We start from the raw sequence: 55,857 nt of genomic DNA, 5'->3' as shown, positions 1-55,857 counted from the left end.
CAGCTGATCACTGTCGCCGTCGGCGCTCTCGGTCGTGGGCACGCGGGGCCTCCCCATCCGATCCCTCCGGAACATCTGCATCCGGAATACATCGGCGCACCTTAATTGGCTGGGTCCGGCCTTGTCACCCGCCGTACGCTGCGCTCATGTGTTTCTACAGCAGCCGGATGCATTTCGTTTGCCTGGACTGTCGGGTCGCATACAAGAAGACGGCCACCTCCCGGGGACCGGGCCGCTGCCCGCAGTGCCGCGCCGACCTGATCAACGCCGGCGCACACCTGGCGGTCCCCAAGAAGCGCGACACCGCGCGCTGGCAGGCGCTGGAGGCGGTGCTGCGCGCCGGGCTGACCTTCCACGGCGGCTGCTGCGGTACGGGACCCGGCTACCGCCCGCGCACCCCGCGCGAGGTCCGGGAGCGGCTGGCCCTCGCCGAGCGCACCGGCATGTCCGTCAAGAGGGCGCTGGCCGTGCCCGACCCCACGGTGACCGACCGTTACGGCACCACCGGCAGGCCGAGCAGTTCCCGGGCGACCACCAGCGGCGGCTGCTGACGCTCCCGCGCCAGCGCGATCACCGCCCGGCAGGGCCGGCTCGTTGACCCCGAAGGCGAGCGCCTCGGACGACACTCAGGCTGCCGCCTCCGCCGCACCTACGCCGTGCCCAGCATCGGCCGACTGCTCGCCGAGACCGCCGAACTGACGGACCGTACGCAAAAGCGCTACGACGACACCGCCCTCCTCCTGGACGCCGTCCTCGAGCACGGCTTCGACGGCACGGACGGCCGCACGGCGATCCGCCGGATGAACCAGATGCACCGCAGCTACGACATCAGCAACGACGACATGCGGTACGTCCTGTGCACCTTCGTGGTGATGCCCGAACGCTGGCTCGACCAGTACGGCTGGCGCCGGCTGAGCGAGCACGAGACGCGCGCCATAGCGGCCTACTACCGCACCCTCGGCCGCCATATGGGCATCAGCGACCTCCCCGAGACCTTCCAGGACTTCGCCCACTGCCTGGATGCCTACGAGGAGGCGCACTTCGGCTGGGACGAGGGCGCCCGGCGCGTCTCGGACGCCACCTTGGACCTGATGGCGGGCTGGTACGGCCCGCTCGCCCCGGTGGTACGCGGCGCGAGCATGGCCCTCCTGGACGACACCCTGCTGGATGCCTTCCGTTACGACCGTCCCCGCCCCGCCGTCCAGAAGGCGGTCCGCGGCGCCCTGAAGCTCCGCGCCAGGGCCGTACGGCTGCTCCCGCCCCGCCGGAGCCCGCATTACGCCCGCCAGAACCCCGAGATCAAGGGCTACCCCGACGGGTTCCGCGTCGCTGACCTCGGCACGTTTCCCGCCCCGCCCCGGGCGGGTGGCTGTCCCGTTCCGCACGGGGACGAGACGGCGCCCCAGTAGGCGGCCCGGCGTATCACCCTTGGCGGACCGCCAGCGCCAGATAGCGGGCGTCCTCGTCCACGTACCGGACGAGGTCCCAGCCGCTGCCCGCCAGGAGGGGCCGCAGATTCGGCTCGGCCCTCAGGTCGTCGGGGGTGATCGGGCAGCCCTTGCGGGCGGCGAGGGCCGCCCGGCCGATGGGGTGGAAGAGGGCCAGGCGGCCACCGGGGCGGACGGTCCTGGCCAGTTCGGCGAGGCCGTCCGCCGAGTGGGCAAGGTGCGAGATGAGCCCGGCGGCGAACACGGCGTCCAGCGACGCGTCCGGCAGCGGCAGCCGGGTGACATCGGCGAGCAGCAGCGCCGCGTAGCGGTCGCGCCCGGCCCGTACGGCCTCCCGCAGCATCTCCGGGGTGAGATCCATGGCCACTACCGTCCCCCGCGGCCCCACGGCTGCCCGGAGCACGGGCAGGGCGCGCCCCGTTCCGCAGCCGGCGTCCAGGACCCGGTCGCCCTCCTGGAGGCCGAGTGCGGCGACACCCTCGGCGAAGGCGGGTCCATCGCCGGGGAACTTGGTGTCCCAGTCGGCGGCCCGAGGCCCGAAGAAGGCGCGGACATCGTGCGGCTGGTCGGCGTGGTGGTCGGTCATCGGTCTCCTTCGGGGGCGGAACGGTCGGCCAGGGAGGCGGTCGCGGCATACAGGGCGGCCGCGACGATCAGAGCCACCACGACGCCGAGGTTCATGGCACCCAGCGTGCCGTGCGCGGCGCGGTCGCTGAGCAGAAAGCCCACGGCCTTGGCGATGTTGGGGTCGGCGGAGGTGATCAGGCCCAGCCCGACGGCGGTGGCGACGACGAGGGAGAGCACCGCGGGCCGGCCCAGGGGCCGTACGGCCGTCAGATCGAAGCCCGTTCGCCGGCGGCGCCACTGCTCCACCAGGAAGACCGCCGTCCAGGCGGCCATCGCCACCCCGATGACGGACAGGAATGCCTGGAACGTGGCGAAGAAACTGGGCGAGACGAACAGGACGTACCAGCCGCCGATGGCCATCAGCACGCCGTCGACCAGGACCGCGAGGTGCCGCCGGACGGGGATACCCAGGGCCAGCATCGACATACCCGAGCTGTAGATGTCCATGATCGCCCCGGATGCGAAGCCCCCGATGGCGGTGAGCAGATACGGCACCAGGAACCAGGTGGGCAGCTCGGCGGCGAGGGCGCCCACCGGGTCGGCGGCCGCGGCCTCGGCGAGACGGGGGTCACCGGCATTCAGCAGCACCCCGAAGGCCAGCAGCACCACAGGGGCCAGCACCCCGCCCAGCGTCGTCCAGCCGGTGATGGCCCGGCCGCTGCTCGTCCGTGGCAGATAACGGCTGTAGTCCGCGCCGCAGTTGACCCAGCCCAGCCCCAGCAGCGTCATCGCGAACACGATGCCCCCGATGAACGTACCGAGATCGCCCGGCCTGCCGGCGCCCAGCGCGGAGGGATCGATGCGGTCGGCCATCAGCGCCATGTACACGACGGTCATCACGGTGATCGCCGCGGTCAGATACTTCTGCACCTTCATGATCAGCGCATGCCCGAAGATCCCGACGACCACCACCGAAACCGCCGTCACGCCAAAGCACAGCGCCTGTGCCGCCGTGGTCGGCGTCGTCCCGTCTGCCCGCGCGAAGGCACCGGGCGAGATGCGCGCCAGGATGGCGGCCCCGCCCAGAGAGGAGAGGGCGACCAGCACCGTCTCCCAGCCGACGTTGGAGACATAACTGAACAGCGTGGGCAGCTTGTTGCCGCGCAGCCCGAAGGAGGCCCGGCCGATGGCCATGGTGGGCGCGCCCGTGCGCGCGCCGGCTATGGAGATCAGGCCGACCAGGACGAACGACAGCACATAGCCGATGACTCCGGTGGCGATCGCCTGCCACGGGCTGAGCCCGAGGCCCATCAGATAGATGCCGTACGCGATGCACAGCAGGGACAGCCCGGATGCGGCCCACGGCCAGAACAGGGACCGGGGCGTGCCGTGCCGTTCGGACTCCGGCACCGGGTTGATGCCGTTGCGCTCGACGCTCCGTGCCGAGGCGTTCGCGCCGGTGCCCGTACCGCTGTGCTCCCGCTCCTGCTGCTGCGTCATGCGCTCATGATCCCCCACGGCGGGGAACCGGACGCGGGCACCGGACGTTCCGGGACCAGAACCGCCCCTGCGTCCGCCCCTGCGTCCGCCCATGGGAACGCATCGGTCAGCCCACCACCCTCAGCCGCGCAACGGCCCGTACGCAACCCTCAGAACGCATCGCTCGCGGTTTTGTTGAAATGGCAGGTAATCGCGATCAGTCGGCGGTACGGTCCTCGCCATGGATTTCCGGACGGCAGTCTGCCGCCGGGGGCTCCCTTCACCGAGCCCTGCATCCGAACACCCCATGACGTGCCTGAGCCGCATCCAGGAGGAGACGTCCGATGAACGCTGCACGAGGGGCCCAGGAGGGCGTCACCCCGGGCCCCGACTCCGAAATGGGCCTGAAGATCTTAGTCGCGGGCGGCTTCGGAGTGGGCAAGACAACCCTGGTGGGATCGGTCAGCGAGATCCGTCCGCTGCGCACCGAGGAACGGCTCAGCGCAGCCGGCGAAGCGGTGGACGACACCGGGGGCGTGGGCGGCAAGAGCAGCACCACGGTGGCCATGGACTTCGGCCGCATCACCATCCGGCAGGGCCTGTCCCTCTACCTCTTCGGCACCCCGGGCCAGGGCCGTTTCTGGTTCCTGTGGGACGACCTGTCGGACGGTGCGCTCGGCGCCGTGGTGCTGGCCGACACCCGGCGCCTGGCGGACTGCTTCCCGGCGGTGGACTACTTCGAGCGCCGCGCGATTCCGTTCCTGGTGGCCGTCAACTGCTTTGCGCAGGCGCGGTCCTACGGTGCGGACGAGGTGGCCCACGCCCTCGACCTGGACCGCGGCACCCCGGTGGTGCTCTGCGATGCGCGGGACCGCGACTCGGGGAAGGAAGTGCTGATCCGGCTGGTCGAACACGCCGGGCGGCGGCACACCGTCCGGCAGCTGAACCCGGTGGGCTGAGCGGGCACCGCCGGCCGGTCGCGCCGTTCAGTCCGCCAGGTCTGCGACGGCGACGGCCTTGTCGATCCGTACCCGCACCACCAGTTCGCCCGGCACGCCGTTACGGGCGCCGAACTCCTCGGCACGGTCCTCGCCCATGTAACGGGCCGCGATCCGGGCCGCCCAGTGCCGCACATCGGCGAGATCCTCACTGATCGCCGCCGACCCCTGCACCACCACGAAGGAGAACGGCGGCCGCTCGTCGTCCACGCACAGCGCAACTCTGTTGTCGCGGGCGATATTGCGGCCCTTGACCGTCTCCTTCCCGGTGTTGAACATCAGGTCATCGCCGTCCATGAGGAACCACACCGGCGCGATGTGCGGGCTGCCGTCGGCCCGTACCGTCGACAGCTTGCCGGTGCGGGTGCCCTCGGAAAGGAATGCCCGCCACTCGTCCTTGGTCATCTTCTGTGCCATGCCGGACATCCTCCCGCCCCGGCGCGATACCGCGCGCAGTGGCACGCCGGGCGGTAGACCCGCTTGCCCAGACGCCGTAGGTGGGACAGGCTGGCACGGCAGTCGTGCACTGACTGCGCACTGCCGTCCGTTCAAGGAAGCGGACGGGGATACGGGGAGGAAGCGGCATGGCACTGAGCAGCGGACTCGACTGGCTGCTGGACGACCTGACCAAGCGGGTGGAGAAAGTACGGCACGCGATGGTGCTCTCCAACGACGGGCTGGTGACCGGAGCGAGCGAGGCACTGGAAAAAGCGGATGCCGAACATCTCGCGGCGGTCGCCTCCGGGCTGCACAGCCTCGCGAAAGGCTCCGGGCTGCATTTCCGGGCCGGGCAAGTGCGCCAGACGATGGTCGAGTTCGATGAGGGGATGCTCTTCGTGACGGCGGCGGGAGACGGCAGCTGCCTGTGCGTGCTGGCCGGAGCGGACGCGGACATGGGGCAGATCGCCTACGAAATGACGCTGCTGGTCAATCGCGTGGGCGAGCATCTGGGCGTCGCGGTACGCCAGCCGGAAAGTTATCCACAGGTCTGAGGCGAGGGTTGACGCGCTGTCACAGCCTCCCGATACAGTCGTGACTGTCAGTAATCGACGCGATTGCGTGGTCGCCGTCATCGGCGTGACCGTCGTGATCGACGTCAACGATGGAATCGACTGTGTTGCGGGGGAAGCGACATGACAGTGATGTGCGATGGGCAGCAGACATTCGCCGCGGGGCGAGCCGCCCAGGAACTGGAGCTGAGGAGCGGCGAGTTCGACCTCGCCACCCAGCTCGGAGAAGTACGGACGGTCCCGGCCGGGACGCAGGACCGGCCGGGGACCGCCGCCGGACCGCTCGGGCGGCGCCGGGTCCCGGCGGAGGAGATCGCCCGGCTCCAGGCCGAGCCCGGCTTCCCGGAAGCGCTCCGCGAGCGCATCCGCACCGTCGGCACGAACGAAGCGGCCGAGCTGATGCGCATCGGACCCGGCCGCTTCCAGCGCCTGACCCGCGCCGGCTGCTTCGGCCCGGTCAGGTTCTATGTGAACCGTTACGGCGCGGTGGTCTGGCTCTACCTCGCCGCCGAGATCGCCGAATTCGCCGACCGGGAACCGGAATTGCTGCAGGGCGACACCCCTGCCGCGATGCGGGTGATGCTTGACGGCGGGCAGGACTGGCGGCCACGGCAGTGGCGCGCCCGGCGGGTGGCGCAGCTCATGGGGCAGACGGACGATCCCTGGGAGTCGGCGGCGGTGCTCGCGGCCGTACTGCCGCCGGAGGAAATGGCCTCGGTCGTCGAGGACCCGAGGGAGCGGTCCCTGCTGCGCCGGCTCAGGCCCGTCTTCGCCTCCGTGATCACGGCGACCCTCGCCGCCCGGGAGTCCTTCGAACGGGTCCTGACGGCGGAGGAGTTCGACGAGGTGATGTGGTACCGCGTCAATCTCTCCCGGGCTCTCGAAGCCGCCCGCAAGGAAGACCCGGGGCGGCTTCGGGGCCTGGTGCCACGGCAGTCCGCGGCGCGGCAGAATCAGCCGCCGAACTTCCTGAACAGTCCCTCCTGGGACGGCCGGACACTTCCCTACAGTGCCCGAAAGAGCCCCTCCTGCACGACCGAGACCAGCAGCCTGCCCTCCCGGTCGTAAATCCGTCCGCGGGCCAGGCCCCGGCCGCCGGTGGCGATCGGCGACTCCTGGTCATAGAGAAACCACTCGTCCGCACGGAACGGACGGTGGAACCACATCGCATGGTCGAGCGAGGCCATGTCGAAGCCCCGAGGCCCCCACAGCGGCTCGATCGGGATGCGGACGGCGTCCAGCAGCGTCATGTCGCTGGCGTAGGTCAGCGCGCAGGTGTGCACCAGCGGATCGTCACCCAACGGCCCCACCGCGCGCATCCACACCGCGCTGCGCGGCTCCGCATCCCCGATCTCCTCCGGCGTCCAGCGCAGCCGGTCGACATACCTGATGTCGAAAGGCTGCCTGCGCGCCATCCGCTCCAGAGCCTCGGGCAGACCGCCCAGGTGCTCGCGGACCTCGTCCGTGACGGTGGGCAGCTCCTCCGGGTCGGGCACCGCCCGGCGCATCGGCAATTGATGATCGAAGCCGGGTTCCGGCTTGTGAAAGGAGGCGGTCAGATTGAAGATCGTGCGTCCCTGCTGGACGGCGACGACCCGGCGGGTGGTGAAGGACCGCCCGTCGCGGACCCGCTCGACCTGGTACACGATCGGCACCCCGGGCCGGCCCGGCCGCAGAAAGTACGCATGCAGCGAGTGGACCGGGCGGTCACCTTCCGTGGTCCGCCCGGCCGCCACCAGGGCCTGGCCCGCGACCTGCCCGCCGAAGACCCGCTGGAGGCTTTCCTGTGGACTTCGGCCCCGGAAGATGTTCACCTCGATCTGCTCGAGATCGAGCAGATCCACCAGCTTCTCGGCGGGATTGGTCATGACCGGTGGCCCTCCGTCGCGTCCCTCGACGGCCTCGGGCGAAGCCGTCCGTTCACAGCTGACCCACATCGGTGACGCGCACCACCGCACGCCCCTCCTCGTCGGAGGCGGCCAGATCCACCTCCGCGGAGATGCCCCAGTCGTGATCACCGTTCGGGTCGGCGAAAGTCTGCCGCACCTTCCACAGCCCGTGCGCGGCATCCTCCTCGATCTGCAGGAGTTTCGGGCCGCGCGCGTCCGGACCCGTGCCCAGCTCGTCGTACTCGTCCCAGTAGGCGTCCATTGCGTCGCCCCAGGCATCCACGTCCCAGCCGGAGTCGGCGTCCATCTCGCCGAGCTCCTCGACCTTGTCCAGCGCCGCCAGCTCCACCCGCCGGAACATCGCATTGCGCACCAGCACCCGGAACGCACGGGCATTGGCGGTGACCGGCCGGACCTGATCGGCGCGCTCCTGCGCCTGGTCCGCCGTCTCCTCCTCCGGATTGGCCAGCTGCTCCCACTCGTCCAGCAGACTGGAGTCCACCTGCCGCACCATCTCGCCCAGCCAGGCGATGATGTCCTGGAAATCCTCGGACTTCAGATCGTCCGGCACGGTGTGATCCAGCGCCTTGAACGCGCTCGCCAGGTAGCGCAGCACGATCCCCTCGGTACGCGCCAGCTCGTAGAACGACGTGAACTCCGTGAAGGTCATGGCGCGTTCGTACATATCGCGGATGACCGACTTCGGCGACAGCGGATGGTCGCCGACCCACGGATGACTCGTGCGGTACAGGCCGTAGGCGTGCGAGAGCAGCTCGTCCAGCGGCTTGGGGTACTCGACGTCCATGAGCCGCTCCATGCGGTCCTCGTACTCGACGCCGTCGGCCTTCATCTGGGCGACCGCCTCGCCCCGGGCCTTGTTCTGCTGCGCGGCCAGGATCTGCCGCGGATCGTCCAGCGTGGACTCCACGACCGAGACCATGTCCAGCGCGTACGACGGCGACTCGGGGTCGAGCAGATCGAACGCGGCCAGCGCGAAGGTGGACAGCGGCTGATTGAGCGCGAAGTCCTGCTGAAGATCGACGGTCAGCCGGACGATCCGGCCCTCCGCATCCGGCTCCGCCAGCCGCTCCACGATCCCGCCGTCCACCAGCGACCGGTAGATGGCGAGGGCACGACGGATGTGCCGCAGCTGGTTCCGGCGCGGCTCGTGATTGTCCTCCAGCAGCTGACGCATCGCAGCGAAGGCATTGCCCGGCCGGGCGATCACCGACAGCAGCATCGCGTGCGTGACCCGGAAACGACTGGTCAGCGGCTCGGGGTCGGAGGCGATGAGCTTCTCGAAGGTGTTCTCGCCCCAGTTGACGAAGCCCTCCGGCGCCTTCTTGCGGACGACCTTGCGCCGCTTCTTCGGGTCGTCGCCCGCCTTCGCGAGGGCCTTCTCGTTCTCCACCACATGCTCGGGCGCCTGCGCGACCACAAAGCCCGCGGTATCGAACCCGGCCCGGCCCGCGCGGCCCGCGATCTGATGGAACTCCCGGGCCCGCAGCGTCCGCACCCGGGTCCCGTCGTACTTCGTCAGCGCGGTGAACAGCACCGTACGAATGGGCACATTGACCCCGACACCCAGCGTGTCCGTCCCGCAGATGACCTTCAGCAGCCCCGCCTGGGCCAGCTTCTCCACGAGCCGGCGGTACTTCGGCAGCATGCCGGCGTGGTGCACGCCGATGCCGTGCCGGACGTAGCGCGACAGATTCCGCCCGAACTTGGTGGTGAACCGGAAGTTCCCGATGAGCTTGGCGATCGCGTCCTTCTCGGCACGTGTGCACATATTGATGCTCATCAGTGCCTGTGCCCGCTCCACGGCGGCGGCCTGCGTGAAGTGCACGATGTAGACGGGGGACTGGTGGGTCTCCAGCAGCTCGGTGAGCGTCTCCGTCATGGGTGTGGTGCGGTACTCGTACGACAGCGGCACGGGCCGGGTCGCGGAGCGCACCAGCGATGTCGGCTTGCCGGTGCGGCGGGTCAGGTCCTCCTCGAAGCGCGACATGTCGCCCAGCGTCGCCGACATCAGGATGAACTGTGCCTGCGGCAGCTCCAGCAGCGGAATCTGCCAGGCCCAGCCGCGGTCCGCCTCGGCATAGAAGTGGAACTCGTCCATCACGACCTGGCCGATGTCGGCGTGCTTGCCGTCGCGCAGCGCGATGGAGGCGAGCACCTCGGCGGTGCAGCAGATGACCGGCGCATCGGAATTGACCGACGCGTCGCCGGTCAGCATCCCGACGTTCTCGGTGCCGAACAGCTTGCACAGATCGAAGAACTTCTCCGACACCAGGGCCTTGATGGGCGCGGTATAGAAGGTGACCTGGTCATTGGCGAGAGCGGTGAAGTGTGCCCCGGCCGCCACCAGGCTCTTCCCGGAGCCGGTGGGGGTGGACAGGATGACGTTGGCACCCGAGACCACCTCGATCAGCGCCTCCTCCTGGGCAGGGTAGAGCGTGATGCCCTGCTGCTCGGCCCAGCCCGAAAAGGCTTCAAAGAGGGCATCGGGGTCGGCGTCGTTCGGCAAATGATCGATGAGGGTCACGCCCCCATACTGCCTGTCCTCGGCCCGGATCAGGGAACCGGCCGTACATATGAAGATCATGTGGCCGTCGCGGGGGCCTCCGGACCGGTGGCGACAGCAGCTGTGCGACGCCTGAGCTGGGACGATGCCGGTCGTGGCCGCGGCGAGGCCGTGGCGGTGTGCGGCAATGCCAGGAAGGGCCAGGGCGGGCCCCTGGCTCGCCGGACGGCCGGTCCTGCTGTTCGCCGTGGTGATCACCGATGCCGGCTGAGAGGCGCACGGTCGAGGTGGGGGAAGCGGCCGGTACCGCGGCCGCACAGTGGGCGGCGGCGATGGACCGTTCGGAGGGATACGGCATCGGTGTGCGGCCGGAGGGTCGTGCCGCGGGTAAGGGTGAGGCGTCCCTTGCCGTGCCTGCCGAGGAGTCACGCCCGTGCATCGTCTCTGCAGCGATCCGCTGTTCCAGTCGTTCACCGAGCGGGCGCTGGCCTTGAGCACCCGCGGGGGTTCGGAGTACGGCGAGTGCGAGAAGACCGTGGGGCGGATCGTCCCGGGGGATTTCGCCGGGTGGCACCGGGAGTGGTCGGCCACCGCCGCCACGGTGGAGTCCTGGGCGCGGGAGAGCGATGAGCGGGGGCACCGGGTGAGCGCCCGCGAGGCGTATCTGCGGGCGAGCACCTATTACCGCGCTTCCTACCAGCCGCTGTTCGGTGCGCCGGTCGACCCCCGGCTGGCCGAGGCATTCGACCACGAGAGCCGCTGCTTCGACCGCTTCGCAGAGCTTGCGGCGCATCCGATGCGGCCCGTGGAGATCCCTTTCGAGGGCGGCAGCCTGCCCGGATACCTGTGTGCCCCGGAGGACGGGGGCACCCGCCGCCCGACGCTCGTCGGCGTCAACGGCTATGACTCCAACATCCACGAGATGTACTGGTCACACGCCGTGCCCGCGCTGCGTCGCGACTACGCCTGCCTGCTGGTCGACGGCCCCGGCCAGGGCAGATCCCTGGTCAAGGACGGGCGGACGCTGCGCCCGGACTGGGAGACGGTGCTGCGTCCCGTCATCGATCACGCCCTGACGCTGCCGGAGATCGACGCCGGGCGCATCGCCGTCATGGGCTGGAGCTTCGGCGGCTGTCTGGCGCCGCGCGGGGTCAGCGGCGAGCCGCGGGTCGCGGCGCTGATCGCCGACCCGGGGCAGTGGGACCCCGCGTCCTTCAGCAGCCAGTTGCCGCTGCCGGAGGAGCTCAGGGAGCGGCTGCCCGAGGTGGATCCGGCGGAGCTGGATCCCTACCTCGGGGGGATCGCGGACGATCCGATGCTGAAGTGGAAGCTGGTCCAGCGGGGGCTGTGGGTGCACGGTCTGAGCTCGCTCGGCGAGTACGTGCTGGAGATGAGCCGCTACCGGCTCGCGGATGTGGTGGCCTCCATCACCTGCCCCACCCTCGTCGCGGCCGCCGAGAACGACCCGACGTCGGCGCAGGCCCAGGAGCTGTACGACGCGCTGCGGTGCCCCAAGACCCTGGTCCGCTTCACGGCTGACGAGGGATCGGCCGGGCACTGCGAGAGCGGCAACCGCTCGCGGTTCGACCAGCGGGTCTTCGACTGGCTCGATGAAGTGCTGGGTGTGTGAGGCCGTACCCGCACGACCTGCGGAGATCATCTGACGCTACGCTGAGTCGCCGAACCGGCCGGCCGAGCAGGGCGGCCGGGCCGGCCAGGCGTCAGAAGCGCGGCGGCGGAAGCGGGCCGGGACGGCGGCAGCGGCGCCGGAGCCGACACAACAGCCGGCACACCAGCCGACACAACAAGAGGTGGGGGAACGACCATGATGGGACCGGCGCACTCGCTGTCCGGGGCGGCGGCCTGGCTGGGGGTGGGCGCGGCGGCCGATGCCGCCGGGCATCCGATGCCCTGGCCGGTGCTGGTCTGCGGGGCTCTGATCTGCGCCGGCGCGGCGCTCGCCCCCGACCTCGACCACAAGTCCGCCACCATCTCCCGCGCCTTCGGCCCGCTTTCGCGGATCCTGTGCGAGGTGGTCGACACCCTCTCGCACGCGGTCTACAAGGCCACCAAGATGCGCGGCGACTCGAACCGCAACGGCGGGCACCGCACACTCACCCACACATGGGTGTGGGCCGTACTGGTCGGCGGCGGGATGTCGCTGCTGGCGATGAAGGGCGGCCGGTGGGCGGTCCTCGCCATCCTCTTCGTCCATATGGTCCTGGCCATCGAAGGCCTGCTGTGGCGGGCGGCGCGGGTCTCCAGCGATGTGCTGGTGTGGCTGCTGGGCGCGGCCTCGGCGTGGATCCTGGCCGGCATTCTCGACCAGCCGGGCAACGGCGCGCACTGGCTGTTCACCGAACCGGGCCAGGAATACCTCTGGTTGGGCCTGCCCATCGTGCTCGGTGCGCTGGTCCACGACATCGGTGACGCGCTGACGGTCTCCGGATGCCCCGTTCTGTGGCCCATCCCGATAGGCCGCAAGCGCTGGTATCCCCTCGGGCCGCCCAAGGGCATGCGCTTCAAGGCGGGCAGCTGGGTGGAGCTCAAGGTGCTGATGCCGGTGTTCATGGTGCTGGGCGGCATCGGTGGCCTGGGCGCGCTCGGTTATATCTGAGCGGCTGTTGTCGATCCGTCGATCCGTCGATCCGTCGATCGGTCGATCCGTCGATCGGTCGATCCGCCGTCCGTCGATCCGCCGTCCGTCGTATCCGACGGAAGCGCGCCGCGGCCCACCGGCCGCGGCGCGCTCGTCTGTCCAGGTCCCTCCGTCACCCGTGCCAGGACCGCCACAGCGCCGCATACGCACCGTCCGCGGCGACCAGTTCATGGTGGCTGCCCAGCTCGCTGATCCGGCCCTCCTCGACGACGGCGATCACATCCGCGTCATGTGCGGTGTGCAGCCGGTGTGCGATGGCCACCACCGTACGGCCGTCCAGCACCTTGCCCAGTGAGCGTTCCAGGTGGCGGGCCGCCCGCGGATCCAGCAGCGACGTCGCCTCGTCCAGCACCAGCGTGTGCGGGTCGGCGAGCACCAGCCGGGCCAGCGCGATCTGCTGGGCCTGTGCCGGGGTGAGCGCATGGCCGCCCGAGCCGACCGCGGTGTCCAGCCCCTCGTCCAGCGCGGCCGCCCAGTCCTCGGCGTCCACCGCGCCCAGCGCCGCCCAGAGTTCGGCATCGGCCGCATCCGTGCGCGCAAGCAGCAGATTGTCGCGGAGCGAGCCCACGAAGACATGATGCTCCTGGTTGACCAGCGCCACATGGGCGCGGACGCGTTCGGCGGGCATCTCGGACAGCTCGGCGCCGCCCAGGGTGACGGTGCCCGTACGCGGCCCGTAGATGCCGGCCAGCAGCCGTCCCAGCGTCGACTTGCCGGCGCCGGACGGGCCGACCAGGGCCAGCCTGCTGCCGGGGCGGACCCGCAGCGAGACCTCGTGCAGGACGTCGACGCCCGCGCGGTAGCCGAAGCGCACCTCGTCGGCGCGGACGTCCCGGCCGTCGGGTGCCACTTTCTCGTCCGCGGCCTCCGGCTCGATCTCCCGTACGCCCACCAGCCGCGCAATGGACACCTGGGCCACCTGCAGCTCGTCGTACCAGCGCAGGACCATGCCGATCGGTTCGCTCATCATCTGCGCCAGCAGCGCACCCGTCGTCAGCTGACCTGGCGTCAGGTATCCGGCCATGACGAACGCCCCGCCGAGCAGCAGCACCGAGCCGAGCAGCAGCACATGCGTCACATTGACGACGGGGAAGAGCACCGACCGCAGGTAGAGGGTGTAGCGCTCCCACTGTGTCCACTCGCGGATGCGGCGCTCCGACTGGGCGATACGGCGGGGGCCCAGCCGGTGCGCCTCGATGGTGCGGCCCGCGTCCACGCTCTCGGTGAGCGCGGCGGAGACGGCGGCATAACCGGCGGCCTCGGAACGATAGGCGCGCGGCGCGCGTCGGAAATACCAGCGGCAGCCGACGATGAGAAGGGGCAGCGCGATGAGGACGGACAGCGCGAGCGGCGGGGCCGTCACGGTGAGCCCGCCGAGCAGCAGCGCGATCCACACCACGCCGATGGACAGCTGCGGTACGGCCTCGCGCATCGCCTCGGCCAGCCGGTCGATGTCCGTGGTGATACGGGAGAGCAGATCGCCGGTGCCGGCCCGCTCCAGGACACCCGGCGGCAGCGCCACGGACCGTACGAGAAAGTCCTCGCGCAGATCGGCCAGCATCTGCTCGCCGAGCATCGCCCCGCGCAGCCGTACCATCCGGACGAACAGGGTCTGCGCGGCCAGGGCAAGGGCGAACAGTGCGATGGTGCGGGCCAGTTGGACATGCCGGTGGCCGGCGGAGAGGTCCTCGACCAGACCGCCGAGCAGATAGGGGCCGACCATCGAGGCGATGACCGCCGCGGCGTTCACGCCGACCAGGAGGGTGAAGGCCCGCCGGTGGCGGCGGATCAGGCCGGCGACGTAGCCGCGTACGGTCGCGGGGGAGCCGACGGGCAGGGTGGTGGTGGTCTGCGGTGCGTCCGGATCGTGCTCCGGTGGCGCCAGGCCGATCATGCGGTCTCCTCGATCTGGTCCAGGCGGTCGCGCTGTGCGGGGGGCTGTTCAGGTGTGGCGGGTGCCGGGTGGGCCGGGCCGTCGTCGGTTTCGCGGGTCACGACGGCGCGGTAGGCGGGATCGGTCCGCAGCAGTTCGCGGTGGGTGGACCGGGCGGCGACCGTGCCCGAGGGGAGGAAGACCACGTCGTCGGCGCGGTCCAGCAGGAGGGGGCTGGAGGTGAGGACCACCGTGGTACGGCCGGTCCGGATCTCCCGGAGGCCGGCGGCGATACGGGCCTCGGTGTGCGAGTCGACGGCGCTGGTCGGCTCGTCCAGCACCAGGACCGCGGGGTCGGTGACCAGCGATCTGGCCAGGGCCAGGCGCTGGCGCTGGCCGCCGGACAGGGACCGGCCGCGTTCGGTGATCCGGGTGCGCATCGGGTCGCCGGAGTCGTCGACGGACGCCTGTGCCAGCGCGGTCAGCACGTCGCCGCACTGCGCCGCGGCCAGCGCCTCCGCCGTCCCCACGAGCCCGGAGGCCGGTACGTCGAGGAGTTCGCCGAGGGTGCCGGAGAGCAGGACGGGGTCCTTGTCCTGGACGAGGACGGCGCTGCGGGCGGCGTCGCGCGAGAGGTCGTCCAGCGGGGTGCCGCCAAGGAGGACGGACGGCAGGGATTCGGCGTCCTCGTCCGGTTCCGGGGGGTGCCCGCCGAGACGTTCGGCCAGCCGTCCCGCGGCATCCGGGTCGCCGCAGACCACTGCGGTCAGCCGGCCGGCCGTGACGGTCAGGCCGCTGACCGGGTCGTGCAGATCGCCGTCGGGCGTTCCGTGGGCGGTGGTCCTCCCTGCTGCCGGCCGGGTCAGGGCCAGCACGCGCGCGGCGCGTTTCGCCGACGGCCTGGAGAAGGAGTACGCCATCGCGATCTCCTCGAAGTGGCGGAGGGGGTAGAGCAGGAAGGCGACCGCGCTGTAGACGGTGACGAGCTCGCCGATGGCGATCCGGCCGTCGAGGACGAGCCGGACGCCGTACCAGACCACCGCGATCAGCAGCAGTCCCGGCAGCACGACCTGTACGGCCGAGATCAGGGACCACATCCGGGCGCTGCGGACGGCGGCCCTGCGGACCTCCTGGGAGGCGCTGCGATAGCGGCCGAGAAAGAGGTCCTCGCCGCCGATGCCGCGCAGTACGCGCAGTCCGGCGACGGTGTCGGAGGCCAGTTCGGTGGCCTTGCCGGCCATTTCCCGTTGGGCGTCGGCGCGCCTGGTGGCGGCCGGCAGCAGCGGCAGTACGGCCAGCGCCAGCACCGGTACGCCGAGGGCCACCACGATGCCGAGGGCGGGCTGATAGACCACCAGGGCCACACAGACCCCGACCGACGTCAGGGCCGCCGCGCCGAACCGGGAGACGGCCTCGACCAGCCAGCCGATCTTCTCCAGGTCGCCGGTGCTGACGGCGACGATCTCGCCGGCCGCCACCCGTCGGGTCATGGCCGCGCCGAGCTCGGTGGTCTTGCGGGCGAGCAGTTGCTGCACCCGGGCGACGGAGGTGATCCAGTTGGTGACCGCGGAGCGGTGCAGCATCACATCGCCGAGGGAGACCAGTACCCCCAGTAACACCATGAGGCCGCCGGACAGGACCAGTTGGCCGCCGTCGCGGTCCACCACGGCCTGCACGGCGATGCCCACCGGCAGCGGGAACGAGGCCACCGCGCCGGTGTGCACCAGCCCCCACAAGAGGGCCTTGGTCTGCCCGCCGAGCTGCTGCCGGTAGAGCCAGAGGAGAAATCTGCCGCCTGTGCGGACGTCCGGGACGCCGGGATCGGAGTGGGGAAGGTCGCGAATGTGCATGATGTCCAAGGCGTGTCGTGGGCGGGGGCCGGCGCCGGCAGGAAGCGGCGCGGCGGGCGGGAACGCGTAGGGGGAGGAGCCCGGAGCGGGAGAAGGGAAGGTTGGCGCGCAGGGCACGGCGATTTCAAACGGTTTTCCGGCGCCGACGCGGATATCGGGCCAATCGTGTGGGACGCGTACGCACCGGGCGGGTGCTGAGGGTTCGTCGGCCTTGCGGTGCGACGATGTGTCCATGCGAATTACGGGCGGTGCGATGCGGGCGGCGGTGGCCGCGGCGGGTTTGATGCTTCTGGCGGGCTGCGGGGGCGGCGCGGGCGGCGCGGGCGGCGGGGACGCCAAGGGGGACGGCGCGGGGAAGGGGGAGCGCCCCGGCGGCCCGGCGCGCGGCGCGTCGGCCACCACGCACCTCAAGCACATCCCCGAGGTCGGCAGCGCCCTGCGCTCACGCATCCCGGCCGATTCCCGGCAGGTCGTGGCGGTCTACGGCAAGGGCATGGACTCCGCCGAAGCCACCGTCGTGCTCTACGAAAAGGGCGCCAAGGGCTGGGACCGCAAGGCGACTTGGGCCGGGCACAACGGCCGCAACGGCTGGACGCTGAATCACCATGAGGACGACAAGCGCAGCCCCATCGGAGTGTTCGCGCTGACCGATGCGGGCGGCGTCCTGGCGGATCCGGGTGCCCGTCTGCCGTATACGCACTCGGAGGAATTCACCCCGCCGCCCTACTGGGACAAGAACACCCGGCATGACTTCGACCATGTCGTCGCCATCAACTACAACCGCGTCAAGGGCACCTCCCCGCTGGACCCGACGCGGCCCCAGGGCCAGGCCAAGGGTGGCGGGATCTGGCTGCACCTGGACCACGGCAGCGGGACCTCCGGCTGCGTCAGCGTCCCCCGGGCCGGGATGACGGCACTGCTGCGCGCCCTCGATCCGAAGCGGCACCCCGTTGTGGTGATGGGGGACAAGGCGCATCTCTCGGCCTGAACGCATCTCCCGGCCCCACGCACTCCCCGGCCCAAGCACCCAGATGCCAGGTAACGGGGCGAAGGGTGCCCAGTGGGGCGGCCGGGCCGGGGAGGATTGGGCGTGCCCGGTTCGGCGTTCCTTGCGCTGTCCGCGACCGCCTCCGCGCTCGGTGTCATCCCGGCCGCCGCGGTCGCCCTGCTGCTCGGCGTCGACCGGATCATGGACTCGATGCGGGTGGCGACCAATCTGCTCGGCAACTGCGTCGCGGTGTTCGCGGTCTCCCGCTGGGAAGGCGCGCTGGACCGGGTGACGGCGAAGCGGGTCCTGAACGGTGAGCCGCCCGTGGAAGGTCCGGCGGAACAGGCGGCCGAGCCGGCCGGTACGGCCGTCACCACCTGCGAGAAGTGATGCCCGGGGCCCGGCGGACAGCACCGTCCGCCGGGCCCCCGCGCGTCACTGCCCTCATTCCTCCGGCTTCTGCGAGTCCATCCCCGGCCGTGACTTCTTCCACAGCCCCCGCGTGAAGTCGGGAATCTCCTGCGGCGCGCCCTTCGCCTTGATCGAGAGGTCGCTCAGCGGCACCGGCGCCGTCCAGGTCGCCCCGTCATAGACGTCGAAGTCCGGTACGAGGCCCAGCCGCATGCACTGCATCAGCCGGAAGACCAGCATGTAGTCCATGCCGCCATGGCCACCGGGAGGGTTGGCGTGCTCCTTCCAGAGCCAGTGGTCCCACTCCGCGTACTTCGCGAAGTCGCCCCATTCGTCATTGCTCTGGTCGGGCTCGATATAGATCCGCTCGGGGTAGTCCTCGAACACGCCCTTGGTGCCGCCGAGGCTGTTGATCCGGCTGTACGGGTGCGGGGTGGAGACATCGTGCTCCAGCCGGATCACCCGGCCCTTGGCGGTCTGGACGAGGCTGATCGTCCGGTCGCTCTCGATGTACGACTCCTTCCAGCTCGGGTCGTTGGGCGGCATGTGCTCCTTGCGGTACGCGGCCAGGCCGAGTGCCGGAGTGCCGAAGCTGGAGATGCGTACGGCACGGTCGCCGCGGTTGACGTCCATGTAGTTGCCGACCGGGCCGAAGCCGTGGTTGGGGTAGAGATCGCCGCGCAGCCGGGTGTGCCAGAGCCGGCGCCATGGCCCCTCGTAGTACTTGGGGTCGAACATCAGGCCCCGCAGATCGTGGTTGTAGGCGCCCGCGCCGTGCAGCAGGTCGCCGAACAGGCCCGCATGGGCCATCCGCAGCACCCGCATCTCGTTCTTGCCGTAACAGCAGTTCTCCAGCTGCATGCAGTGTCTGCGGGTTTTTTCGGAAAGATCCACCAGCTCCCACAGCTGGTCCAGGCGCAGTGAGAGCGGGCATTCGACGCCGACGTGCTTGCCGTTGAGCATCGCGGTCTTCGCCATCTCGAAGTGCCAGTCCCAGGGGGTGGCCGCATAGACGAAATCGATGTCGCCGCGCTTGCAGAGGTTTTCGAAATCGTGGTCGCCGTTGGCGTAAACGGCGGGCGCGGGCTGGCCGGCATCGGTGACCTTCTTGGCGGCCTGGGCGGTCTTCTCCTTGACGGGATCGCACAGCGCGACGACGCGGACGCCCGGCACCGCGAGAAAGAGGTCGATCATGCTGCCGCCGCGGTTGCCGAGGCCGATGATGGCCACGCGTACGGTGCTGCGCCGCTCGAACGGCACCCCGATCATGGTCTTGCCCTTGGCCTCAGGGGTCGCGCCGGGGGCCGTTGCGGTGCCGGCGGCGCCCGGCGCAGCCGCCGCGGCGCTGCCCGCCGTCAGCCCGCCGAGCCCGAGCCCGGCACCCGCCGCACCAGCGGTCCACAGGACCGAACGCCGGCTCGGGCCCGCCTCGTCGCGTTCGTGGCCGAGGTCGTGGCCCTGCCCGGCGTCGTGGCCCCGGCCGTGGTCGTCGTGGTTCTGCTGTGGTGCCTCGTTCATCGGTCCTCCAGGGAGCGGATGGGGTGCGGGGCATACGGGAACCTCGGTCAGGACCTTGGCGGTTGAGCCACCTGAGGCACAAGAGGGCAAGTTGGACTCTTGGGGCGGCGCGCTTGGACTCTTTCACCGCGGTGCGGCAAGCGCCGTGCGCAGCGCCGTGCACAAGCCCGTACGCACCATCTTTCGCAAGACGCTGAAAGGTCTTGCATTTTCTGGTGCTTGAACCTTGACGTGTCCACGAATGAAACGGCAGGCTCCGTTACGGAATCCCAGCGGGATCCGAATCCCCCCATGGCGGCCTGGCGCGTGGCTGCTCTCGAGGGTGCGGTGTGCCCTGCCGTGCCCGACGACGAAGGAGCCGCAAGATGCAGCATCGTTCCCGTGTGCTGGGCGGGGCGCTGGCCGGCGTGCTGGCCGCGGCCGGCCTGGCCACCCTCGCGCCCTGGCCCTCGCAGGCCACCCCGCCTGGTGAAAAGACCGTCACGGCCACCCTGTTCGAGCGGAAGTTCGCCGATGTCGCCCAGGCCTGCACCGACCAGCTGGGCCCGGCCGGTTACGGCTATGTCGAGGTCTCACCCGCCTCCGAGCACATCCAGGGCGGCCAGTGGTGGACCTCCTACCAGCCCGTCAGCTACAAGATCGCCGGACGGCTGGGCGACCGGGATGCCTTTGCCGCGATGGTGAAAACCTGTCATGACGCGGGCGTGAAAGTTATTGCGGATGCCGTCATCAACCACATGTCGGCCGGATCCGGTACCGGCACCGGCGGCACGCAGTACACCAAGTACGGCTACCCCGGCTACTACCAGGACCAGGACTTCCACGGCTGCCGCAAGAACATCTCCGACTACACCAACCGGGACGACGTCCAGAACTGCGAACTGGTGGGCCTGGCCGACCTCGACACCGGCAGTGACGCGGTCCGCACCACCATCGCCAAGTACCTCGACGATCTGCGGTCGCTGGGCGTCGACGGCTTCCGGGTGGACGGCGCCAAACACCTCTCCGCCACCGACCTCGCCGCCATCAAGGGCAAGATGAGCGACCCCGGTTACTGGGTGCAGGAGGTCATCCACGGCGCCGGCGAGGCGGTCCAGCCCGACGAGTACACCGGCATCGGCGACGTCGACGAATTCCGCTACGGCGACCACCTCAAGAGCGCCTTCCAGGGCGGCAATATCGCCCAGCTCAAGACCGTCGCCGACGGCAAGCTCGGCGGCGACAGGGCCCGTACCTTCGTCGACAACTGGGACACCGAACGCAACGGGTCGACGCTCACCTACAAGGACGGCGCGTCCTACACCCTCGCCAACGTCTTCATGCTCGCCTCGCCCTACGGTTCCCCGAACGTCTACTCCGGCTACGAGTGGTCCGACAAGGACGCGGGCCCGCCCAGCGGCGCGGACGGCTGGACCAACGAGCACGCCAAGCGGGAGATCACCGGCATGGTCGGCTTCCGCAACGCGGTGGGCTCGGCCGAGCTGACCGACTGGTGGGACAACGGCGGCAGCGGCATCGCCTTCGGGCGGGGCGGCAAGGGGTTTGTCGCCCTCAACAACGGCGACGGCGAACTCAGCCAGACCTTCGCCACCTCGCTGCCCGCCGGCACCTACTGCAATGTCGCCAAGGCCGCGCCGGACAGCTGCGACGGCAACACCGTCAGCGTCGGCGACGACGGAAAGGCGAAGCTGACCGTCCCCGCCAAGAGCGCCGTCGCGCTGCACATCGGCGCCAAGAGCTGAACCGACGGCGGCCCTCCGCACGGGCGGGCCGCCCACGCCGGCGTCATACCGGCCGGGTGGCCCGCTCCAGCGCCATCAGCACCGAGTGGTACCCCCGCCCGCCGGTCGCATGATCCATCCCCACCTCGCACATCCGGTTCGCCGACAGATGCGCATCGAAATGCCGCGCCGTGACCTCGGCCGCTTCCTTCTCCGTCGCCGACTCCGTCAGCTCCCGGTGCAGCATCCCCCGGTCGCCGGCGAACGCGCAGCAGCCCACGTCGTCCGGCACCACCACCTCCCGCGCACACGCCTCGGCCACCTCCCGTAGCCGGCTCTCGTCCCCCAAGTGCTGCATGGAGCAGGTGGGATGGAGCACCGCGGAGTCGACCGTGCGCCGGATCTCCAGGTGCGGCAGCAGTTCCTCCGCGGCCCAGACGACGGAGTCGACGACGGTCAGCTCGGCGTGCAGCGCCCGGTTGTCCGGGGTCAGATACGGCACCACCTCATGGGCCAGGCCGAGTGTGCAGGAGGACGCGTCCACGACCAGCGGCAGCCGCCCGCCGGCCGTCCAGCCCCAGGCCGCCTCCACGATGCGGTTGGCCATGACCCGGTTGCCGTCCTCGTACCCCTTGGAGTGCCAGATGGTGGCGCAGCACGTACCGGTCACATCCGGCGGGATCCACACCGGGCGGCCCGCCCGCCGCGAGACCGCCACCACAGCCTGGGGGAGCGAGGGGCCGCGGTAGCCGGCCGGTTCGCCGAAGATGCGGTTCACACAGGCGGGGTAGTAGACGGCGGCCGCCCCCGCCTTCGGGGTGACGGGCAGGGTGCGGGCCGCGGCGCCGGGGATCTGCGGCAGCCACTCGGGGACCAGGTCGGGGCGTACGGCCCTGCGGGCGGCGCCGGTCACCGCTGTCAGCAGCCGGTCGCCGATCCGGTCCGCGGCCGCGACCGCCAGGCGCGCGGACCGCTCCACGGCCTTGAACCGCCGGGCCAGCTGCGCGGCCGCCCACTCCTCGCGCGGCGAGTGCCGTCGGTGCCGGAAGTCGCGCATCATCGCGCCGGTGTCGATGCCCACCGGGCAGGCCAGTTTGCAGGTCGAGTCGCCGGCGCAGGTGTCCACCGCGTCATAGCCGTACGAGGCCAGCAGCTCCTCGGTGACCGGTGATCCGGGTGGCTGGCGCATCATCTCCCGGCGCAGCACGATGCGTTGGCGGGGCGTGGTGGTCAAGTCCTCACTGGGGCAGGTCGGTTCGCAGAAGCCGCATTCGATGCAGGGGTCGGCGACCGCCTCCACCTCCGGGATGGTCTTCAGCCCGCGCAGATGGCCCTTCGGATCGCGGTCGAGCAGCACCCGCGGTGCGAGAATGCCGTGCGGATCGACGACCTCCTTGATCCGCCACATCAACTCCGTTGCCCGCGGCCCCCATTCGAGTTCCAGGAACGGCGCGATGTTCCGGCCGGTCGCATGCTCCGCCTTCAGCGAGCCGTCGAACCGCTGGACGGCCAGCCGGCAGAACTCGTCCATGAAGGAGGCATAGCGCTCCACATCCCCGGGCTTCGCCGCGTCGAAGGCGAGCAGGAAGTGGAGATTGCCGTGCGCGGCGTGCCCGGCGACCGCCGCGTCGAAGCCGTGCCGGGTCTGGAGTTCCAGGAGCGCGGCGCAGGCGTCCGCGAGCCGGGACGGTGGCACCGCGAAGTCCTCGGTGATCAGCGTCGTCCCGGCCGGCCGGGAGCCGCCCACCGCCGTCACAAATGCCTTACGGGCCTTCCAGTAGCCGCCGATGGTGCCCGCGTCCCGGGTGAAGGTGTTGGTGACGGACGCCACCGGCGCGACCAGCTCCAGACCCTCCCGTACCCGCGCGGCGGCCTCTTCGTACGCCGCCTGCGCGGGCTCGTCGGGGGCCCGGAACTCCACCAGGAGCGCCGTGGTCTCCTTCGGCAGCTGTGCCCAGTCGGCCGGCACACCGGGCACCCGTACCGAGGCCCGCAGCGTATTGCCGTCCATCAGTTCCACGGCCCGCGCGCCCGCTTCGTTGAAGGCCGGTACGGCCGCGGCCGCGGCGCGGAGCGTGGGGAAGAACAGCAACGCGCTGGTGGTGTACCGGTCCAGTGGCAGGGTGTCGAAGACGGTCTCGGCGATGAAGCCGAGGGTGCCCTCGGAGCCGACCATGAGTCCGCGCAGGATCTCCACCGGCGTGGCGCCGTCGAGGAAGGCGTCCAGGCGGTAGCCGTTGGTGTTCTTGATCTCGTATTTGGCGCGGATCCTGGCCACCAGTTCCCGGTCCGCCTCGATCTCCGCCTTCAGCGCCAGCAGCCCGGCGCACAGCGCGGGCTCGGCGTGCGCCAGCTCCTCGTCGGCAGCCGGGTCCGCGGTGTCCACGATGGTGCCCGACGGCAGGACGAGGGTGAGCGAGGCCAGCGTCCGGTAGGAGTTACGGGTCGTCCCGGCCGTCATCCCCGAGGAGTTGTTGGCGACCACCCCGCCCAGCGTGCAGGCGATCGCGCTGGCCGGATCGGGGCCGAGCAGCCGGCCGTACCGGGCGAGGCCGGCGTTGGCCCGCAGGACCGTCGTGCCCGGCCGGATCCGGGCGCGGGCGCCGTCGTCCAGCACCCCGATGCCGGTCCAGTGGCGGCGTACGTCCACCAGGATGTCCTCGCCCTGCGCCTGGCCGTTGAGCGAGGTCCCGGCGGCACGGAAGACGACATTGCGGCCCTTGCCGTGCGCGTACGAGAAGACCGTGGAGATGTCGTCGACGTCCTCGGCCAGCACCACCACCTGCGGAACGAAGCGGTACGGGCTGGCGTCCGAGGCGTAGCGGACCAGGTCGGAGAGCGTGTGGAGCACCTTGTCCGGGCCGAGCAGCGCGGTCAGGTCGCCGCGCAGCGGCTCGGGGGTGCCGGACGCGCGCCGGTCGGTCACCCGGTCGGGGGCGGGACCCGTGGTGGCGGTGGGCCGCAGGGCCTCGGGCTTGGGCTCCAGCAGGGGCATGGCGGGCACTCCTCCGATGACGGTGCGTCAGGTCAGTGCGGTTCACCCGGGCCGTCGACCAGAGTGGACAGCAGGCCGCCGAGCACCTCGCGCTGGTCGGCGGTGAGTGGAGCCAGGATCTCCTCCGCCGCGGCCCGCCGCGCGCTGCGCAACGCGCGCAGGGTGGACCGGCCGGTGTCGGTCAGCTCGATGCGTACCACCCGGCGATTGGCCGGATCGGGCACCCGGCGTACCGCCTCCTGCGCCTCGAGCGCGTCCACCAGCGTCGTCACCGCCCGGGGGACGACCTCCAGCCGCTGGGCGAGGTCGGCCATCCGGGGCGGGGTGTCGCGGCAGTGGCCCACGATGCGCAGCAGCCGGGACTGCGCGGGGGTGAAGGCGATGTCCAGGTGCGCCAGGTGGCGCTTCTGGGCGCGTTGCATCCGGCGGGTCAGCCGTACCAGCTGCTCGGGGAGGTTGGCGCTGACCGTCGTCGGCTCAGGGGTGGGCATGTCCCGAGGGTAGCAGGACATGGTTCATTGTGAGCTTAGGTAACAATGAGCTAAGCTCCGTAAAGTTCCGTACCCTCTCACCCCTCGTAGGAGCCCATGCGCAGCGACGAACCGCACTGGACCCCGCCGCCCAAGGACCCGGACGCACCGGTCCAGCTGCGGCGGATCCTCTCCCTCTTCCGCCCCTACCGCGCCCGGCTGACCCTGGTCGGCCTGCTCGTCGGCGCCTCGTCCCTCGTCTCGGTGGCCTCGCCGTTCCTGCTCCGCGAGATACTCGACGTCGCGATACCCGGCCGGCGCACCGGACTGCTCACTCTCCTCGCGCTCGGCATGATCGCCACGGCGGTCACCACCAGCGTCTTCGGCGTGCTGCAGACCCTGCTGTCCACCACCGTCGGCCAGCGCGTCATGCACGACCTGCGCACCGCCGTCTACGCCAAGCTCCAGCGGATGCCGCTGGCGTTCTTCACCCGCACCCGCACCGGCGAGGTCCAGTCCCGGATCGCCAATGACATCGGCGGTATGCAGGCGACGGTCACCTCCACCGCCACCTCCCTGGTCGCCAACCTCACCTCGGTCGTCGCGACCATCGTCGCCATGATCGCCCTCGACTGGCGCCTGACCGTCGTCTCGCTGCTCCTGCTGCCGCTCTTCGTCTGGATCAGCCGCCGGGTCGGCAACGAACGCAAGAAGATCACCGCCCGGCGGCAGAAGCAGATGGCGTCGATGTCCGCGATGGTCACCGAATCGCTGTCCGTCAGCGGCATCCTGCTCGGCCGCACGATGGGCCGCGCCGATTCCCTCACCCAGACCTTCGCCGACGAGTCCGAGCGCCTGGTCGACCTGGAGATCCGCGCCAGCATGGCCGGCCGCTGGCGGATGGCGACCATCGGCATCGTCATGGCCGCCATGCCCGCACTGATCTACTGGGCGGCCGGCCTGGTCCTCCAGCTCGGCGGCCCGAACTTCTCCCTGGGCACCCTGGTCGCCTTCGTCACGCTCCAGCAGGGCCTGCTGCGCCCCACGGTCTCGCTGCTGTCCACCGGCGTCCAGATGCAGACCTCCCTCGCGCTCTTCCAGCGCATCTTCGAATACCTCGACCTGCCGGTCGCCATCACCGAGCCCGCCGAGCCGGTGCGCCTCCCGTCCCCGCGCGGCGAGGTCCGCTTCGAGAACGTGACGTTCTCCTACGACCCCGAGGCCGCCCCGACGCTCGACGGCATCGACCTGACCGTCCCCGCCGGCGGCAGCCTCGCCGTCGTCGGCCCCACCGGCAGCGGCAAGAGCACCCTCAGCTATCTGGTGCCACGGCTCTACGACGTGACCGAGGGCCGGGTCACCCTGGACGGCGAGGACGTCCGCGGCCTCGCCTTCGACACCCTCGCCCGCTCGGTCGGCGTGGTCTCCCAGGAGACGTACCTCTTCCACGCCTCGGTCGCCGACAATCTCCGCTTCGCCAAGCCCGACGCCACCGACGAGGAGATCGAGCGTGCCGCCCGGGCCGCCCAGATCCACGACCACATCGCCGCCCTCCCCGACGGCTACGACACCCTCGTCGGCGAGCGCGGCTACCGCTTCTCCGGCGGCGAGAAACAGCGTCTCGCCCTGGCCCGTACGATCCTGCGCGACCCGCCCGTACTCGTCCTGGACGAGGCCACCAGCGCCCTGGACACCCGTACCGAACACGCCGTCCAGCAGGCCATCGACGCGCTGTCGAAGGGCCGCACCACCCTCACCATCGCGCACCGTCTCTCCACCGTCCGCGACGCCGACCAGATCGTCGTCCTGGACTCCGGCCGGATCGCCGAGCGCGGCACCCACGACGAACTCCTCGCCGCCGGGGGACGGTATGCGGCCCTGGTACGGCGCGACGCCGACCGGGCACCGGGGGACTCCTCGGCCGCTCCGGCGTCTCCGGCGTCTCCGGCCGACGAGGGTGACGCATACCTCACCCCGGCCGGCGATCAGGTGATGACCGCTAAGTAACTCGCGGGTAAGGTCATCCCCGCGGCGGCCAGTTCAATGGTCGGGGCGGCCGCCGCACCCACTCGTCTCTCCAGGGAGTCCGCCGTGGCCGACACCGCCCGTTCCGCCCGCCTCCTGGCCAAGCTGCTCGCCGGTGCCGGGGCCGCCCACTTCCTCGTCCCGAAGCCGTTCGACGCCATGGTGCCCCGGCGGCTCCCCGGCACCCCGCGCACCTGGACCTACGCCAGCGGCGCCGCCGAACTGGCCGTCGCCGCCGCCATCGCCCTGCCCCGCACCCGCCGCGTCGGCGCCCTGGCCGCCGCGGGCCTCTTCGCCGCCGTCTTCCCGGCCAACATCAAAATGGCCCACGACTGGCGCCACCGCCCCGCGCCCCTCAGGGCCCTCGCCTATGGACGCCTGCCCGCCCAGGCACCGCTCATCGGCTGGGCCCTGCACACCGCCCGCGCGGCCTCCCGCGAGACCGCGCCGACGGCGCAGCCGTAGGGCGTTGACCGCACGCCGCTTCGCCTCGGCGGCCGGTGGGCGGTACCCGGCCCCCTTGAACGACGCCCGCCTGCCGGATACCCGGTCACGCCGGCGACAGCCGGTATGCGCAGCTGTACGTCCGGTCCGCGTGGAGGAGATATTTCTCGAGGGGTGGCGCGCCCCATGAGTCGTTGCCGCCCACGCCCATCTGCCGGTGGTTCACGTCCAGTTGGGTCTTGGCGCGGCGCTCGAGCTCGTACGGGTGCCGGGGCCCGTCGAGGTCGGTGGGGGTGTGGTGCAGGGCACTCAGTTCCAGGAGCGGGGCGTCCTTGCCGGGTTCGGCGGTCACCTGCAGGCCGATGCCGTCCCGGTCCGTCAGGGTCGCGGTGCGGACGTCGGTGACGTTGCCGGTCTGCTGCGGGCGGACGCAGGGGCCGTACTGGGCGTCGACGGTGGTGCGGTAGCGGCCGACGAAGGCGCCGGTGTGGCGGTCCCAGTAGTTCTCCTGGGGGCCGCGGCCGTACCGGTCGAAGGTGTTCAGGCCGGCCGGGACGGTGAGCAGGGCGCCGACCATCGGCAGGCCGGGGAGCAGCGGACCCGGCCGCAGGGTGTGCCGGGGGAGGGCGAACTGCTCGGCGGCGACGCTGTGTCCGGCGTCCGCCCCGCGACGGGGGTGAGCCGGCCCACAATGATCAAGAACTCTCCATTGTCAGTCCTCCCAGATAGGTTGGCGGACATGGCGGCGGTGGTGCAGACGGCGGGGGGGGGTTCCGGGCATGCCCGGTTCACCTTCCGTGTGCGCGTGTCGTCCGGTGCGCGGTCCGCACTCGAAGCGGAGTGGGCGCGGTGAATGGGGTCTCCCCTGCTCGAGCGGAGCCGAGAGCTTGGGGAAGGGTGTGGAACGAGTGCGTGGCCAAGTCCCAGGCCGTCCACCTGCACAACAGGGACAACCCTGAGGGCAAGCGCACGTGCGGGCCGGTCCAGCTCGCGAAGATGCTGACCGAGGCACGGACCGCTACGCCGTGGCTGCGTGAGGGGGCCGGTGTTCCTCAGCAGCAGTTGATACGTGACTTCGGCAAGTCGCGGGCGAAGGCGTTGAAGGACGTCAGGGCCCACTTGCCGATGCGGCAGCGGGCTGGGATGCCCCGGTACAAGAAGAAGCGTGAGGCGCTGCCGACGCTGGAGTACACCCTGCGCGGCTTCCGGTTGAAAGACGGTCGTCTGCACCTCGCCGGCGGCATCGTGCTGACGGTGGTGTGGTCGCGGGACCTTCCCAAGCCGCCTTCCCGTGTGCGCGTGTACCGGGACAGCATCGGTCACTGGTACGCGAGTTTTGTGGTGGCGACGAGGACGGAGCAGCTTCCCGCGACCGGGGCCGTGATCGGGATCGACTGGGGTGTGAAGGAGACCGCGACCACCACATCCGATGCCCACGACCTTCCCCATGCCCAGCATGGCAAGACAGCGGCGCAGAAGCTTGCCCGATACCAGCGGATGATGGCCCGCAGGAAGCCGAAGAAGGGGCAGGCCGCCTCGAACGGCTACCGGGAAGCGAAGCGGCAGCGGGTGCCCCAGTCCTTGGGCACGGTGAAGGAGCGGCGGTACGAGCCGACCGGGTTGAAGCCCGCCGGGACATGCGGCGGTTCGGGGTCTCGTAGCCGATCCACGCGTATCTGACATTGAGGTGGATCGGCTCGGGACAGCCCTCGATCTCCCAGTGGGAGGGCACGGAGATCCGGTCCCAGCCGCTGTCGTCGTGGCCGTCCGCGGCGAAGTCCGTGGGCCGCTCGTCCGGATTCTTCGACCAGTGGAAGCGCCAACTGCCGTTCAGGGAACGGTAGTAGGGGGAGTCCGCCACGATGCCCGCGAGCGCCGATCCGGTGTCCTGCTACGGGATGAGCTGGGCGCGGGCCGGCTCACGGTTCAGCTGGAAGACCCGTGGCCGGGCGTTCCACTCGCCGTCGTCGTCGGCGACCTCCGCCGCGAAGGCCAGTTTCTGTGCGGAGAGAGCGGCCCACCCCGCAAGTGCGGTGCTGGTGACAAGGAACGACCGGCGGCTCGGACGGTGTGCGTTCATGCGACAGCTCCGAACGTAAGGCAACAGGAACCAGCAGGGTCGAACGTCTGCGCGCCCACGGTAAGACCCTCGTACGCCACGTGTGTGCCACCCGTACGCCACTTTGCCGCCCCTCGCACCCCACTTGCCCGCCCGCCGGGCTGCCGCGACCGGTCCGCCCGCAAGGCATCGCCGGTACGGTGGACGTCCGCTCGGGCCCAGGAGCCCGTCCCCTTGGAACGCGAGATGTCTGATGAATCAGCCCGCAGCCCACACCTACCTGGCCTCGGCCGTGGTGGTGCACCACGCGCGCGTGTTGATCGTGCGCCGCAGCTACAGCGAACGCTTTCTGCCCGGTGCGTGGGGCGTACCGTGCGGCAAGCTGGACCGTGGGGAGTCCGCCGCGAGCGGCGCCCTGCGGGAACTGAAGGAGGAGACCGGACTCCTCGGCGCCATCGTCACGCATACGGGATCGTCCAGCTTCCTGAGTGACTATCAGGGGCGGCGCGTCCGCAACCACCAGGAGAACTTCGCCGTCCGTCCGCTGACCCTGGACGTGGTGCTGCCCAGCGCCGACCAGGCCTACCTCTGGGCGCGGCCGGCCGAACTGGCCGGGATCGGGGTCGACGCATACAACCTGGACGTGATCCGCCAGGCCCTCGGCGGGCGGCTGGATGCGTCCGGCTTCCGTACCGCGACGGCGGCCGGCTCCCTGCGCTTCGCGCCGGCCGGGCTCAGTAGCCCAAAGAGCATGCCAGAGCGTCGAGTTCGGCGAGATAGGCGGCCGCAGCCAATGGAGTCTTGGGCGGCGGATCCGGCCGCTCGGCGCCGCCACCACTCCTGACGTAGACGTCGGTCACCGAGCGCTGCGCCGCGGTCTCCAGGAACAGCGTCACGGTCGGCTCCTCGCTCACCACACGGTGGAGCGCCCGGGCATCGAGGCCGTAGCTGCTCCCGGCGCCGTACCGTTCGTCGCGCACCAGCCGCAGCCGGGCGTGCCCGATGCGCCGCAGCCGCCATGCGCCGCCGGGACCGTCGATGGTCTCCCGGTAGGCGATCGCGGGCACACCGGCCCCGGTGTCCGCGACCGGCCCGTACCCGACGGGCCTGTATCCATCCGGCTCGTACCGGACCGGTTCATAGCACTCCATCCGGACCCGGCCGCGCACCACCGCCGAGGCGATCGCGCAGCGGTGGTTGTGGATGTCCTCGGGGGCCTGACCGGTCCCGCCGTGCCAGAAATGGACCCGCAGCATGTAGCGCGGCGCTCCGCCCAGCAGCAACAGCTTGTCGAAGCCCAGGACATGGCGGTACGAGAGGCGGAGGCAGCCGGGGAGATCCTGATTGCCGGCGGATAATCGGCGCGCCAACGGGCCGAGCGAGTCCGGGCGTGCCAGCCGGGCGATCGCCTCCCGCGCCGCCTCGGGGGACGGCGGCCGCGGCCCGCCGCCCAGCCGGTCCGCCAGCAGCCGCCGGGCTTCCTCGACCTGCATGCCTGCCTCCCGTTCACCGGCGCCGCCGACCGCCGGCGGGCCACCGCACGCTCGGCCGCCCTTACGGCCGGTGGACCATCAGCGCATGCCGGCGCAGCACCGACAGGCCCTGATACGCCATCCACACAGGGTGGCCCATGGGCCCGTCGTCCCACCGCCACACCCCGCCTCGCTGCATGCCGTGCACCCGCGCCACGGCCGCGGTCAGCTGGGCCTCCCACACCGGCAGCCCCGCACCGTCCGCCGCGACCCGCCGCGCCCCGTCCGTCATCAGCGCACGGGCCACCCAGGCGGCCGTGAAATGCCGTACCGACAGCAGCTCTTGATGCAGTGGGTCCTCCTGGCCCGGCCGTCGCACGTCCTCCTGGCAGTTCTCCAGGTTGGCCGCGCCGCTCGCCAGCAGCCAGCGCAGCCCTTCCTCGCGCACCGCGCGCTGCCGCTCGTCCTCGCCCAGCACCTGCGCCGCCCGGTCCAGCGTCACCACCGCCCGTGCGGTGTGCGCCGCGGACGGCGCGGGATTGCGGCGCCCGGTGGCCAGCGCCGCGCCCCAGCAGCGGTGGTTGCCGCGTACCGGATCGGCCGTGGCGCCGTTCACCAGCACCCTGCGCAGCCCGCCCAGCGCGGCGGAGCCGGGCGCGGCCCGCAGCAGCCCGCGCAGCACATTCGTCACCACGTAGGTGTTGGCCAGCCCCGGCGCATCGTGCTCCGAGTCCAACAGCGCCTCGCAGGAGCGGACTTCGGACTGCAGCAGCCGCGGATCGGCACCGGCCCGCGCCAGTGCGCCCAGCACGATCGCGGACACCTCGGGGCGCGCCCCGCCGCCCTGCGAACGCGCGGCCCAGCCACCGCCGGGCAGCCGCAGCCGCCACAGCGTCTCGGCGACCTCACCGACCCGTATTCGGCCGTCGAGCGGCGCGATGTCCAGGAGGAGATGCAGACCGTAGGCCGTGCCGAACGCAGTGGGATACACCGGCGGATGTATGGGCGGATCGCTCTCGGCGAGAGAGTGCGGCCAGCCCGTGAGCGGCCCGCTGCCGGGCACATCGATCACCGACAGGCCGCGCCGCAGCGCTTCGTACGCACCGTCCATCAGCTCCGGCAGCGGACCGACCGGCGACGGCGCGGGCGCGGCCACCGCGGATCGCGCGCCGGCCGCGGCGCGGGCATGCAGCAGCGCGGCCGCGAGCCAGACCACCGCACCCACCCCGACACCGGCCGTCGCCGCCACGCCGTACCGCGCCGCCTCGCCCGCCAGTTGTGACGGCAGAACCCCCAGCAGCGCCTGGAACACCGCGAACGCTGTGGCCGGCGCGCCCAGCCGCCCGAGCCAGATGAGCAGCCGGGAGGGAGCGGCAGCGGGCGCACCCGAGGGCGACGGCGACAATCCGGGCTCCGGCGCGGGCGTCCCGCCGCCCGCCCGCGACACCTGTGGTCGTACGCGCTGCCGCAGCATCATCTGCTCCCTCCCCCCGGACGGCGCAACCCCGCACCGCATGCGCGGATGTGGCATCCCGATCAGTGTAGAAGTCCCCACTGACAGCGGGGTCGCACACCTGTTCCGACGGACGGAGCGCCGCGCCCTGCGTCTCCGCCCACCCCGCTCTCTGCCCGCTCTATGCCCGCTCCGCCCTGTGCCCGCCCGGGGAATCGGCCGTGCCGTCCCCCAGCAGAATCACCTCCAGGGTCCGCGGACCGTGCACCCCCTCCACCCGGTCGAGCTCGATATCGCTGGTCGCCGACGGGCCGGAGATCCAGGTCAGCGGCCGGCCGGGCGACAGCCGCGGCAGGGCCTGCGGCACCGAGCCGACGACCTGGTCCGGGACACGGACGACGCAGATGTGGTGGTCCGGAATCAGGGTGATCCGGCGTCTGCCCTGCTCGGGCCCCGCGTCCAGGACGATGGTGCCGGTCTCCGCGACGGCCACCGCACAGCCCGTCACCACACTGTCCACGGCATCGAGTTCGTGTGGCGTACTCGCGGCACGGTCCTCGACGAGGGCAACGGGGGAGGCGGCCAGCCACACCGCATCCAGCCCCGTCGGCACCACCACCGTCCGCGCGCCGCGCTCCGCCAGCAGCCGGCCGATCAGCGTAGCCAGCCCCTCGGCGTCGCTGCGGTGCACGACCGCCCGGTAGTCCGCGAGGTTCTCGGCGAGCAGATCGACGCTCTGCGCGGTCGTCCGCGAGCCGTGCACTCGCCGGTAGCCGCGCTCCACCGGCGGACCGCCCGGCCCCTCGCCGCCCGGCACATCCGCCAGCGCCCGCCGCACCCGCCCCAACACCACGTCCCGGCTGCTCACTTGGCACCCCCTGGCCGCTCCGAGGACGGCGTACCGTCACCGCCCCCACCGCCACCGCCACGGGTGCGCTCCCACCAGTCGCGGAAGGACTCGGCCGGTACGGCCGGCAGATCGCGGGTGTCGGACCAGGCACGCCCCGGCCCCGACAGCCGCCTTGTGCGGGTCATCAGGCGCATCCCGGCACGGAGCGCGTGAGGATGCGCCAAGATCCAGCCCGCCGCCCGCATCGCGGCCCGCTCCGCGGCGTGTCCCTTGGCCGGCTTGAGGACCGTACGCTCCCCGCGCCGGGTCACCGGACCGCCCTCCACCACCCGCTCCCGCAGATGCACCAGCACCTCGGGGATGTCGATGGCGACCGGGCAGACCTCGTAGCAGGCCCCGCACAGCGACGAGGCATAGGGCAAGGAAGCCTCCAACGGCCCTGCCATACCGCGCAGTTGGGGAGTGAGGATGGCGCCGATCGGGCCGGGGTAGGGCGAGCCGTACGCATGCCCGCCGGCCCGCTCGTACACCGGGCAGACGTTCAGGCAGGCCGAGCAGCGGATGCAGCGCAGCGCCTGCCGTCCGACGGTGTCGGCGAGGGTGTCGGTGCGCCCGTTGTCGAGCAGGACCAGATGGAAGGTCCGAGGACCGTCGCCGTCCGTGGTGCCCGTCCAGGTGGAGGTGTACGGATTCATCCGCTCGGCGGTGGACGAGCGGGGCAGGAGCTGCAGAAAGATCTCCAGGTCCTGCCAGGTGGGGACGATCTTCTCGATGCCGACGACGGAGATCAGTGTCTCGGGCAGGGTCAGGCACATCCGGCCGTTGCCCTCCGACTCGACGACCACCAGGGTGCCGGTCTCCGCCACCATGAAGTTGGCGCCGGAGATCCCGACCTTCGCCGACAGGAACTTCTCCCGCAGATGCCGCCGCGCGGCCTCCGCCAGCTCGGCGGGGGAGTCGGACAGCCCTTCGGGTGCCGGACGTCCCCAACTCCCCATCTCCTCAAGGAAGATGTCGCGGATCTCGGAGCGGTTGCGATGGATCGCCGGGACCAGGATGTGCGACGGCAGATCCTTGCCGAGCTGCACGATCAGCTCCGCCAGATCCGTCTCGTACGCACGGATCCCGGCCTCGGCCAGCGCCTCGTTCAGCCCGATCTCCTGCGTCGCCATCGACTTGACCTTGACGACCTCGCGCTCGCCGGTCTCCTGCACCAGCCGGGTGACGATCCGGTTGGCCTCGTCCGCGTCGGCCGCCCAGTGGACCTGCCCGCCCGCCGCGATGACCGCCGTCTCCAACTGCTCCAGATAGTGGTCGAGATGGCGCAGCGTACGGTCCTTGACGGCGGCGCCCGCGGTCCGCAGCTGCGCCCAGTCGTCCAGCTCCGCGACGGCCTTGGCCCGCTTGTCGCGGATGGTGTGGGTGGCGTGCGTGAGATTGGCGCGCAGCTGTGTGTCGCGGGTGGCGGCCGCCGCGGCCCTGGGGAACGCGGGCATGCCCAGATAGGTGCCGCTCATCGCCCGCTCCCTTCCGTGCCGGCGGCCGAACGGGTCCCGGCCGGATGGCCCGTCGCACCATCCTCCACCGGGCTGTCCTCAGCCGGACTGTCCTCCGTACTGGCCAGGATTTCGGCGATATGGACCGGGCGGACCGGGGAGCCCTGCCGCGCGAGGGTGCCGCCGATGTGCAGCAGGCAGGAGTTGTCGACCGTGCAGACGGCCTCGGCGCCGGTCCCGGTGATGTGACGGACCTTGTCGGCGCCCATCGCCGCCGAGACCGCCGCGTTCTTCACCGCGAAGGTGCCGCCGAAGCCGCAGCACTCCTCGGCGCCCGGCAGCTCGCGCAGCTCCAGCCCCTTGACATGCGAGAGGAGTCGTCGCGGGCGGTCGCCCAGCCCGAGCATCCGCAGACCGTGACAGGTGGGGTGATAGGTGACGGTGTGCGGGTAGGAGGCGCCGACATCCTCCACCTTCAGGACATCCACTAGGAATTCGGTCAGCTCGTATGTTTTCGGCACTGCGAGCGCCGCCGCGTCGGCCAGCTCCCGGCCGCGTCCCTCGGCTGCCGCCTTCGCCCCGATCCGCGGGTAGTTGTCGCGCACCATGGCCGCACACGAACCGGACGGGGTGACGACGTACTCGTAGTCCTTGAAGGCCCGGTCGAAACGGCGTACCAGCGGCTCGGTGGCATGCCGGTAGCCGGTGTTGAACTGCGGCTGGCCGCAGCAGGACTGCTCGGCGGGGAATGCGACCTCCACCCCCAGGCGTTCCAGGAGGGTGATCACCGCCTGTCCCGTCCGCGGGTGGAGCGTGTCGTTGATGCAGGTGACGAACAGTGCTACGCGCACGTTGCCAGCTCCTTACGCACGTTGCCGTCTCCTTTCGGGCCGCCGCGTGCTCTGGCGGCCATCCGCCGCACCGGTGGATGATCACCTGTCGGATCATCCTGCCCCAGCAGCAGGCCCAGGAGAAGGACCGGGAGAAGGTCGGGAAGCGGAGGACCATGCCGAGCGCACAGGACATCACCAAGGACCGGGCGCCCACCGGCGGGCGCCCGCCGTCACAGCTGCGGCAACTGGCCGCCGCCTCCGTGGGCAATGCCGTCGAGTGGTACGACTGGTACGCGTACTCCTTCCTGGCGGCCTACTTCGCCGAGCAGGTCTTCCCCAAGAGCAGCGGCAACTCCCTGGTGCCGCTGCTGTCCTCCTTCGCGGTCTTCGCGGTCGGCTTCTTCATGCGGCCGGTCGGCGGGCTGCTGATGGGCGCGGTCGCCGACCGCCGCGGCCGGCGGCCGGCGCTGACCCTCACCATTCTGCTGATGGGCGGCGGCAGCCTGCTGGTCGCTCTCACCCCGACCTATGCGAGCGCCGGGGTGCTGGCGCCCGTCGTCCTGGTGATCGCCCGGCTGGTGCAGGGCCTGTCGGTGGGCGGCGAGTTCGCGGCCTCCACGACCTTCCTCGTCGAATCGGCCGGCCCCGGCAGGCGCGGGTTGTTCTCCAGTTTCCAGTACGTCTCGACCAGCATCGGCCAGCTGCTGGCCTCCGGGACGGCGGCGCTGCTCGCCGGGCAGCTCAGCGAGGGGCAGATGGGGCAGTGGGGCTGGCGGGTGGCGTTCCTGGTGGGCGCGCTGCTGAGCCTGCTCGGGCTGTGGATCCGGCGGGGCGCGCAGGAGACCCAAAGTGCCGAACAGGAGGCCGAGCGGCCCGGCCTCTTCGAGGCGCTGCGCCGCTACCCCCGGCAGTCCCTGCTGATCTGCGGCATTACCGTCGGCGGCACCATCGCCTACTACACCTGGACCACCTACCTGCCCACCTACGCGCAGGTCAACGCGGGCTTCGACAAGGGCGATTCGCTCACCATCGGCACCATCTCGCTGGCGTTCTTCGCGCTGCTGCAGCCGCTGGGCGGCCTGCTCTCGGACCGTATCGGCCGTAAGCCGCTGCTGCTCGGCTTCTCCCTGGGCTTCGCCGTCCTGGCGGTGCCGCTGCTGCACCTGGTCTCCGACGCATGGGTGTCGCTCCTGCTGGTGCAGTGCGCGGGCATGGTGCTGCTGACCGGTTATACGGCGATCGCCGCGGCCGTGAACGCCGAGGTGTTCCCCGCGCGCGTACGGGCGGCCGGGATCGGCTTCCCGTACTCCCTCACCGTGGCGCTCTTCGGTGGCACCGCCCCGTATGTCGGCACCTGGTTCAAGGAGTCCGGGAACGCCGGGCTGTTCCCCTGGTATGTGGCCGTGCTGTGCCTGGTGTCGTTCGTCGTCTATCTGGTGCTGCCGGAGACGGCACGGCAGGAGCTGGAGAAGTAGGCCACACGGAGAGCGCCGCCACACGCAGAGCGCCGGCATACGGAAGCGCCGCCCCTCCCGGGACAGGGAGGGGCGGCGCCGTGTCATGCGGTCCGTCAGACGAGCCAACCCACGAAGTGGACGACGCAGGCAAGCAGGTTGGTGACGATGTTCATCTGGTGTTTCTCCTTGAGAAAAAGCGTGGTGTGGGACCAACTCTCCGGCCCAGCAAGGGATGTCGGCCGGAGGCGCCGTAACGGTCTGCAGCCCGTCGCTTGCGCCTCGTAAGCATCATCCGAGGCATCGCGTCCGTGGAAGCTTTTTCTGTATCGATCACACTTTCGGACGAACACTCGCGCGTGCGTTCGTTTGTTCCCATGTTTCGGATCGGTGTCGTCCGCGTGAAACGCCGCCGGACTGCCCCCGTTGGTGCCCTTTTTCCCTTTTCGGGGGCGCATAGCGGGATCACGTCCCGTGACGGCCGCGATTTCGCGTGACCTTTCTCATTGCCGATCTTTATTGCCGAAATGGCGGGGGCTGTCATCGGCGCGGAATTGACGCGCAATCAGGAGTGCCGGTGCCGGGTGATGACGGACATTTACCCAGCGATTTCTGCACGGAACTCACCGGTAGTGCCACGCTGCGTGAAATGAACCGTATTCCTTCCCGATTCGATCGCCGGATGTGCACGACCTTCACAAGACGATCACGTGTTAGCGTCCGTCGCCGCGAACCAAACACGCGAAAGGAAACTCCGTGGGCCACATGCACCACTTCAGCGCCGGCTGGGTATCTCCCGTCCTCGCCTATGCGATGGCGTGCGTGGGATCCGCACTCGGGCTGCGCTGCACCGTCCGGGCGCTGGCCGCCGACGGCCGCTCGCGCCGCAACTGGCTGCTGACCGCCTCCGTCGCCATCGGTTCCGGCATCTGGACCATGCACTTCATCGCGATGCTCGGATTCGGCGTCACCGGTACCCCGATCCGTTACGACGTCCCGCTGACCGTGCTCAGCCTGCTGGTGGCCATGGCCGTCGTCGGCGCCGGCGTCTTCACCGTCGGGTACGGCCGCGCCCGGCTGCGCTCGCTGCTGCTGGGCGGCCTGGGCACCGGCGTCGGCGTCGCCGCCATGCACTACCTGGGCATGGCCGCGATGCGACTGCACGGGCACGTCGGCTACGACCTGGGCCTGGTCGTGCTCTCCGACGTCATCTCCGCCGCCGCGTCAACGGCCGCTCTTTGGGCCGCACTCAATGTGCGTGGCGCGGCCGGTGCGGCCATCGCGTCCCTGGTGATGGGCGTCGCCGTCACCAGCATGCACTACACCGGAATGGCCGCCGTACGCATCGATCTGGAGCCCTCCCGCGCACCGCTGGCCGGCGCCACTCCCATGGAATTCATCTTTCCCCTGACCGTGGTACTCGGCTCTTTTCTCTTCCTCACCGTGGCCTTTGTCGCATTGTCGCCGACCGCCCGGGAGCGTGCCGCAGCAGCCTCCGCGCAATCGTTCCACGATGCCGAACTCCCCATTTTTTCCTGACACCTTGAGGATTTCATGCACGCACCGCAGAACCCGGACCATTCCGGGCCCGAGGGGGGTACACCACCGCCCAAGTCCGGTAATTCAAGAGGGAATTACCGCGCCCATCGGGCCCCTCACCAGACGTCCCACCGGACCCCTCACCGCATGCCCCGCCGCCGGCTTCGCCTGACGCCCCGCCTCATGCCCCGGTCCGTACGCTCGAAGATCGTCGCTCTGTTGATGGTCCCCGTGGTCTCCCTGATCGCCCTGTGGGCGTTCGCCACGGTCACCTCCGCGCGGAGCGTCTCCGACCTCGACCGGCGCAAGGAGATCAACACCACCCTGCTGCTGCCGGTCGGTGACTTCGTCGCCGCCGTACAGGACGAGCGCAGCGCCGCCGCGCGCGCCGTCGCCGCCCCGAGCGCCGCACGGCAGCAGGCCCTGCGCGACCGGCAGCGGGCCACGGACGCCGCCGCGACCGCGCTCCGCAACGGTGTCAACGCGGGCAGCGCCGACGCGGAGGGCGTCGACCCCGATCTGCCCGGCCGGATCGACCGCCTGATCCGCGACGCCGACGAACTGTCCGCGCTGCGCGGCCGGCACGACACCGGCAGCACCGCTCCGGACCGTACGGCCGGCCGCTACACCGACGTCATCGGCCACGGCCACGCCGTCGTCGGCTCCCTGACCGGCCTGCAGAACACGGCCGGCTCCTCGGAGCTGCGCGTCGTCCTGGAACTCGCCCGCGCCCGCGAGGCCGTCGCCCGCGAGGACGCGGTACTCGGCGCCGCCCAGGCGTCCGGACGGATGTCGCCCGCGCAGCTCGACGCCTTCACCGGCGCCGTGTACACCCAGCGCACACTGTTCGCGCACGCGGTCGACGACCTGCGCCCCGCCGACGCCGCGGCCTACCACCGCATCCTGAACGGACCGGCCTACCGCGACCTCCGGTCCGCCGAGGACGCCGTACGGCACGCCGGCGCGGGCACCCCCGCCGCCAAGGCCGTCGCCGACACCCGCTGGAGCGAGACCAACGGCACGGTCCTGCGCGAACTGCGCGCGGCGCAGCGGTCGGCGGCCACCGGGCCCGCCCGCACCGCCGAACCGCTGTCCCTCGACACCCTCGGCGGCTCCGGCATCGCGGTGGTCCTGGGACTGGCCGGTGTGCTCCTCTCCCTCCTCATCTCCGTCAAGATCGGCCGCCGGCTCGTTGTCGAGCTGGAGGAACTGCGCAACGACGCGCTGCGGGTCGCGGGCCGCGACCTGCCCGAGTCGCTGCGACTCCTGTACGCGGGCAAGCCCGTCGACATCGACGCCGTCGCCCCGCGCGACGGCGACCGCGCCACCGGCCGGGACGAAGTCGGTCAGGTCGGCGAGGCCCTGGTGGCGGTGCACCGCACCGCGCTCAAGGCGGCGGCCGACCGCGCCGAGGCGCTCAGCGGCATCTCCGGCGTGTACGTCAGCCTTGCCCGGCGCAGCCAGCTGCTGCTGCACCGCCAGCTCGCCCTGCTGGACACCATGGAACGCCGCACCGAGGACCCGGTGGAACTGGAGGACCTCTTCCGGCTCGACCACCTCACCACCCGCATGCGGCGGCACGCCGAGAGCCTGATCATCCTCTCCGGCGCCGCGCCCGGCCGCGGCTGGCGCCGTCCCGTACCGCTGCTGGACGTGGTGCGGGCCGCGGTCGCCGAGGCCGAGGACTTCGCGCGGGTCGAGGTGTCCGCCGTCGCCGACGCGCGGCTGACCGGCGGAGCCGTCGCCGACCTCACCCATCTGCTGGCCGAACTGGTCGAGAACGCGGTGATGTTCTCGCCGCCGCACACCAAGGTGCAGGTACGCGCCGAGCGGGTGGGCACGGGCATCGCCCTGGAGATCCAGGACCGTGGGCTCGGCATGGGCAAGGAGGCGCTGGCCGAGGCCAACCGCCGGATCGCGGACGCCGACGAGATCGACCTCCTGGACACCGAACAGCTCGGCCTCTTCGTGGTCAACCGCCTTGCCCACCGCCAGAAGGTTCAGGTGGCGCTGCAGCCGTCGGTGTACGGCGGCGTCACGGCCGTCGTGCTGCTGCCCGACGCGCTGCTGGCCGAGGCCTCTGCGGCCGACGGCGACGGGGACGCGGCGGAGCCGATGACCTCGCTCTACCACCGGCGGATGCCCGCCGCGGCGCGGGCACTCGGCGCCCCGACCCGTGAGCGGCACGCGCTGCCGCCGGCACCGCAACGGCCCGTACGAACGGATCCCGGGCCCGGCCCGGAAGCACCCCCGGCCGCACCGGCGGAGCCCGCCCCGGCAGACCCCGACGGCCCCCTGCCCCGCCGCGTCCGCCGGGCCAACCTCGCCCCCGGCCTGCGCAAGGACCCGCCGCAGCGCCCCGACTGGGTCCCGCATCCCGAAGGCACCCCCGTACCCCGCCGCTCCCCCGAGCAGGCCCGCGCCACCATGGCCTCCCTCCGCGCCGGCTGGAACCGCGGCCGCGACGCCGCGGCCGAGCAGCAGCCCGGCGATCCGGACCAGCAGCCGCCCCGTGGCGAAGAAACCCAAGGAGACGAGTCCCGATGACCGCCGACCAGCACCACGCTCACCTCTCCGGTGAACTCAACTGGCTTCTCGACGACTTGGTGTCACGCGTACTGGAGATCCGCTGCGCCGTGGTCCTCTCCGGCGACGGCCTGGCCGTCGGTACGTCCACCGGGCTGACCCGCGACGACAGCGAACGCTTCGCCGCCATCGCCTCCGGCTTCCACAGCCTGGCCAAGGGCGCCGGCCGGCACTTCGCGGCCGGCCAGGTCGTCCAGACCATGGTCGAGCTGGAGGGCGGCTTCCTCTTCGTCGTGGCCGCCGGCGACGGGTCCTGCCTGGGGGTGTTCGGCGACGCCGAGGCCGATATCGGCCTGGTCGCCTATGAGATGGCCCGGCTGGTCAGGCGGGTCGGCGAACACCTCGGCACGCCCGAGCGGGCCGGAGTGGAGTGACCGGGCCGCCCATGACCGACTCCACCCCGCACTGGTACGACGACGAAGCGGGGCCGATGGTCCGGCTCTACGCGATGACCGCGGGCCGGGCCCGGCCCAGCAGCGAGGCCTTCGAGCTGATGGCCCTCGTGGAGGCCGCGTCCCACCCCGCCGACGACACCCCCGTGCTCTCGCCCGAGCAGCACACCATCCTCGCGCTGTGCGGCGAACGGCCCCGCCCGGTGGCCGACATCGCCTCCGACTCCGGGCTCCCGCTCGGCGTGGTCCGGGTCCTGCTGAGCGATCTGCTGGCAGCGGGGCGGATCCACGTCAACCGCCCCGTGCCGCCCGCCCAGTTGCCCGATGCGCACATTCTCAAGGAAGTGATCGATGGACTCCGCGCGCTCTGATGCGCCGAGCCCCGGCCCCTCGGCCGCCGGCTCCTTCATGGCCCTCAAGATCCTGGTGGCCGGAGGGTTCGGCGTCGGCAAGACGACGCTGGTCGGCTCGGTCAGCGAGATCCGGCCGCTCAGTACGGAGGAGCGCCTGACCGAGGCGGGACGCCCGGTCGACAGCCTCGACGGGGTCCAGGACAAGACCACCACGACCGTGGCGATGGACTTCGGCCGGATCACCATTCACGACGACCTCGCGCTGTATCTGTTCGGCACACCGGGCCAGGACCGCTTCTGGTTCCTGTGGGACGAACTGGCGCAGGGCGCCCTCGGCGCCGTGGTGCTCGCCGACACCCGCCGCCTGGCCGACAGCTTCTCGGCCATCGACTACTTCGAGCACCGCAACATCCCCTTCGTCGTCGCCGTCAACTGCTTCGACGGCGCCCGCCCGCACCGCTCCGACGAGGTGGCACAGGCCCTGGACCTCGACCCGGGCACGCCCGTGCTGCTGTGCGACGCCCGCGACCGCGCGTCCTGCAAGGAGGTGCTGATCGGTCTCGTCGAGCACGCGGCGTCGTCGTACGAGGCGCGGCTCCGGGGCGGGGCGCGGGCCGGCTCCTGATCAGCGGGCGGCGGCCGCCGGCTCCCGCTCCAGCAGCCGCCGGATCTCCCGTACGGCGGCCCGGCCCGCCCGGTTGGCGCCGATGGTGCTGGCCGACGGCCCGTAACCCACCAGGTGCACCCGCGCGTCGCGCAGCGTGCGGGTGCCCGCCATCCGGATGCCGCCGCCCGGCTCGCGCAGCTTCAGCGGGGCGAGATGGTCGATGGCGGCGCGGAAGCCGGTCCCGTAGAGAATGACGTCGGCATCGACCGTCTGCCCGTCCGCCCACACCACCCCGGTGGGCGTGATCCGCTCGAACAGCGGCAGCCGCTCCAGCACACCGCTCTCGCGGGCGCGCCGGATGGCCTCCGTCATCGGCAGCCCGGTCACGCTCACCACGCTGCGCGGCGGCAGCCCCTGGCGGACCCGTTCCTCGACGAGGGCGACGGCGGCCCGGCCCTCCTCCTCGCCGAACGGACCCTCGCGGAAGACGGGCGGCCGGCGCGTCACCCAGGTGGTGGCCGCCGCCACCGGCGCTATCTCCATCAACTGCTGCACGGCCGAGGTCCCGCCCCCGACCACCACGACCCGCGCATCGCGGAACGCCTCCGGCCCGCCGTACTGCGCACTGTGCAGCTGCCGCCCGCCGAACGTCTCCTGCCCGGGAAACCGCGGCCAGAACGGCCGGTCCCAGGTCCCGGTCGCATTGATCAGCGCCCGCGGCGCATACGCCCCCTCCGACGTCTCGACCAGCAGCCGCCCGTCATCGCCCGCGCCGCCGCGCACCGCCAGTACGCTCACCGGCCGGTGCACCCGCAGCCCGAAGGTCTGCTCGTAGCCGGCGAAGTACGCGCCGATCACCTCGGACGACGGCCGGTCCGGATCGGCACCGGTCAGCTCCATCCCCGGCAGCGCATGCATCCCGTGCACCTTGTCGTACGTCAGCGTCGGCCATCGGAACTGCCAGGCGCCGCCGGGACGCGGCGAGTGGTCGAGGACGACGAAGTCCTGGTCCGGTACGTAGCCGGCCCGCCGCAGATGAAAGGCGGCGGCCAGGCCCGCCTGCCCGGCACCGATCACCAGGACCTCGACGTTGACCGCGTCCGCTCGCCCGCCGCTGTGGTTCATGCTTCTGCCAACCCGGCGAGGGGGCCGAGTCTTCCCGTCCGGCCGGAGTCTCCTGTCCGGCCGGTGTGCTCCCGTTCTCCCGTTCTCCCGTTCTCCCGTTCTCCCGTCAGGCCGGAATTCCGGCAGCGGCACCGGTGACGAGATCCCCGCCCCACCGCTCCCGCGCCGTCTCGAGGTCCAGCGGCTTGCGCTCGATCTCGGTGTCGTAGGACCACGCGCCGTCCGGCAGCCGCCAGATCAGTTCGAGCTCGATACCGTCCGGGTCCACGGCGTAGACCGACAGATGCGCGCCCTGGTCCAGGCACTGCCTGACGCTGCCCGCCGACTCCAACTTCCCCTTGATGGCGGCAAGTTCATCGACCGTCCCGACCTCGAAGGAGGCATGGACAAGTCCCGGGGGAGTGCCGTCGGCAGGCCGGGCAGCGGCCGATGCGGTCGCCAGCAGGCCCAGGTCGTGATGGTTGGTGGACTCCGCGGACGACCGGAGAAAGACCATGAACGCTGACGGGCCGGGGCCGGTTCGGGGGATGCGGTCCACGACCTTCAGCCCCAGGACGTCCACGTAGAAGCGGGTCGAGGCCTCGATATCGGTGACGGACAGGACCAGGTGGTTCACGCGACGAATCGTCATCGATTTCTCCTCTGGATAGGGTGAGGCGATGCCGAAGCACCTCATGTTGAGGTACCTCGGCATCTCAATAGAGAGGTACCAGTTAATGAGGTACCTCTGCAATATCGCGTGAGACTGAGAGAGATGCGTGTGACAGATTCGGCCACGCCCCCGCCGTCGTCCGAGGTCGCCGAGCGGTTCTTCACCGTCACCAAACTGCTCCGCAAGCGCGCGAACGAGGGCCTGCGCGCACAGGGCCTGACCATGGCCCGCGGCAAAATGCTGGCGGCGCTCCATCACGCCGGACCCGTCCGTATCAGCGCCATCGCCGCCAAGCTGGGCATCGCGGCCCGGAGCGCGACCGAGGCGGTGGACGCCCTGGAGCGCGACGGTCTGGTCAGCCGCGGGCCCGACCCGAGCGACCGCCGGGCGGTGCTGGTCACCCTCACCGACCACGGCACCGCGGTCATCCGCGAGGCCGAAGGCCCCCGCCGCGCCGTGGTGGATGGCCTGTTCTCGGCCCTGGACGCCGAGGACCGGGCCGAACTGCTCCGGCTCCTCGACATCCTGGGGCGCGCGGCGGAGGCGCCCGAGACGTCCTAGCCGACGTCCCGCCGTGCCCTGCGGGCGCGCAGACCTGGGCTCACCCGGTGGGTTCCGACTCTTCCAGGCGCTCGCGGACCGCGTCGGCACCGACCGGCGCGTCCTCCACGGGCCATCGCGCGACCAGCCGTACGAGCAGGTCACGGTGGTCGTCCAGGCGATGTTCCTCGGTGAGGGCGAGGGCGGCGCTCACCTGCATGTCGAGTGCGTCGCAGCCGGTGGCGCGGACCAGCTCCGCGGTCGCCGCGTCGCCGGGGGCCCAGTGCAGTGCGGACAGCGAGAGGGTGCGGTCCACCATGGAACGGTGTCCGTCGCGGGCGACCGCGCCGAGCGCCTCCACCAGACGCGGATCCGCCGCCTCCGCGTCCTCGAGCACCGAAGCTGCCGTATGAAGGGCCCTGGCCCCCACCGTTGCGTTCGCGGGGCGCTCCACCACGGCGGCGAGCGCGGCCGCGTCCTCCGGCCCCGGCCGTTCCGCGACCTCGAGCGTGTGCAATGCGCCCAGGTGGCCGGCGTCGGCGCCGCATTCCGGGCTGAGTTCGGCCCGACGACGGCGGCTGCCGCAGGACCTCCCGGGCGCGGGCGAGGACCTCCGCCTCCTCCACCGCACGGGCTTCCTCGTCGTCCAGCCACGTGATGCCCTGTTCGCTGTGCCAGTGGTCCAGCGCGACCCCCACGGCCACCGGATGCCCACTGCGCAGCAGCGTCCGCAGGGCACGGTGGGCGGTCTCCACGGAGACGGCGACAGCGCGTCCGCCCGGTCGCGGACATCGAGGCTCTCGTCGAACGCCAGGGCCCCGAGCACCGCGACCAGGCGAGGGCTCGGCCCCGCACCGTCCTCCAGCGCCCGGCCGGCCGCGGTGCAGCCGGTCGCGGACGTCGACGGCACCCTCCAGGGCATCCGCGATCAGATCCACGTCCGACCCCTCGGCGAGGTTCATCATCGCGTTCAGCGCACTGGCGTGATGCGCGCCCACGAACCTGCTGTCACCCACCGGGGTCGGCGGCTGACGCAGCAACTCCCGTGCTGCGGCCAGCACTTCGTCCTCGAAGCCCTCAACCGCGCTCTGCCCGCCGAAGCGGGTCAGCGCACCGGAATACTGGAAGTGGTCGAGCGCAATACCCGTGGCGGCGGGGTGCCCGCTGCGCAACAGGGTGCGGAACGCGCCCAGATACGCTTCCGCACCGGTCGGGTCTGCCAACTCGGCGTGTGCCCTGGGCGAGTTCCGGGTCACGTAGCTCGCAGCCACGCCAGTGAAAGCTAGAAAAATCGGCGACCATCAGGCGCCCGACTGCCGGTGAATGGTGTGAACTCCTGTCGTCCCGTCAGCCGATGGACTCAAGCCGGCACTCCGTCCGTACCGGAGTCCGTACACCCTTACAGGAGTTCACCCCACCACCACAGAGTTTTCCCGCAATCGCGCGGCCGACGTCAGCGTCCCCCCGCCACCAGCAGCGGCGCCCCGCCCGGCGCCGACGCGGGCCGACCGTTCGCCGCCGGTACACCCGCCAGCGGTGACGGCCCCGCATCCAGCAGCCCGCGCGCGGCAAGCTCCGGCCGTACGCCCTCCCCGAACCAGTACGCCTCCTCCAGATGCGGATAGCCGGACAGCACGAAGTGCTCGACGCCCAGGGCGTGGTACTCCTCGATCCGGTTGGCGACCTCGGCATGGCTGCCGACCAGCGCGGTACCCGCGCCACCCCGCACCAGCCCCACCCCCGCCCACAGATTGGGCGAGATCTCCAGCTTGTCCCGGGAGCCGCCGTGCAGCGCCAGCATCCGCTGCTGTCCCACCGACTCGCTCTTGCCCAAAGCCTGTTGGGCGGCGGCGACCGTGTCCGCATCGAGATCGTCGAGCAGCCGCCCGGCGGTCGCCCACGCCTCCTTCGACGAGTCCCGCGAAATCGTGTGCAGCCGGATCCCGAACCGGACCGTACGGCCCTCCTTCTCCGCCAGCCCCCGAATCCAGTCGACCTTCTGCTTGACCTGCTCCGGCGGCTCGCCCCAGGTCAGATACACATCCGCGTTCCGGGCCGCGACCGGCCCCGCGGCCGCCGACGAGCCGCCGAAGAAGATCTGCGGCAGCGGGTCCGGCGGCAGCGCCGTCAGCCCACCCTCGACCTGGTAGTGCTCACCCTGGAAGTCGAACGGCTGCCCGCCCCAGACACCCCGTACGACCTGCAGAAACTCATCGGTACGGGCATAGCGCCGGTCATGGTCGAGATGATCCCCGAACCGCTTCTGCTCGGTCGAGTCACCACCGGTGACCACATTGAGCAGCAGCCGCCCGCGCGAGATCCGCTGATACGTCGCCGCCATCTGTGCCGCCAGCACAGGCGAGATCACCCCGGGCCGGAACGCCACCAGAAACTTCAGCCGCTCCGTCACCTGGGTGAGCGCCACGGTCGTCAGCCAGGCGTCCTCGCACCACGTCCCCGTGGGCGTGAGGACGGCCTCGAACCCCAACTGCTCAGCAGCCTTGGCGATTTGGGCCAGATACTCGATGTCCGGGGCCCGTACCCCGCTCACCGGGGTGATGCGGTCGCGCCGGATACCGCCGTCGGTGTAGGCGTGCCGGTCGACGAGGGTCCGCCCGTCGCCGCCGGTCGGCAGAAACCAGTGCAGGTGTACGGACATCTCAGGAGGCCTTTCCGTAGGTGCGCGGCGCCGTGCCCGAAGGTGGCAGGTCACCGTTGAAGCGGGGGTCGACGAACGTGCCGGACTTCTTCTTGTCGTCCAGCGCGGCAGGTGCGGCGACCTGGAAGCTCAGGCCGATGACGACACCCTGACCGGTCGTCAGCACCCGGGCGTCGGCCTGGTCGAGGGCCTGCGCCGTGAACGGATCCCAGATCTCCCAGGCATCCACCTTGCCCCGGCTGAACGCGGCCAGCGCATCGGCCGGCTGGAGGTGGGTGAGCTTCACGTCCTTCGGCGGCAGTCCCGCCTTCTTGAGCGAGGCGACCAGCTGGTAGTTCGCAGAGCTGCCCTGCGCCACCGCGATCGACCTGCCCTTCAGATCGGCCGGCTTCCTGAGCGGGGGGCCCTTCTTCACCAGGATCGCCTCACCGTCGGACCTGCTGTGGTCCGCGGCGATCACCTTGATCTTGGAGTTCGCCGCTGCGGCGAAAACGGGCGGCGTGTTGCCGACCGCGCCGACATCGACGGCCCCGGCGTTGACCGCCTCCAGCAGCGGCGACCCCGAGGTGAAGGTCGACCACTTGATCTTGTACGGGAGGTCGTCCAGCTCGCCGGCGGTACGCAGCAGCGCCTCCGCACCACCCTTCTGGTCACCGACGTTGAGCGTCAGCGAGCCCTTGCCGTCGGTGCGCCTGCCGGTCCCGCCCGAAGCGCCGCCGGCCTGCGCGGAACCACCGCATCCGGCCGTCACCAGGGCGAGCGGGAGCAGGAGGTCGGGGGCGAGGTGCCGTGGTCTCATGGGGTGATGTCCGTTCTGTGCTCAGGGGGACGGGCGCGGTGTCCGTACGGGGTGGGGGTGCGGTACCCGTACGGGGTGGGGGCGCGCTGTCCGTACGGGACGGGGCCTCGGCACCCGGGGCCGCCGTAACCGGGGCCTCGGCGCCGTCACGGGCCCCGGCCTCCTCGCCACCGCCCTCCACGGCCACCGCCGCCCCCTCGACACCCAACCGGTCGAGAAGCCGGGAGCGCAGCGCGGCGAACCCCGGATCGGAGATATCGCGCGGCCGGGGCGGCGCCACCTCGGTCTCGTACGCGATCCGGCCGTCCTCCATGACTAGCGCGCGGTCGGCGAGCAGCAGATCGGGCTCCCGTACCAGGGCGCGGGACAGCGACGCCCGCTGTGCCTCCCCTCCGGAGAGCGTCCTTGGCCAGGCATCCGCCCGATGGCCGAGCCCGACCTCCTCCAACGCCCTTACGGCAGCGTCGCGTTCGGGCCGGCCCGGCAGCCCCAGCAGCACATTCCGCCAGACCCGCTTCCACGGCATCAGCCGCGGCGCCTGGAACGCCACCGCCTTCCGGCGCGGCACCAGCACCTCACCCTCGATCTCCCGGTCGAGCCCGGCAGCACCCGCAGCAGCGTCGACTTCCCGCAGCCGCTGCGCCCGAGCAGCGCCACGAACTCCCCTGCCCGGGTGGTCAGTTGAAGGTCGTCGAGCACGGCCCGGCCGTCGAAGGCCCGCACCAGCCCGCCGACCTCCACGGCGGCGCCGGGGCGGGCCTCGCCGATCCCCAGCCAGATGATGAACAGCGGAATCACGCCCACCCAGGGGATGGAACGCAGCATCTGCACGGTCGCGTCGACCAGATCCTCACCCAGCCGCGAAAGCCCCGACGCAAGCGCCGGCGCAATCCCCGCCACGCCACCCAACAGCAGTCCCACGGCGACCCGTTGGACGGATACCAGCATCGCCGAAGGCGGCGTCCCGTCCGCGACCAGATCACCGGCGGTGGCCGCTATGGTGCCGGGCGAGGCCAGAATGTCCGCCTGCAGCACACCGCTCGCACTGAGCACCTGCCACACCACCAGTAGCCCCAGGGGGCCCGCCGCGCGGCGCAGCCGGCGCGGCGCCGACCGCCGACGCCCGGAAACGGGAAGGACGCGCACCAGCTCGGGCGAGGCGCCCGCGCCGGGCGCGGCAGCGTCGGGCGTGAACGTGTGTGCGGTGTGTACGGTATTCGCTGATGTATCGGGCGGGGCTTGACCGGGCACGGCCTGGTCGAGCGTCATGAAAACTCCACGGCGGGGGAGCGGGACGCGTGGCGCAGGAGGCAGGGTGTCTGCCGGCGCACAGGCGACACGCAACGAACGGAAGCCGGCAACAGCCGGCGAAGAGAGCGACCGGGGGACAGCCCCCAGGCATCAGAACAACTGACGCACCATCAGCGAGAGCCTTTCGGCGTCAGGGTCAGGGTCAGCTTCAGCGCCCGCGGCGACACGCGGCAGACGCCACCCGCAGCAGGTCGATATGACCGCGCGTGGTGAGCAGGGCTGACGTAGACATGTCGCCGAACGTAGCGGTGCGCTCCGAGAGGGGTCAAACCTCGTCTCGGCTGGTGGACCTTTGTTGCACCGGCATGACGACGGGCGGGCGCAGCGCCATGGGCCCGGCGGGGCACTCGTACGAAGATGGAGCCATGAGCACCGCATTCACCACCCGCACCCTCCATCTCACGACCGGCTCGACGGAGACCGTCGCCGACCTCACCGCCGACTGTGCCGCCTTCCTCCGCGACGTGGCCGACGGCCGTGACGGCCTGCTGAACGTCTTCGTCCCGCACGCCACGGCAGGTATCGCCATCCTGGAAACCGGCGCCGGCAGCGACGACGACCTCCTGGCCGCCCTCCGCGACCTCCTCCCGCCCGACAACCGCTGGCACCACCGCCACGGCACCCCCGGCCACGGCCGCGACCACGTACTCCCCGCACTGGTCCCGCCCCACGCGACCCTTCCGGTGGTCGGGGGGCGGATGGAGCTGGGAACGTGGCAGTCGGTGTGCCTGGTCGATACGAATGTCGATAACCCGAACCGCCAGGTGCGGTTGAGTTTCCTGGGCTGAAAAGGATTGTCCCGGAGCGGCCGAAGTCAGCAGAACGGTCAATGCTCGAGGTAACGCAAGCTGCCCGAGATGGCGTCGCCATCGGTCCGGCGGAGAGTGCGAGGGGGAGGCGGCATTTCAGCGGTTGCAGCTACCGCTTCGTGCCAGCGCCCAAATTCTTCGTCCAGGCGCCGCCGCGCGCGCCCGCGGGCGGCGGTCGCGCCGGCTATCCAAGCTGCCCGCGGCCAGGGAGCACCACTGCGGCAGGAATCCGCTCACTCGCACTCGTTGCCGACAGGGCGTCAATTTCCTCCGTCAAGATCTGCACCACAGTTTGTCCGTCCTCTTCCGGGAAGTCATTTGTGATGTGGCTGACGACTCTTCGGGAGAGCGGAATTCTGGAGTTCCCGAGCAAATTCACTCTCCATCCCGTTTCGGCGCATCAAGGAATGTCCCGCAAATGAGGTTCGAGTCGATGCGGGTCCGGTGGGTTCCGATCCGGCGGCTATGGCGTTGTTGAGCGGGTCCTGGCCTGTTGGCTTAGGCCGGGCCCAGGGAAAGGGGCATGCCGGGGAACTGAGGCGGCGCCGGACCCGCGCCCGGCGGGACTGTCGTCGGATCACTCGTGCGCTCGGCCCGTCAGCGGCATCGCGCAGTAGTTGCCGGACTCCGCGAACAGGGCGGTATCCGAAGGTGTTCGCGGCGGCGGCCGAGTCGTACACCCGGTCCAGGCGATCGGGCACTGGCCACCCCCGGTCGCGGAATGCCTCGAAGACGTCCGGAGCCCGACCGGCGAGGACCGCGCCTGCATCGCGGTGAAGGGCAAGGCAGTCGTCTCGGTGAAACGGGTGCGGCCCGGAGATGTTGAACGTGCCGGCCGCGGCGGCGTGCGTCACGGCCAGGACCCCCGCCGTCGCGACGTCGGCCACGTCGACCGCCCGGTGCAGCAGATGGCGGGCCAGCACGGGCAGTGGCTCCGGCAAGCATCGCGCTGTGCGCAGCGTGACCGAGGAAACGCTGCAGGCGGCGACCAGATCCTCGGCGGCCAGTTTGGTCTCGTCATAGATGTCCCGGGGAAGCGGCGTGAGCTGCTCGTCCACCCAGACCGCGCGGTCGGTGGGCACCAGGGCGTGTCTGTAGACGCTCGTACTGCTGATGTAGAGAACACGCCGGACGTCGAGGCGGGCGGCGTTGTCGAGGAGTTCCGCCGTCATGCCGACGTTCACGGCGCGGAACTCTTCATCGGCCAGGCGCCCGACGTGCGGGGCGTGCAGCGCAGCGGCATGGACCAGGACATCAGCCGACTGTAATGCGGCCCGCCGCACGTGCCGATCTCGCAGGTCCGCGATGACGCTCGTCCGACAGCCGGGCGCCCGGTCCACGCCGCGGACCACCCAGCCGGCCGCGTCGAAAGCCGCCGCCGGGGCCGATCCGACCAGGCCCGAACTTCCCGTCACCACAACCACCCCAGCAGGGGCTCTTTTCCTCCGTTCCGCGCGCGTCCTGATTTGTCATCCCCGCGCGGAACCGACCGGAGGAAGCGGTGAAACGATCTTGTCGTGGCTGGAACGATCACGGCGTCGGAGTCGTCCTGGACAGCCCCGTTCACCGGGCTGAGCCCGCACTGCTTGGGCAAGTTGGCGACCGCGCTGCGCCGCGAAGGCGCAGACGAAGTGCGGCGGGGTCGGCCGTGGGGGCCGCCACTGGCGGACCGGATACCGCTGTTTGCAGCGTACTGGCGCACGAACTTGCCGTGCTGATGGTGGACGGAACCCTGGTACGCCCGCACGCGATCACATGGTGGCCGAGCAGTCGAAGAACTCCCGCTACTCCACGAATCACCAGGTCATCATCGACGCCGACACCGGGCTCGTCGTGGCGGTCGGCCGGCCCCGTGCCCGGCAATCGAAATGACTGCAAGGCATGGGCGTTGTCCGGCGCGAAAGACGCCGTCGGGACCGCCACGGTGATCGCCGACGGCGGCTACCGGGGAACAGGTCTGGTCATCCCGCACCGTCGCGAGCGGGACCAGTGCGAGCTACCGGCCTGGAAGGAAGAGCACCACACCTCTCATCGCCAGGTCCGAGCCCGCGTCGAGCACGCCTTCGCCCGGACGAAGACCTGGCTAGGCCCCTTCCCGTTCAAGGGATTTCAGCAGGCCCTCCAAGAGGCCGGGAAACCGTGCGTCGAGGTCGGCGCGGCGCAGCTGCACATAGCGGTTGCGTCCCACGACCCGCGTGCTGGTGATTCCGGCCTCGCGCATGATCCGCATGTGGTGCGACACCGTCGACTTGTGAAGGTGCCCGAGCCCCAGCCGGTCCGACGAGCAGTCGTACTGCTCCCCGCTCGCGTAGATCCACAGCAGATGCAGCCGCGTCGGATCCCCGAGCGCGTGCAGCACCTTCACCAGCTGGATGTCCCCGGGCGCCGGCTGCTCCAGCAGCGTGCCCTCACCGTCACCCGCACCGACGTCGTTCACCACCGCGGCACAGCCTCCTTCCGCACTCATCCGGCCTCGCCCGGCCCTACCCGGTCAACTCTATTTCCCAAATCTGTTTGACATCAATCCAACAGTCTCTATTGTTTGACACACGTCAAACTTACTCGCTCACCTGCCCTGTCACCTGTACCGGGAAGGACGCCCGTGCGTCTCCGTCTGCTTCTGCTCGCCCTCGGCACCTTCGCCGTCGGCACCGATTCCATGGTGACGGCCGGCATCCTCGGCCTCGTCGCCCATGACCTGGACGTCTCCGTTCCGGCGGCCGGCCAGATGGTCACCGTCTTCGCGCTGTCCTACGCCGTGCTCGCCCCGGTCCTCGCGACCGCCACCGCCCGGTGGCCGCGCCGCCGGGTACTGCTGACCGCGCTCACCGTCTTCACCTTCGCCAACGCGCTGAGTGCCGTAGCGCCCAACTACCCGGCCCTGCTGGCCACTCGGGTCCTCGCCGCGGCCGGCGCCGCGCTCTACACCCCGACCGCGAACGCCGTCGCCACCACCCTCGTGCCGCCGGAGCGCCGCGGCCGCGCGCTGGCCACCGTCCTCGGCGGCATGACCGTGGCCACCGCGCTCGGCGTCCCGCTGGGCACCTACCTCGGCCGCACGGACTGGCGGCTGACCATGTGGCTGGTGGTCGCCCTGGGTGCCGCAGCGTTCCTCGGCCTCACCCTCCTGCTGCGCGACCTCCCGGCACCGGCCGCTGCCCCCGATCTGCACACCCGCCTGGCCCCGTTGCGCAACCGCCGCGTCCTGGGGGCCGCGATCACCACCCTGGTGTTCTTCCTGGCCATCAACGTGGTCTACATCTACCTCGGTGCGGTGGTACGCCCCGCCACCGGAGGTGACACGGGCCGGCTCAGCCTGATCATGCTGGTCTCCGGCATCGCCTCGGTCGTCGGCAACTGGCTGGGCGGCCGGGCCGTCGACCGGCTGGGCGTACGCACCGTCCTGCTCACGGGCGGCAGCGCGGCCGCGGCAGCCTTCCTCGTCCTGCCCTGGATCTCCGCGACGATGACCGGCGCACTGCTCTACGCCGCCGTTTCCCCCCTCGCCGGCTGGGCCGTCGCGGTCGCCCTGCCGCACCGCCTGGCCTCCATCGATCCACCCAGCGCGCCGCTGCTGATCTCCCTCAACAGCAGCGCCCTGTACCTGGGCATGGCCGCCGCGGGCGGCGCCGGCAGCCTCGCCCTCACCGTTCTCGGCGACCGCTGGCTCCCGCTCGCCTCGGCGGCACTGACCCTGGTCGCGCTGACACTGTCGGCCGTCACGACGCGACGGCGGGCCGGCGACAGGGCCGGCGACAGGGCCGACGGTCCAGGGGGAGCGACGCTGAAGGCCACCTCCTCCGGGAGCGCCACGGCCGCGGCGAGCACGGCCACCGTGGCTGCATCGACGACTCACGACAGCAGTTGTTGACGGCTGCGGGAGGCACCGGCTGCGCCGGGATGTCGTTGTCGATGAGTTCGGGAGGCGGTCGCGCCGACCGCGGTTCTGCCGGCGACGGCGCGGTCGTGACCACGCTCCTGCCCCTGTAACCAGCGCTTTTGCCGGTGCCTACGACCGGCGGCAGTCGGCCGGGCGCCGGCCAGTGTCTCCTGCCTGTCCCGTGCTGCTGTCCGCTGCCTGCCGGGGCCGGCAGCTGTGGCGCCTCCGGAACTCGGAACTCATCGGGAAACGCTGCTCTTCGACGTGGACAGAGCCACACGATTTTGATCAAGACTTCACGCCATCCCTATGGGCGGTTCGGGTGGGGATCTCGCACCTGTGCGGCGAGATTTCCCGCAACCAGGCGGCGAAGCGCTGGCCGTACGCCTCGCGTGCCGCGTCCGTGATGGCGCCGTGGTCCTCCGGCAGGCCAAGGCCGAAGGTCCGCTCCAGCCGGGCGACGTACTCGGCGTGCCCCTTGGAAAGCTCCTCCCGGTCGCCCTCGTCACCGCAGAGGACAACAGGGAGGGTTGGCGAGGTCCGTACGGTCGCCGCACCGCCACAGCACGTAGAAGGACCCGGATCCGGTGGCCTGAGCAAAGGGGATGAGCCTGTCCGGACGAGCCTGCTCGCGCGGGCTGAACGGGCCTGCAGATCAAGCCGGGCCGCCATGAGTTCAGGGTCCGGCCCCCCCCGGTACTGCCAGAGCTCGAAGCCCTCCGAGAAGGGACGAGCCATCAGCAGCCCCACCCATGGCGCTGCTGACATCCGCACGGCGGGCGGGCCGGGCCGGCGGGGCCTCATGGGTGGCGGCCCCACGCGGAGATCATCGGGGAGGTGGCGAGGTCGAGGCGGCCCGAAGTGACGTTCGCGAGATGCCGATCGATCTCCTCGCCGGTCGCGAGGCCTGCCGCGACCAGTCTGGCGTGCACCTGTCTGATCGTCGCCGCCTCCAAGACGTCGCAGGCCGCAGACGTGGGCCTGCTCGGGCCCGTACTCGTCCAGGCAGATCAGTGGCAGCGATGCCGGATCGGCGTCTCCTGCCCACAGCCACCCGCCCGGCCGCGGCGCGCCGATCATCGTGCGCAGGGCGCGTTCCCTGTCGGCCACATGCACCGCGACCCGGACTTCCTCGGCCGCAAGCTGTTCGAGGGAGGGGCGGACCAGGAGCCCGGGATGCTGTACGCAAACCGGGACGTCGGCCGCTAAGTCGCCGGTGCGCCCTCGTCGTATCGCCGCACCTGTTCGATGACGCGTTGCAGCAGAGCCCGGGCGGCGGCGAGCTCGGCCGGGGTGAGGTCGGCGGCCATGGCGCGGTGCATCTCGGTGGCCCGGTCCGTGATCTTGTTCAGGATGCGGTGTCCGGAGGCCGTGAGCTCCAGAAGTGGTGAGCTGCGGTGATCGGGGTTGGTCCGGAACGCCGCCAGCTCCTCCCCGACGAGGTCGTTGGCGATGCGCTGCACTCCTTGGCGGGCGACTCCCAGCCGGCGGGCCGCCTGGGCCACGGTCAGCGGACCGCCGGAAACGGCGCTGAGCAGCTGCCATCGAGCCTGCGTCTGCCCCTCGGTCGCCGCCAGCGCCTCCCCCGACCTGCGGAGCGCTCCGGCCGCCTCGAAGACATCGGCCACCAGCAAGGCCATCTCGTCAGCCACGAACACCCTCCTTCCTGATTGACAACATGTTGTCGATGTGTGAGTGTGTTGTCATCATACGGTGCCGAGGGGGGATCAGGCACCTCCTCCTCCCCAGCCCGGAGAACGTCATGACCACTGCGATCACCAACCTGCAGGCCGCCCTCGAGCGCGCGGCCGCCATTCGCCCCACGGTCGGCGGATTCCCCTACCTCGCCGAGACGCTCCGCCAGGCCGGGATCACCCGGTGCAGGATGGCTGTGCCGTCCAACGCGATGCTCTACCTCTCCGACGCCGGGCCCGTCGCCGTCCAGGGCGAACCCCTGGTCACCGGCACGGTCGACATACCGCCCTTCGACCGGGAAGCGCTCATCGGGGCACTCCGGGCCGATCAGGGCGGCCTGACCACGTTCCCGGAATTCGTTCAGGGCTGCTGGAAGGCGGGCGTTGTCCGGTACGACGTCGATCTGATGGCGCGTATGTGCACG

Annotated in this window: 51 protein-coding genes and 4 pseudogenes (2 of these 55 cut by a window edge); 25 read left to right on the top strand and 30 right to left on the bottom strand. The window is 71.1% G+C overall.

Features of this window, described 5'->3' with window-relative positions; translation table 11 throughout:
- On the bottom strand, window positions 1–42 hold the 5' portion of the coding sequence (locus tag AB0D04_RS13285; protein ID WP_362702466.1) for a hypothetical protein. The gene continues 759 nt to the left of window position 1, outside the view; 42 of the gene's 801 nt are visible here — the first part of the coding sequence; the start codon lies at window positions 40–42; its stop codon lies beyond the left edge, outside the window.
- Between the two features lie 104 nt (window positions 43–146).
- On the opposite strand from AB0D04_RS13285, the gene AB0D04_RS13280 reads away from it, so the two are divergent.
- Window positions 147–551: a hypothetical protein gene (locus tag AB0D04_RS13280; RefSeq protein ID WP_362702465.1), complete on the top strand. Its 405-nt coding sequence runs from the start codon at window positions 147–149 to the stop codon at window positions 549–551.
- A gap of 18 nt (window positions 552–569) precedes the next feature.
- Window positions 570–1,409 (top strand): oxygenase MpaB family protein, encoded by an 840-nt coding sequence (locus tag AB0D04_RS13275; protein ID WP_362702484.1) that lies wholly within the window; start codon window positions 570–572, stop codon window positions 1,407–1,409.
- 13 nt (window positions 1,410–1,422) lie between these two features.
- Here the strand turns inward: AB0D04_RS13275 and AB0D04_RS13270 are convergent, their stop codons facing one another.
- Together AB0D04_RS13270 and AB0D04_RS13265 are read right to left on the bottom strand one after the other, a co-directional pair.
- Complete coding sequence (locus tag AB0D04_RS13270) at window positions 1,423–2,034, bottom strand: class I SAM-dependent methyltransferase (RefSeq protein WP_362702463.1); 612 nt, start codon at window positions 2,032–2,034, stop codon at window positions 1,423–1,425.
- Complete coding sequence (locus AB0D04_RS13265; protein WP_362702461.1) at window positions 2,031–3,515, bottom strand: cytosine permease; 1,485 nt, start codon at window positions 3,513–3,515, stop codon at window positions 2,031–2,033. Before AB0D04_RS13265 ends, AB0D04_RS13270 begins: the two co-directional genes overlap by 4 nt.
- 323 nt (window positions 3,516–3,838) lie before the next feature.
- Between AB0D04_RS13265 and AB0D04_RS13260 the strand changes: the two genes are divergently transcribed.
- Window positions 3,839–4,453 (top strand): ATP/GTP-binding protein, encoded by a 615-nt coding sequence (locus tag AB0D04_RS13260; protein WP_362702459.1) that lies wholly within the window; start codon window positions 3,839–3,841, stop codon window positions 4,451–4,453.
- A gap of 27 nt (window positions 4,454–4,480) precedes the next feature.
- Here AB0D04_RS13260 and AB0D04_RS13255 read toward each other — a convergent pair whose 3' ends face one another.
- Window positions 4,481–4,909, bottom strand: a complete 429-nt coding sequence (locus tag AB0D04_RS13255; protein WP_362702458.1) for a PPOX class F420-dependent oxidoreductase — start codon at window positions 4,907–4,909, stop codon at window positions 4,481–4,483.
- A gap of 167 nt (window positions 4,910–5,076) precedes the next feature.
- On the opposite strand from AB0D04_RS13255, the gene AB0D04_RS13250 reads away from it, so the two are divergent.
- Window positions 5,077–5,484, top strand: coding sequence for a roadblock/LC7 domain-containing protein (locus AB0D04_RS13250; protein ID WP_362702457.1), 408 nt, complete (start codon window positions 5,077–5,079; stop codon window positions 5,482–5,484).
- Window positions 5,485–5,625: 141 nt separating this feature from the next.
- Window positions 5,626–6,570: a DUF6397 family protein gene (locus AB0D04_RS13245; RefSeq protein WP_362702455.1), complete on the top strand. Its 945-nt coding sequence runs from the start codon at window positions 5,626–5,628 to the stop codon at window positions 6,568–6,570.
- On the opposite strand, the gene AB0D04_RS13240 is transcribed toward AB0D04_RS13245, so the two are convergent.
- Both AB0D04_RS13240 and AB0D04_RS13235 read right to left on the bottom strand, forming a co-directional pair.
- A complete protein-coding gene (locus AB0D04_RS13240) occupies window positions 6,507–7,370 on the bottom strand; it encodes an acyl-CoA thioesterase II (protein WP_362702453.1) in 864 nt (287 codons plus the stop codon). The two genes, AB0D04_RS13245 and AB0D04_RS13240, sit on opposite strands and share 64 nt — an antisense overlap.
- Before the next feature lie 52 nt (window positions 7,371–7,422).
- Window positions 7,423–9,936: a DUF3516 domain-containing protein gene (locus tag AB0D04_RS13235; RefSeq protein WP_362702452.1), complete on the bottom strand. Its 2,514-nt coding sequence runs from the start codon at window positions 9,934–9,936 to the stop codon at window positions 7,423–7,425.
- Window positions 9,937–10,348: 412 nt separating this feature from the next.
- Between AB0D04_RS13235 and AB0D04_RS13230 the strand changes: the two genes are divergently transcribed.
- Window positions 10,349–11,545, top strand: coding sequence for an alpha/beta hydrolase (locus AB0D04_RS13230; protein ID WP_362702450.1), 1,197 nt, complete (start codon window positions 10,349–10,351; stop codon window positions 11,543–11,545).
- Between the two features lie 195 nt (window positions 11,546–11,740).
- A complete protein-coding gene (locus AB0D04_RS13225; protein WP_362702449.1) occupies window positions 11,741–12,532 on the top strand; it encodes a metal-dependent hydrolase in 792 nt (263 codons plus the stop codon).
- A 154-nt stretch (window positions 12,533–12,686) separates the two neighbouring features.
- Here the strand turns inward: AB0D04_RS13225 and AB0D04_RS13220 are convergent, their stop codons facing one another.
- On the bottom strand, window positions 12,687–14,468 hold the full coding sequence (locus AB0D04_RS13220; protein WP_362702448.1) for an ABC transporter ATP-binding protein: 1,782 nt from the start codon (window positions 14,466–14,468) through the stop codon (window positions 12,687–12,689).
- Complete coding sequence (locus tag AB0D04_RS13215) at window positions 14,465–16,297, bottom strand: ABC transporter ATP-binding protein (RefSeq protein ID WP_362702446.1); 1,833 nt, start codon at window positions 16,295–16,297, stop codon at window positions 14,465–14,467. The genes AB0D04_RS13220 and AB0D04_RS13215 overlap by 4 nt, the downstream gene beginning before the upstream one ends.
- A 232-nt stretch (window positions 16,298–16,529) precedes the next feature.
- Here AB0D04_RS13215 and AB0D04_RS13210 point away from each other — a divergent pair, with 232 nt between their 5' ends.
- Together AB0D04_RS13210 and AB0D04_RS13205 are read left to right on the top strand one after the other, a co-directional pair.
- Window positions 16,530–17,285 carry a L,D-transpeptidase family protein gene (locus AB0D04_RS13210; protein ID WP_362702445.1) on the top strand — a complete coding sequence of 252 codons (756 nt, stop codon included), beginning with the start codon at window positions 16,530–16,532 and terminating at the stop codon, window positions 17,283–17,285.
- Between the two features lie 99 nt (window positions 17,286–17,384).
- Window positions 17,385–17,675 (top strand): annotated as a pseudogene (locus AB0D04_RS13205) (cation:dicarboxylase symporter family transporter); the annotation flags it as partial.
- Window positions 17,676–17,729: 54 nt separating this feature from the next.
- Here the strand turns inward: AB0D04_RS13205 and AB0D04_RS13200 are convergent.
- A complete protein-coding gene (locus AB0D04_RS13200; protein WP_362702443.1) occupies window positions 17,730–19,214 on the bottom strand; it encodes a Gfo/Idh/MocA family oxidoreductase in 1,485 nt (494 codons plus the stop codon).
- 365 nt (window positions 19,215–19,579) lie between these two features.
- Between AB0D04_RS13200 and AB0D04_RS13195 the strand changes: the two genes are divergently transcribed.
- Window positions 19,580–20,956, top strand: a complete 1,377-nt coding sequence (locus AB0D04_RS13195; protein WP_362702441.1) for an alpha-amylase family protein — start codon at window positions 19,580–19,582, stop codon at window positions 20,954–20,956.
- A gap of 43 nt (window positions 20,957–20,999) precedes the next feature.
- Here the strand turns inward: AB0D04_RS13195 and AB0D04_RS13190 are convergent, their stop codons facing one another.
- A complete protein-coding gene (locus tag AB0D04_RS13190; protein ID WP_362702439.1) occupies window positions 21,000–23,930 on the bottom strand; it encodes an FAD-binding and (Fe-S)-binding domain-containing protein in 2,931 nt (976 codons plus the stop codon).
- 32 nt (window positions 23,931–23,962) lie between these two features.
- A complete protein-coding gene (locus AB0D04_RS13185; RefSeq protein ID WP_362702437.1) occupies window positions 23,963–24,421 on the bottom strand; it encodes a MarR family transcriptional regulator in 459 nt (152 codons plus the stop codon).
- A 96-nt stretch (window positions 24,422–24,517) separates the two neighbouring features.
- Between AB0D04_RS13185 and AB0D04_RS13180 the strand changes: the two genes are divergently transcribed.
- Window positions 24,518–26,407, top strand: coding sequence for an ABC transporter ATP-binding protein (locus AB0D04_RS13180; protein ID WP_362702435.1), 1,890 nt, complete (start codon window positions 24,518–24,520; stop codon window positions 26,405–26,407).
- Between the two features lie 84 nt (window positions 26,408–26,491).
- Complete coding sequence (locus AB0D04_RS13175) at window positions 26,492–26,890, top strand: DoxX family protein (protein WP_362702434.1); 399 nt, start codon at window positions 26,492–26,494, stop codon at window positions 26,888–26,890.
- 85 nt (window positions 26,891–26,975) lie between these two features.
- Here AB0D04_RS13175 and AB0D04_RS13170 read toward each other — a convergent pair whose 3' ends face one another.
- Complete coding sequence (locus AB0D04_RS13170) at window positions 26,976–27,446, bottom strand: beta-galactosidase small subunit (RefSeq protein WP_362702433.1); 471 nt, start codon at window positions 27,444–27,446, stop codon at window positions 26,976–26,978.
- Window positions 27,447–27,608: 162 nt separating this feature from the next.
- Here AB0D04_RS13170 and AB0D04_RS13165 point away from each other — a divergent pair.
- Window positions 27,609–28,435: pseudogene (locus tag AB0D04_RS13165) on the top strand (transposase); the annotation flags it as partial.
- A 325-nt stretch (window positions 28,436–28,760) separates the two neighbouring features.
- Here AB0D04_RS13165 and AB0D04_RS13160 read toward each other — a convergent pair.
- The gene (locus tag AB0D04_RS13160; RefSeq protein WP_362702431.1) at window positions 28,761–28,949 is read right to left on the bottom strand and encodes a twin-arginine translocation signal domain-containing protein; all 189 of its coding nucleotides are present in this window, start codon (window positions 28,947–28,949) and stop codon (window positions 28,761–28,763) included.
- Between the two features lie 232 nt (window positions 28,950–29,181).
- On the opposite strand from AB0D04_RS13160, the gene AB0D04_RS13155 reads away from it, so the two are divergent.
- The gene (locus tag AB0D04_RS13155) at window positions 29,182–29,772 is read left to right on the top strand and encodes an NUDIX hydrolase (protein WP_362702429.1); all 591 of its coding nucleotides are present in this window, start codon (window positions 29,182–29,184) and stop codon (window positions 29,770–29,772) included.
- Here AB0D04_RS13155 and AB0D04_RS13150 read toward each other — a convergent pair.
- The 5 genes from AB0D04_RS13150 to AB0D04_RS13130 form a co-directional block, all read right to left on the bottom strand.
- A complete protein-coding gene (locus AB0D04_RS13150) occupies window positions 29,663–30,421 on the bottom strand; it encodes a hypothetical protein (RefSeq protein WP_362702427.1) in 759 nt (252 codons plus the stop codon). The genes AB0D04_RS13155 and AB0D04_RS13150 overlap by 110 nt on opposite strands.
- A 61-nt stretch (window positions 30,422–30,482) precedes the next feature.
- Window positions 30,483–31,877 (bottom strand): hypothetical protein, encoded by a 1,395-nt coding sequence (locus AB0D04_RS13145; protein ID WP_362702425.1) that lies wholly within the window; start codon window positions 31,875–31,877, stop codon window positions 30,483–30,485.
- Between the two features lie 157 nt (window positions 31,878–32,034).
- Entirely contained in the window at window positions 32,035–32,721 is a 687-nt protein-coding gene (locus AB0D04_RS13140; protein ID WP_362702424.1) for an LUD domain-containing protein, read from the bottom strand.
- On the bottom strand, window positions 32,718–34,220 hold the full coding sequence (locus AB0D04_RS13135; protein WP_362702423.1) for a lactate utilization protein B: 1,503 nt from the start codon (window positions 34,218–34,220) through the stop codon (window positions 32,718–32,720). Before AB0D04_RS13135 ends, AB0D04_RS13140 begins: the two co-directional genes overlap by 4 nt.
- Complete coding sequence (locus AB0D04_RS13130) at window positions 34,217–35,050, bottom strand: (Fe-S)-binding protein (protein ID WP_362702421.1); 834 nt, start codon at window positions 35,048–35,050, stop codon at window positions 34,217–34,219. The genes AB0D04_RS13135 and AB0D04_RS13130 overlap by 4 nt, the downstream gene beginning before the upstream one ends.
- Window positions 35,051–35,205: 155 nt before the next feature.
- Between AB0D04_RS13130 and AB0D04_RS13125 the strand changes: the two genes are divergently transcribed.
- From AB0D04_RS13125 to AB0D04_RS13100, 6 genes are all read left to right on the top strand, one after another.
- A complete protein-coding gene (locus tag AB0D04_RS13125) occupies window positions 35,206–36,507 on the top strand; it encodes an MFS transporter (protein WP_362702482.1) in 1,302 nt (433 codons plus the stop codon).
- A 735-nt stretch (window positions 36,508–37,242) separates the two neighbouring features.
- Entirely contained in the window at window positions 37,243–38,025 is a 783-nt protein-coding gene (locus tag AB0D04_RS13120) for an MHYT domain-containing protein (RefSeq protein ID WP_362702419.1), read from the top strand.
- A gap of 183 nt (window positions 38,026–38,208) precedes the next feature.
- Entirely contained in the window at window positions 38,209–40,572 is a 2,364-nt protein-coding gene (locus AB0D04_RS13115) for a nitrate- and nitrite sensing domain-containing protein (RefSeq protein ID WP_362702417.1), read from the top strand.
- Window positions 40,569–40,985: a roadblock/LC7 domain-containing protein gene (locus AB0D04_RS13110; RefSeq protein ID WP_362702416.1), complete on the top strand. Its 417-nt coding sequence runs from the start codon at window positions 40,569–40,571 to the stop codon at window positions 40,983–40,985. Before AB0D04_RS13115 ends, AB0D04_RS13110 begins: the two co-directional genes overlap by 4 nt.
- 11 nt (window positions 40,986–40,996) lie before the next feature.
- Window positions 40,997–41,374 (top strand): DUF742 domain-containing protein, encoded by a 378-nt coding sequence (locus AB0D04_RS13105; RefSeq protein WP_362702415.1) that lies wholly within the window; start codon window positions 40,997–40,999, stop codon window positions 41,372–41,374.
- On the top strand, window positions 41,355–41,981 hold the full coding sequence (locus AB0D04_RS13100) for an ATP/GTP-binding protein (RefSeq protein ID WP_362702414.1): 627 nt from the start codon (window positions 41,355–41,357) through the stop codon (window positions 41,979–41,981). Before AB0D04_RS13105 ends, AB0D04_RS13100 begins: the two co-directional genes overlap by 20 nt.
- Here the strand turns inward: AB0D04_RS13100 and AB0D04_RS13095 are convergent, their stop codons facing one another.
- Window positions 41,982–43,088, bottom strand: a complete 1,107-nt coding sequence (locus tag AB0D04_RS13095; protein ID WP_362702412.1) for an NAD(P)-binding domain-containing protein — start codon at window positions 43,086–43,088, stop codon at window positions 41,982–41,984.
- Between the two features lie 106 nt (window positions 43,089–43,194).
- On the bottom strand, window positions 43,195–43,719 hold the full coding sequence (locus AB0D04_RS13090; RefSeq protein WP_362702411.1) for a VOC family protein: 525 nt from the start codon (window positions 43,717–43,719) through the stop codon (window positions 43,195–43,197).
- 123 nt (window positions 43,720–43,842) lie between these two features.
- Here AB0D04_RS13090 and AB0D04_RS13085 point away from each other — a divergent pair, with 123 nt between their 5' ends.
- Window positions 43,843–44,301, top strand: a complete 459-nt coding sequence (locus AB0D04_RS13085) for a MarR family transcriptional regulator (RefSeq protein WP_362702409.1) — start codon at window positions 43,843–43,845, stop codon at window positions 44,299–44,301.
- Window positions 44,302–44,341: 40 nt separating this feature from the next.
- Here the strand turns inward: AB0D04_RS13085 and AB0D04_RS13080 are convergent, their stop codons facing one another.
- The 6 genes from AB0D04_RS13080 to AB0D04_RS13055 all read right to left on the bottom strand — a co-directional run bounded on the left by AB0D04_RS13080 (window position 44,342) and on the right by AB0D04_RS13055 (window position 49,281).
- Window positions 44,342–44,797 (bottom strand): hypothetical protein, encoded by a 456-nt coding sequence (locus tag AB0D04_RS13080; RefSeq protein WP_362702407.1) that lies wholly within the window; start codon window positions 44,795–44,797, stop codon window positions 44,342–44,344.
- A 936-nt stretch (window positions 44,798–45,733) separates the two neighbouring features.
- Complete coding sequence (locus AB0D04_RS13075) at window positions 45,734–46,939, bottom strand: LLM class flavin-dependent oxidoreductase (RefSeq protein ID WP_362702405.1); 1,206 nt, start codon at window positions 46,937–46,939, stop codon at window positions 45,734–45,736.
- A gap of 1 nt (window position 46,940) precedes the next feature.
- Window positions 46,941–47,690 (bottom strand): ABC transporter substrate-binding protein, encoded by a 750-nt coding sequence (locus AB0D04_RS13070; RefSeq protein ID WP_362702481.1) that lies wholly within the window; start codon window positions 47,688–47,690, stop codon window positions 46,941–46,943.
- Window positions 47,590–48,306 (bottom strand): ATP-binding cassette domain-containing protein, encoded by a 717-nt coding sequence (locus tag AB0D04_RS13065; RefSeq protein WP_362702404.1) that lies wholly within the window; start codon window positions 48,304–48,306, stop codon window positions 47,590–47,592. Before AB0D04_RS13065 ends, AB0D04_RS13070 begins: the two co-directional genes overlap by 101 nt.
- The gene (locus tag AB0D04_RS13060) at window positions 48,264–49,007 is read right to left on the bottom strand and encodes an ATP-binding cassette domain-containing protein (RefSeq protein ID WP_362702402.1); all 744 of its coding nucleotides are present in this window, start codon (window positions 49,005–49,007) and stop codon (window positions 48,264–48,266) included. Before AB0D04_RS13060 ends, AB0D04_RS13065 begins: the two co-directional genes overlap by 43 nt.
- Before the next feature lie 190 nt (window positions 49,008–49,197).
- Window positions 49,198–49,281, bottom strand: a complete 84-nt coding sequence (locus tag AB0D04_RS13055; protein ID WP_362702479.1) for a putative leader peptide — start codon at window positions 49,279–49,281, stop codon at window positions 49,198–49,200.
- Window positions 49,282–49,414: 133 nt separating this feature from the next.
- Between AB0D04_RS13055 and AB0D04_RS13050 the strand changes: the two genes are divergently transcribed.
- Entirely contained in the window at window positions 49,415–49,837 is a 423-nt protein-coding gene (locus tag AB0D04_RS13050; protein WP_362702401.1) for a YjbQ family protein, read from the top strand.
- A 335-nt stretch (window positions 49,838–50,172) separates the two neighbouring features.
- Here the strand turns inward: AB0D04_RS13050 and AB0D04_RS13045 are convergent, their stop codons facing one another.
- Window positions 50,173–51,282, bottom strand: a complete 1,110-nt coding sequence (locus AB0D04_RS13045; protein WP_362702399.1) for an NAD(P)-dependent oxidoreductase — start codon at window positions 51,280–51,282, stop codon at window positions 50,173–50,175.
- Window positions 51,283–51,375: 93 nt separating this feature from the next.
- Between AB0D04_RS13045 and AB0D04_RS13040 the strand changes: the two are divergent.
- Window positions 51,376–51,941, top strand: a pseudogene (locus tag AB0D04_RS13040) (transposase); the annotation flags it as partial.
- On the opposite strand, the gene AB0D04_RS13035 reads toward AB0D04_RS13040, so the two are convergent.
- Window positions 51,942–52,298, bottom strand: coding sequence for a transcriptional regulator (locus AB0D04_RS13035; protein ID WP_362702397.1), 357 nt, complete (start codon window positions 52,296–52,298; stop codon window positions 51,942–51,944).
- Between the two features lie 162 nt (window positions 52,299–52,460).
- On the opposite strand from AB0D04_RS13035, the gene AB0D04_RS13030 reads away from it, so the two are divergent.
- On the top strand, window positions 52,461–53,729 hold the full coding sequence (locus AB0D04_RS13030; protein ID WP_362702395.1) for an MFS transporter: 1,269 nt from the start codon (window positions 52,461–52,463) through the stop codon (window positions 53,727–53,729).
- 809 nt (window positions 53,730–54,538) lie between these two features.
- On the opposite strand, the pseudogene AB0D04_RS13025 reads toward AB0D04_RS13030, so the two are convergent.
- Together AB0D04_RS13025 and AB0D04_RS13020 are read right to left on the bottom strand one after the other, a co-directional pair.
- Window positions 54,539–54,860 (bottom strand): annotated as a pseudogene (locus AB0D04_RS13025) (SAM-dependent methyltransferase); the annotation flags it as partial.
- Window positions 54,861–54,943: 83 nt separating this feature from the next.
- Window positions 54,944–55,390, bottom strand: coding sequence for a MarR family transcriptional regulator (locus AB0D04_RS13020; protein WP_362702393.1), 447 nt, complete (start codon window positions 55,388–55,390; stop codon window positions 54,944–54,946).
- A gap of 110 nt (window positions 55,391–55,500) precedes the next feature.
- Here AB0D04_RS13020 and AB0D04_RS13015 point away from each other — a divergent pair, with 110 nt between their 5' ends.
- Window positions 55,501–55,857: the 5' portion of a DUF1398 family protein gene (locus AB0D04_RS13015; RefSeq protein ID WP_362702391.1), read on the top strand. The gene runs 57 nt beyond the window's last position; 357 of the gene's 414 nt are visible here — the first part of the coding sequence; the start codon lies at window positions 55,501–55,503; its stop codon lies beyond the right edge, outside the window.

It is taken from the genome of Streptomyces sp. NPDC048483 (assembly GCF_040651455.1).
Taxonomy (GTDB): Bacteria; Actinomycetota; Actinomycetes; order Streptomycetales; family Streptomycetaceae; genus Streptomyces.
This window is presented reverse-complemented; position numbering and strand designations above follow the sequence as displayed.

Coding starts and splice junctions, on each gene's coding strand:
- AB0D04_RS13160 (WP_362702431.1), bottom strand. CDS start 28,949: ATGAACGCACACCGTCCGAGCCGCCGGTCGTTCCTTGTCACCAGCACC.
- AB0D04_RS13210 (WP_362702445.1), top strand. CDS start 16,530: ATGCGAATTACGGGCGGTGCGATGCGGGCGGCGGTGGCCGCGGCGGGT.
- AB0D04_RS13225 (WP_362702449.1), top strand. CDS start 11,741: ATGATGGGACCGGCGCACTCGCTGTCCGGGGCGGCGGCCTGGCTGGGG.
- AB0D04_RS13100 (WP_362702414.1), top strand. CDS start 41,355: ATGGACTCCGCGCGCTCTGATGCGCCGAGCCCCGGCCCCTCGGCCGCC.
- AB0D04_RS13085 (WP_362702409.1), top strand. CDS start 43,843: ATGCGTGTGACAGATTCGGCCACGCCCCCGCCGTCGTCCGAGGTCGCC.
- AB0D04_RS13190 (WP_362702439.1), bottom strand. CDS start 23,930: ATGCCCCTGCTGGAGCCCAAGCCCGAGGCCCTGCGGCCCACCGCCACC.
- AB0D04_RS13060 (WP_362702402.1), bottom strand. CDS start 49,007: ATGACGCTCGACCAGGCCGTGCCCGGTCAAGCCCCGCCCGATACATCA.
- AB0D04_RS13090 (WP_362702411.1), bottom strand. CDS start 43,719: ATGACGATTCGTCGCGTGAACCACCTGGTCCTGTCCGTCACCGATATC.
- AB0D04_RS13245 (WP_362702455.1), top strand. CDS start 5,626: ATGACAGTGATGTGCGATGGGCAGCAGACATTCGCCGCGGGGCGAGCC.
- AB0D04_RS13155 (WP_362702429.1), top strand. CDS start 29,182: ATGAATCAGCCCGCAGCCCACACCTACCTGGCCTCGGCCGTGGTGGTG.
- AB0D04_RS13125 (WP_362702482.1), top strand. CDS start 35,206: ATGCCGAGCGCACAGGACATCACCAAGGACCGGGCGCCCACCGGCGGG.
- AB0D04_RS13105 (WP_362702415.1), top strand. CDS start 40,997: ATGACCGACTCCACCCCGCACTGGTACGACGACGAAGCGGGGCCGATG.
- AB0D04_RS13240 (WP_362702453.1), bottom strand. CDS start 7,370: ATGACCAATCCCGCCGAGAAGCTGGTGGATCTGCTCGATCTCGAGCAG.
- AB0D04_RS13260 (WP_362702459.1), top strand. CDS start 3,839: ATGAACGCTGCACGAGGGGCCCAGGAGGGCGTCACCCCGGGCCCCGAC.
- AB0D04_RS13200 (WP_362702443.1), bottom strand. CDS start 19,214: ATGAACGAGGCACCACAGCAGAACCACGACGACCACGGCCGGGGCCAC.
- AB0D04_RS13170 (WP_362702433.1), bottom strand. CDS start 27,446: ATGGTCGGCGCCCTGCTCACCGTCCCGGCCGGCCTGAACACCTTCGAC.
- AB0D04_RS13095 (WP_362702412.1), bottom strand. CDS start 43,088: ATGAACCACAGCGGCGGGCGAGCGGACGCGGTCAACGTCGAGGTCCTG.
- AB0D04_RS13150 (WP_362702427.1), bottom strand. CDS start 30,421: ATGCAGGTCGAGGAAGCCCGGCGGCTGCTGGCGGACCGGCTGGGCGGC.
- AB0D04_RS13050 (WP_362702401.1), top strand. CDS start 49,415: ATGAGCACCGCATTCACCACCCGCACCCTCCATCTCACGACCGGCTCG.
- AB0D04_RS13115 (WP_362702417.1), top strand. CDS start 38,209: ATGCCCCGGTCCGTACGCTCGAAGATCGTCGCTCTGTTGATGGTCCCC.
- AB0D04_RS13280 (WP_362702465.1), top strand. CDS start 147: ATGTGTTTCTACAGCAGCCGGATGCATTTCGTTTGCCTGGACTGTCGG.
- AB0D04_RS13110 (WP_362702416.1), top strand. CDS start 40,569: ATGACCGCCGACCAGCACCACGCTCACCTCTCCGGTGAACTCAACTGG.
- AB0D04_RS13215 (WP_362702446.1), bottom strand. CDS start 16,297: ATGCACATTCGCGACCTTCCCCACTCCGATCCCGGCGTCCCGGACGTC.
- AB0D04_RS13185 (WP_362702437.1), bottom strand. CDS start 24,421: ATGCCCACCCCTGAGCCGACGACGGTCAGCGCCAACCTCCCCGAGCAG.
- AB0D04_RS13255 (WP_362702458.1), bottom strand. CDS start 4,909: ATGGCACAGAAGATGACCAAGGACGAGTGGCGGGCATTCCTTTCCGAG.
- AB0D04_RS13180 (WP_362702435.1), top strand. CDS start 24,518: ATGCGCAGCGACGAACCGCACTGGACCCCGCCGCCCAAGGACCCGGAC.
- AB0D04_RS13220 (WP_362702448.1), bottom strand. CDS start 14,468: ATGATCGGCCTGGCGCCACCGGAGCACGATCCGGACGCACCGCAGACC.
- AB0D04_RS13270 (WP_362702463.1), bottom strand. CDS start 2,034: ATGACCGACCACCACGCCGACCAGCCGCACGATGTCCGCGCCTTCTTC.
- AB0D04_RS13250 (WP_362702457.1), top strand. CDS start 5,077: ATGGCACTGAGCAGCGGACTCGACTGGCTGCTGGACGACCTGACCAAG.
- AB0D04_RS13135 (WP_362702423.1), bottom strand. CDS start 34,220: ATGAGCGGCACCTATCTGGGCATGCCCGCGTTCCCCAGGGCCGCGGCG.
- AB0D04_RS13195 (WP_362702441.1), top strand. CDS start 19,580: ATGCAGCATCGTTCCCGTGTGCTGGGCGGGGCGCTGGCCGGCGTGCTG.
- AB0D04_RS13055 (WP_362702479.1), bottom strand. CDS start 49,281: ATGTCTACGTCAGCCCTGCTCACCACGCGCGGTCATATCGACCTGCTG.
- AB0D04_RS13145 (WP_362702425.1), bottom strand. CDS start 31,877: ATGATGCTGCGGCAGCGCGTACGACCACAGGTGTCGCGGGCGGGCGGC.
- AB0D04_RS13075 (WP_362702405.1), bottom strand. CDS start 46,939: ATGTCCGTACACCTGCACTGGTTTCTGCCGACCGGCGGCGACGGGCGG.
- AB0D04_RS13265 (WP_362702461.1), bottom strand. CDS start 3,515: ATGACGCAGCAGCAGGAGCGGGAGCACAGCGGTACGGGCACCGGCGCG.